The organism is Ideonella flava, assembly GCF_051857595.1.
Classification (GTDB): Bacteria; Pseudomonadota; Gammaproteobacteria; order Burkholderiales; family Burkholderiaceae_C; genus Ideonella.
In genome coordinates, this window is record NZ_JBPZHD010000009.1 from 342,677 (window position 1) to 399,376 (window position 56,700).

The window sequence follows — 56,700 nt, forward strand, 5'->3', positions numbered from 1 at the left end:
GGTGGCGATGCAGTCCAGCGCCTCCCACGGGTGGGTGTCGTCGTACTCGGCATGCAGGCGCAGCCAGCGCGTCGCAGGCCCGCGGATGTCGGCCGGCAGCGATTCGAAGTAGGTGTCCTTCGAGCACACGAAGCAGGACCATTCCCCCGTCAGTCCTTCGATCGCGTAGTTGGTGGCGGCCATCGCCACCGCCAGCGGCGCATGGTCGCTGACGTACCAGCACCAGTGGGCCAGCGCCGACATGCCCTCGACCTCCTCGCCGTGCTGCAGGTCCTGCAGCGTGACGCCGGCGGAGGCGGCCCATTCGATCCAGTGGTCGGCGTGCTTCTGCTCGACGCGGATGTTCTGCACCAGGTAGCGCCGGGCCATGTTTTCGCCGACGCTGTCGCCATGGGTGATCTTCTTGAGGTTCATGGCCATGAACCGGGGGAAGCGCTCTATCGTCGGCCAGGTGCCGATCAGGAAACGCTGCATGGCGGGCAGGGGCAGCCGGGCGTCCCGCATGAGCGAGAACAGCTCGTGGTCGAGGACGCGCTCCTTCTCGCGGCGGGTCTCGCGCACGACGCGCTGGACCCAGGCGGGATAGCTGGCAATGTCCTTCAGGTCGCCGGTACGGCGGAATTCGTTCTGCATGGGCGCTCTCTCCTTCGCTTGGTGTATTGCAGGAACGGGACGGGAAACCGGATTCAGGTCTGCAGGTGCCCGTCGAGCACGCGCAGCAGCTTGCGGAACTCGATGGGCTTGGTCAGGTAGGCCTCGAAGCCGAAGGCCAGGGCATCGTCGATCTGTTCGGGCAGCGCATCGGCGGACAGGGCCACCAGGCGGATGTCGGCCGTCGCCGGATCGCCGCGCAAGGTGCGGGCCAGCTCCAGCCCGGTCATGTCGCCCAGGTGCATGTCCACCAGCATCAGGTCGGGTGGCTGTTCGCGGGCCATCCTCAAGGCCTGCGTGCCGTTGGGCGCCACCCGCAGGGCCACCGAAGGCCTGAACGACGCGACCTGGCGCACCAGCTCCACGTTGACCTCGTTGTCCTCGGCGTACAGCACGTGCAGCGGCGCTTCGTCGAACTCTCCGTGCTGGCTCAGCGGCGGCGAGACGGTCGGCACCGTCGCCAGCTCGTCCGAGCGTTCGAGCACCAGCATGGCCACCGTGCCTTCGCCCACGCGGCTGTCCACCCGCAGTTCGCCCTGCATCAGCTCGACCAGCCGGCGCGACAGCACCAGGCCTATGCCCGTGCCCTCGACGCCGGTCTTCTCGGCGCCCAGCCGGTTGAAGGGCTCGAACAGCCGGGCCAGCTGCTCGGGCGTCATGCCCGGGCCGGTGTCGGTCACGCTCAGGCGGCAGGTGTCGCGGTGCAGCGACCAGCCCACGCTCACCGAGCCGCCCGGGCGGTTGTACTTGACCGCGTTGCTCACCAGGTTGACCAGCACCTGGCGCAGCCGGACACGGTCGGCGACGACGCGGACCTGCGCATCGGCGGGCACCTGCTCGTCCCGCTCCGGGCGCAGCAGGCGAACGTTGGCGTCCGCTGCCAGTGTGGAGACCATCGCCAGCGATTCGTCCACCACCGAGGCCAGGTCGACCGACTCCAGCGACAGCGCCATCTGCCCGGAATCGACGCGCGACAGGTCCAGCACGTCGTTGACCAGCGCCAGCAGGTGCGCCCCGGCGCGCTCGATGTGGCGGATGCGGTCCAGCTGCTGGGCCGAGGGCGGGCCCGCGGCATCCATGCGCAGCAGCTGCGAGAAGCCCAATACCGCGTTCAAGGGCGTGCGCAGCTCGTGGCTCATGCGGGAGAGGAACTCGGTCTTGGCGCGGCCGCTGGCCTCCAGCGCCTCGCGGGCCTGCCGCTCCGCGCGAGCGGCGTGGAGCTCGGTCACGTCGCGCACCACCACCGTGGTCAGTGGCCCCTGGTCGGTGTGCAGGCGAGACAGCGTGGCCTCGAGCGGGAAGGTCGCGCCCCCGGCGCGGTGACCGGTAAGCTCATGCACGCCGAGCGTGGCCTGGACCGGCTCGGACGAGCGGCCGCCTCGGGTCTGGCGGGTGATGTAGCGGCTGACCGGCGTGCCTATCGCTTCGGCCGCCGAGACGCCGAACAGGCGCTCGGCCGCCCGGTTGAACAGCAGCACCTTGTCGTCGGCGCCGGTGGCGATGACACCGTCGGCCACCGCGTCGACCAGCTTGGCCAGGCGCAGCTCGCCCTGGCGCAGCGCGGCCTGCATGCGCAGGCGCTCGCTGATGTCGAAGAAGGTGACGACGGCGCCCTGCACCTCGCCGTCGCGCAGCAGCGGATGCGACCAGTACTCCGCCGAGAACAGCTGGCCGTCGCGGCGCTGGAACTTCTCGTCGCTCACGTGCCGCTCCCGGCCCTTGCCCGAGCGCTCGGGCACGGTGAGGGGCCCGGTGCGGGTGTCGGTGCGCGAGGGGCGGATCAGCCGGTGGATGTCGCGCCCGAGCAGCTCCGCCTCGTCGGCGTAGCCCAGCATGGCCAGCGCCGCACGGTTGATGAAGGTGCAGCGACCGTCGTTGTCTATGCCGTACAGGCCCTCGGCGGTGGACTGCAGCAGCCCCTGCAGCAGTTGCTCGCGGCGGCGCACCTCGTTCTCGACCTCGGCCTGCCGGCGCAGGCTGTGCACGATGAACCACAGCCCCGTCGCCCCGAGCACCGCGGCCAGCACGACGTTCAGGATCAGCAGCACCTGCTGGGTGCGGCGCGAGGCCCGGCCGAGCTGGTCCGCGAACTCGCGCTCCAGCGTGGTCATGCGCTGGTTCAGCAGCGGCGCCTGGCGGCGCATTTCGCGCACGGCCACGGCATTGATGTCGCCCGCGGCTATGCGCTCGTGGGCCCGCTCGACCAGCACCCGCATCTGCTCTATCACCTGGTCCCCTTCGGTCCAGGCGTGGATCGCGTCGGCCATCAGGGGCGTGTCGTGGAACCAGACGAACAGGCGGATCACGCCGGGGATGTCTTCGTCGGGTGTCTGGCCCTGCAGCAGGCCCTCGCGGCCCCGCACCTTGTCAGGCGTGGGTTGCTGCAGCGCCTCGCGGGCCTTGCGGTCGCCGAGCGGGACATCCAGTGCCTGCAGGAAGCGCTGGTAGTCGGCCTCCTCGTTGTTCTCGGCGTAGGCCAGGAGGTGGATCTGCGCGTCCTTCTGGCCTTTGGAATACAGGCTCTCGCCGGTCACATAGGCCCGCACCGCCGACAGGATGTCTATGCTGACCAGCGCCACCGCGACCTGGATCGCCACGATCCCGATGAAGGCGATCGCGATCGCCCAGGAACGTCGGCGCCTGGACGAGGCTGTGCTGGAGGGCGTGCGAAGCGGCACGCTGGGGGCGGAAGGCGGCAGGGGGCTCTCCGGGTCAGCCGATAACTTCGACGCTGGGCAACAGCCGGCCGACCGGCGAATATCTGCTGGATATGCGAACGAGGGGTGCCGATGAGTGGAACCGGTTTCAGGCGGCCTGACAAGCGGTGCGTTCTTGACTCGCGCCGCCTGAAATGTATCAAGGTATGTCAGGCGCGGCACTGAGCACCGCAATGGTGCATCACTGCAGCGCCAGCACCTCGTCGCCCTCGGCCGGCAGGCAGCCGTCGGCGATCGGCGTCCAGCCGCGGTGGATGACGACGCGGCCCTTCGCATGGCAAAGCTCGACCCTCGTGGCCGCCGGCGCGCGCCGGCGCACGAAAGCCTCGATGGCATCCGGCATGGACACCCGGTAGATGCCGGCCAGGCGATCGGAGGGCGGATGGTCGTCGCCGTGCAGCCAGGGCACGAAGGCGCTGGCCCAGGCCAGCGGAGGGAAGACGCTCACCACCATGGGCGCATAGCCCTGTTCCCGCAGCCATTGCTGGGCCTGCCGGCGCGGCGAAACCGGCTCGCCGGCCGGTTCGCCCAGCGGGATGCCGGCCCAGGCGGCGCCCAGCAGCTCCATCACCCACTGGTTGCAGTTCTGGTAGCGCAGGCTCCAGGGATAGGCGTTGGCGCTGTAGTCGGCGGCCAGCAGTTGCAGCGACTGCGGCGCGCTCAGGGCCGTGTGTTCCACCGCCGCGCCTTGTTCGGGCGGCATGAAGACGAGCGACACATAGCCTTCCGCCGGGTTGTCGGTGCCGAGCAGGAAGCCCGAGATGCCCTGGTCGAAGATCCGCGGCTTCTGCTCGTCGCAGGCGTAGTAGAGCTGGCGCACCGACCACGGGCCGTTCGGGCTGTCCTTGAGGCTGAAGCCGGCATGCGAGTAGCGCAGGCCGAACCAGCTCAGGTTCAGGCCCGAGCGGGCCACCAGGGCGAGCGCCTGCTTCGAGGCCTCGAGCTCGGCCTTGACGATGGCGGCGAAGCGGAACAGCTGGTCCTGCTGCTCTATCGAAACCTGGGCCTGGCGGTCGCAGTAGCGCAGGGAGGCGGCCTGCGCGCCGCCCGTGAAGGCCGCTCCGGCCGCCAGCACCGTCCACGCGGCCAGCGCCGCGCGGCGAGGACTCAAAGCGTGACCGGGTTCGAGGCGAGCTCGCGGTACCAGTCGTCCTGCAGCACCAGGAAGAAGGGCTGGCGGGTGCCGGCGTTGGCGAATTCGACGCCGTAGGGCCGGTTCTGCGCGCGCACCACCTCGCCCACCGCCACGCCGCCGGCGTCGACCGCCTTTTGCGGTAGCACCAGCGCGAAGGCCTCGCCCTCGCCTGCCGCGGGCGCGAGCGTCAGCTTGAGCATCCCGGGCTGGACATCGTCGGCGGCAGCGACCTCGGTCACCCGGTAGTCGCCGTCGGCTGTGCGGGCCGGGCGATCCGAGCTCTCGCTGGAGCCGCGGAAGGAGTTGGAGACACTGCCGACCGAGGTGGACAGGCTGTCGGAGGCCGACGAAGCGGCCGAGCTCGCCGCGAGCGCGGGAAGCGAAAACGCCGCGAGCACGAGCATCGCGGCGGTGGAGCGGGAGACCAATCGGGCGGAACGGTTCATGGGCACAGGTCCATCAGGCTGACAACGACGGCAGCGATGATGCCTGATCGCACGGCACGCCCCGCCGGCGCGGTGCAAGCAGGTGTGAGCCACCCGCCGCACCGGCCCCGGGTCACGGTCAGGCCGCCAACGCCGCCTGCTCGAGCCGGAAAACGCCGACCGCATCGACCAGCCGGGCGGCCTGCTGTTGCAGGCTCTCCGACGCCGCGGCGCTTTGCTCCACCAGCGCGGCGTTCTGCTGCGTCACCTGGTCGAGCTGCACCACGGCCTGGTTGACCTGGCCGATGCCGCTCGTCTGCTCCTGCGTGGCGCTGCTGATCTCGCCGATCAGGTCGGTCACCCGCTGCACCTGGGCCACGATGTCGCTCATCGTCGCTCCGGCGTCGTTGACCAGGCGGGCGCCGTTCTCGACGCTCTCCACGCTGGTCCCGATCAGGGTCTTGATCTCCTTGGCGGCGTGGGCCGAGCGCTGGGCCAGGGCCCGCACCTCGGCCGCCACCACCGCGAAGCCGCGGCCCTGCTCGCCGGCCCGGGCGGCCTCGACCGCTGCATTGAGCGCCAGGATGTTGGTCTGGAAGGCGATGCTGTCGATGGTTCCGATGATGTCGGCGATCTTCTTCGAGCCATCGCTGATCGCCTGCATGGTGTCGACGACCTGGGCCACCACCTCGCCGCCCCGGGTGGCGGCCTCGCTGGCCGAGTGGGCCATCTGGGCGGCACTGCGGGCGGTGTCGGCGTTGTTCTTCACCGTGGCGTTGAGCTGCTCCATCGACGCCGCCGTCTGTTGCAGGCTGGAGGCCTGCTCCTCGGTGCGCTGGCTCAGGTCGATGTTGCCGGCCGCGATCTCGACCGAGGCGGTCTTCATGGTGTCGGCCGCGTCTCGCACCTGCTGCATGGTGCGGCTGAGGTCGCGGTTGACCGTCTTGAGTGCCTGCAGCAGAGTGCCGACCTCATCCCGGGAATCCACGCGGATCTCACGTGAGAGGTCGCCCTCGGCCACCGCCTGGGCCACCACCACCGCCTGCGTCAGCGGGCGGGTGATGCTGAGCTGGATCTGCCAGGCGATCACGGCCCCCAGCACCAGCGCCGCGCCGGACAGGCCGATGATCAAGGCCACCGCCTGCCGGTAGGAGGCGTCGGCCTGCTCGTTGCGCACCCGCGAGGCCTGCTGGATGGCGGACACCACCTCATCCAGCGCCGCGACGTGGGCGGCCTGGGCTGGGCGGACTTCCTCGCGCATGACCTGGGCGGCGCCCGGCATGTCGTCGGCCATCGATTTGTCGATCGCCTTTTCCACCGGTGACTTGACGGCCGCCAGGGCGGCAGCGGCCTTGTCCAGCGCGGCCTTGACTTCAGGCTCGACGGACATCGATGCCAGGGTCTGCGCCGTCTGGTCGTAGTCGGCTCGCGCCTTCTTCATCAGGTCGAATTCCTTCTTCTTGAAGGCCACGTCGTCCTGCATCACGGCATCGCGCAGGCCCATGCCCTGCGAGCGGGCCAGGTCGCGCATGTTGTTGGCCAGCCGCTCGGGCGCCTCGCCGGTCACCGCCTCCAGGTCGGCCTTGATGGCCGACAGGCGGCTGAGAGAGATGGCGCTGATGATCGCCATCAGCACCAGGACGGCGGCAAAGCCCACGGCCAGGCGCGCGCCCACCTTCAGGTTCTTGAACATCGTGTGTCGCTCCTGCGATGGCCGGGTCGGACCCGGCCCCCGCGTGGTGTTGCCTTACTTGGCCGTCACGCCGGCGTGCAGCACGCCGATCGCCTTGCCGCCGTCCATCACCGGCGCCGAGACGTGGACGCTGGGGATCTGGGTGGACGTGTCGGGCTTGATCTCCTCGGCATTCCACGGCTGGCCCTTGATCGCGTTGGCGAAGACCGGCCGGTTGGCGTTGTTGAAGATCAGCGGACGCACGCTGGCCGCGACCAGGTTGCCCTTCTGGTCGCGCAGGATGATCTTGTTGACCGTGTCGTCGGCCTGCTCCCACTTGGCGATCTGCTGGCTGATCTTCGTCGTCAGCGCGGCCTTCACGGCCGGATCGGTGTCGGGCAGCTCGATCCACTTGCCGTTGTTCATGCCGCCGCTGTCGTGGGCGTTGGCCTCGCGGACGGCGGCCAGGACGACGGGATCGGAGGCCATCTCGACCAGGTGCTTCCTGGCCTTGTCGACCTTGGCCTGCACGTCGGCGGGCAGGCTGCCGGCGGCAGCGGTGCCGGCGAGGCAGGCCCAGGTCAGGGTCGAAGCGGCCATCAGCGTGGCCAGGCGCGAAAAGGTTCTCATGGTGTCCCTGTGATTGAAGAGTTAGAGGGGAAGCTGCGGGGCAGTGCCACCGTCTGCGCTATCGGCATGTTGGCGGCCGGCTTGAGACGCGATCGCGCGAACAGCGGCTCGAATCCGCCGCCGATTCGGTGAACTGCGGGTCCGGTCAAGAAGTCCCCACAAATAGTTTCAGCAAGTCACTAAAGAACCCGGCGTGGCGGCCGATGCAGGGTTCGCGCGCGCGCCACCCGCGCGCGCGAAGAGCGTTCAAGCAACACCAGAGAGGCCACCCGCAATGAAAGTCTTCATGATCGGCACCCAGCGTTCAGGCTCGAACCTGCTGCGCTTGATGGTCAACCAGGCTCCGACGATCGCCGCTCCGCATCCGCCGCACATCCTCGAGCGCTTCACGCCGCTGCTGCCGGCCTACGGGAACCTGGCCGAAGAAGCGAACTTCACCCGCCTCGTCGACGACGTGGTGCGCCTCGTCGAGGTCAACCCGGTGTCCTGGGGCGTGGACTTCGACCGCGCCCGCATCCGCGCCCGTTGCCGCGACAACAGCCTGGTCGCCGTCTTCGGCTCGATCATGGACCACATGGCCGAGAGCTACGGCAAGCCGGACTGGATGTGCAAGTCGCTGGCCAACGTCCACTTTCTGCCAGAGATAGAGCGCTACTTCGGGGCCGACGCGCGCTACCTGTACCTCTACCGCGACGGCCGCGACGTGTGCCTGTCCTTCCTCAAGGCCGTCGTCGGCGAGAAGACCGCCTACCACGTCGCCCGGCAGTGGGACCTGGAGCAGCAGCTGGCGCTCGAATGCGGCCGCCGCGTGCCGGCCTCGCAATACCTGGCGCTGTCGTACGAAGAACTCACGAGCAACCCCGAGTCCACCCTGAGCCTGCTGTGCCGGTGGCTGGGCATAGAGTTCAGCCCGGCGATGCTGGACTTCCACGCTTCGGAAGAAGCCAGCAAGACCGCCGCCTCCGGCAAGATGTGGGAGAACGTCAGGAAGCCCGTCATGGCGACCAACACCAAGAAGTGGCTGAGCGGCATGACGAAAGACCAGATCGTGGACTTCGAATCCGTGGCCGGCCGCTCTCTCACGGAGCTGGGCTACGACCTCGAGTTCGTCAGCCGCTCCGAGGCGCCGCGCAGCTACGACACCAACGCCCGGGCCGCCCTGGATGCCGAGAACAAGCAGCGCAAGGCGGCGGTGAAGGAAGAGCTGCCGCCGGAAGACATCGCCGCCCGCAAGCCGCAGGACGACCTGCTCGCTTCCATCCGTTCGCGCCTGGTCAACGCCTGAGGTGATCGTGGATGAACGATACGACTGACACTGCCGCGGTGATCCCGCCGCTTTCGCCACCGCTCGTCCCGCCGACGCCGGGCCGCCTTTTCGCCGATTGCGTCCTGCTGGGGCTGACGGCCTGGGGCGGCTTCATGGCCCTGCTGGCCCAGGCGCAGGAGCGCTTCGTCAAGCAGCGCCAATGGCTCGGCGAGAAGGAGTTCCTCGACCTGATCGCACTGGTGACCATGCTGCCGGGCCCTCAGGCGGTGAACGCCATCGCCGTGATGGGCCACCGCGTGGCCGGCTGGGCCGGCTTCGCGGCCGCGCTGGCCGGCATCATGCTGCCCGGCTTCGCCATCATCGTGGCGCTCTGGGCAGGCTACGCGTACCTGTCGGGTTATCCGGACGTGCTGCGTGCGGTCACCGTCGGCGTGCTGCCGCCGCTGGCCATGATCCTCGGCCAGGCGGCCTTCAACCAGGCGAAGAAGGCCACGCCCGGTCGCAAGGAGAAGACCCTGGCCGCCGTGACCTGCGTGCTGCTGCTGGTGATGCCCTCCTGGGGATCACCGGTCTACGTGCTGGCCCTCGGCGCGGTGGCCTCGTGCGTGTTCTGGCCCGCGCCCAAGCGGGTGGACCAGGCGCCGGGCCGGCACCTGAAGCCGCTGGAGATGCTGCTGTGCTTCGCGCCCATCGGGCTGGCCGTCTTCCAGCTCGTGCCGGCCCTGCTGCCCGAGGCGCTGGTGGCGAAGGTCGGGCTGGTCTTCGCCGGCATGGGCACGACGCTCTTCGGTGGCGGGCTGGTGATGGTGCCCCTGCTCGAAGGGCTCATCGTCGGCAAGCTCGGCTGGCTGGACCATGCCGGCTTCAGCGCCGGACTCGCGGCCAGCCAGCTGACGCCCGGCCCCATCCTCAGCATTGCCACCTTCACCGGCATGCAGGCGGCGGGTCTTGCGGGCGCACTGGCCGCCACGCTGGGCATCTACCTGCCCACGGCCCTGATCGCGGTCGGGGCCAACGGCGTGGCCGACCGGCTCAAGGGCTCGCGCCTGTTCCAGCACGCCATGATCGGCGTGCGCTGCGCCGTCGTCGGCCTCATCGCCGGCGCGGCGATCTCACTGCTGCTGAAGATGCCTTTTCACGCGCACGCCTGGCAGTCGGTCGCCCTCGCCTGTGCCGCCTGGGTGCTCGTGTGGCGCTTCAAGCAGCCGCCCTACGTGTCGCTGCCTGTCGGCGCGGCGCTGGCCTGGCTGGTGATCTGAACGCCGCCCGCCGCACCTATGCCTGGTCCAGCGGGGGTTGCTGGACCAGGCCAGCCTGCACTTCGCGAATGCGCTCATCCGTGTAGTAGCCCCCGTACTCCGTGTAGCGGAGGAACGGCCTGCCACAGTCCACGCATTTCCAGACATCGCAGCGGTTGTACGGGAACCAGCCGAGCGCGATCGGCGCTTCTGCGGACCAGCTGTTCGTCCCCGTGGGGTGGTACTCGGCCAGCGTGGGGTCCTCCTCGCCAGCATCGCGCAGCGTGCCGACGCAGGTCAGGCTCGACCGGTCAAATCCGCCCGGCATCGACTCCCAGCCTTTGCAGGCCAGCGCCGAGCACCGGGCACATCCGGCATGGGCGTCGAAGGCCTTTGCCAGGGCGATGAGCTCATCGGTCGTCATGTGCCGCATTCTCGTCCCCCTCACGGCTGTGCCGCCGCTGCCATGCGCATTGCGGGTGCCCGCGCCCGCAACAGCGCCTGCCCCATGCGGATGCGCGCGCCGGCGGCGATCCCATCCGCCAGGTCGAAGCCGGGCGGCGTGAAGACGATGATGGTCGAGCCGTGCTGGAACCAGCCGAGTTCCTCACCCTTGGTGACCGGCACGTCGCAATCGATCTCGTTCGGCCCGTGGTAGCGCAGGTGAAGCAGCAGGTCGGCGAAGTGAAGCCGCAGGCTCGCCACCAGGATCGCGGCCACCGGCACCAGGGCGATCGGCGTGCCGCCCGGCAGCCGCAGGTTCAGCACCGCGCGTTCGTTGCGGCAGAACAGGCGCTCCACCCGCTGCAGGGCGATCGGGTTGACGTTCCAGGTGTCGCCGCTCAGGTAGGTCACGTGCTCGACGGTCGCATCCGCCGGCGCGTGGAAGCGGTGGTACATCGCCGAGGTCAGGCGCAGCGTGACGTACTGGCCGCCATGGAAGGGCCGCGTGTCCTGGCGGGGGCCGAACAGCTCCTCCAGGCGGTAAGGGAAGCCCTTGGCCTGCAGCACCGTGGCGCCGGCCAGCGTGCCGCAGGCACCGACGATGGCGTCGCACGGGCTCGTCATCACCGCAGAGTCGGGGTCTATCGGCCGCATGCCGGGCTTCAGCTCGCGCGTGAAGCACTCGTGCAGGCTGGCGAACCGCTGCTGGCGCGCCTCGCTCAGGTCGAGGTCGGTGAACAGCCGCCACACCGCGATGGACAGCCGTGCCAGGCCGGGGCTGCGGATCTGGCTGAACCAGCCCATGAAGCGCGTCAGCGCGATGCGCGGCACGCGGTTGGTGAGCAGGAAGTTGAGGTCCTCCTGCTGAAGCAGGCGCCGCAAGACCCCCGGCTTCGGGGAGTTGTCGGGAGAGGGCTCGGGCAAGGCTTCGGTTTTCATCGGCATGTCAAGGCAGGCAGGTCTGATGGGAGATCACGAGGACCACGGAACGACACATGAACGACACCCTCCTGGCGACTTGGGCCGTCCCGGCGCTGGCCGCAGGCAGCCTGGCCTGGCTGCTGCCCAAGGCGCGTGCGCGCTTGCAGCTTTCGCGCGCCAAGCACCGCTCGCTGGCCGGCCATGCGCGCATGGCCAGGCGCGTCGCTTCGATGATCCCGGGCTACGCCTACGACGAGGCGGCGTTCTTCGGCTCCGACGGCGCGCCGGCCGAGGTGCAGGCACGACGTCGCGCCGGCCTGCAGCAGCTGGCACAAGGCTTTCGCGATCGCTACCCGCGCAGCGTGGCGGCCACGGCAGAGCTGCGAGGCAGCCTGCCCGACCTGCGCTTCACCGGCAGCTACCGCGTACCTTTCCAGTACAGCCCCTACCTGCGCGAGCAACTCGGCGTCGGTGCCGTGCTGCAGTCGTCGGCTGGGGTGACGGTGGAGGACCTGGACGGCAACGTCTTCTTCGATCTCACTGGCTCCTACGGCGTCAACCTGCTGGGCTACGACGCCTACAAGGAATGCATCGACGAGGCCGTTGCCCGCGCCCGCGCGCTGGGCCCGGTGCTGGGCGCGTACCACCCGGCGACGCAGGAGGTGGTCGAGCGACTGAAGCGCGTGTCCGGGCTCGATGCCGTGAGCTTCCACATGTCCGGCACCGAGGCGGTGATGCAGGCGGTGCGACTGGCGCGCTATCACACGAAGCGCAGCCACCTCGTGCGCTTCTGCGGCGCCTACCACGGCTGGTGGGAGGATGTGCAGCCCGGCCCGGGCAACCCGGCCCCCGTTCGCGAGACCTACACGCTGAAGGACATGGACCCGAAGAGCCTGAAGGTGCTGGCCAGCCGGCGCGACATCGCCTGCGTGCTGGTCAACCCGCTGCAGGCGCTGCATCCGAACCAGGCCGCGCCCGGTGACTCCTCTCTGATCGACTCCAGCCGGCGCGCGGGCTACGAACGCGAGGCCTACACCGGCTGGCTGAAGGAGCTGCGGCGCGTGTGCACCGAGCGCGGCATCGTGCTGATCTTCGACGAGGTCTTCGTGGGCTTTCGTCTGGCCCCCGGCGGCGCACAGGAATACTTCGGCATCCAGGCCGATCTCGTCACCTACGGCAAGACGCTGGGCGGCGGCCTGCCGGTGGGCGTGGTCTGCGGGCGAGACGAACTGATGCAGCGCTTCCGCCCCGAGCGGCCGGCGGACATCTGCTTCGCCCGCGGTACCTTCAACGCTCACCCCTACGTGATGAACGCGATGCTGGCCTTCCTGCGCCGGCTCGACACGGCTCCGGTGCGCGAGCTCTACGAAGGGCTGGAAGAGCGGTGGATCGCCCGCTGCCAGCGCTTCAACCGGCGCATGGCCGAAGAAGGCCTGCCGGTGCGGTTCAGCCACCTCTCGTCGATCTGGACGGTGAGCTACACCGCGCCGTCGCGCTACAACTGGATGCTGCAGTACTACCTTCGCTGGCATGGGCTGGCCTTGAGCTGGGTCGGCACCGGGCGCCTGATCTTCAGCCTGAACTACGGTGACGCAGAAGTCGATGCGGTCCTGGAGCGCTTCGTTGCCGCAGCCAAGCAGATGCGCGAGGACGGCTGGTGGTGGACCGATCCCGCGCACACCGACCAGAAGATCCGGCGCGGCATCCTGAAGGAGTTGCTGCGCCGCCGCTTCACTCTGACCACCTGACCTCCAGCGATTCTCCGTATCCTCCGAGCGCGCGCAGCGCCGCTCCCATTCAGGGCGTGCGCGGATCCGGCTTTGCCGGTCCGCTGCGCGAGCCCCCTCGGGGGGCAGGCCCCGCTAGGGGCCGTGGGGGCCTCGTTCCTCGGCTTTGCCGGTCCGCTGCGCGAGCCCCCTCGGGGGGCAGGCCCCTGGCAAGGGGCCGTGGGGGCCCTATTTCACGTGGTCCATGGGATCGAGCAGTTCGCCACGGAGCAGGTAGATCGGCGCCTTGTAGTACAGCCCGATGTCGTGGAACGGGTCGGTCACGATCTTGAGGGCCCAGGTCATGCCCTTGGCCAGGCTACCCTGCCAGGTCAGCTGCGCCACGCGGAACACCAGGCCCGTCACGCCGAGGAAGAACCACGCCATGCCGACGTCGTGCGAAAACTCGCCATAGCCGTGCGCCGGCTGGATGAAGCCGAACAGGCTCGGCGACAGCCACAGCAGCGCGGGCACCACCGCCCAGGCGGCCATCAGCACGATCTTGCGACGGATGTTGTAGCCGACCTTGACGTCCTCCTTGTACTCGTCGGTGACCTGGTTCACCTGGTCGAAGCCGCGCGGCTCGAAGAAGAAGTGGCCCGCCTGCCGCGTGACCATGGAGACGCACCAGGCCACGATCGCGGCCCAGGCCGGGTCGACGAGCAGCAGGGCGTAGGCCACGAGGAAGCTGCTCGCGCTGACGAGGTGGAGGGTCTGGTTGATCCGGCTCTGGTGGTAGTACCGGTGGTCGTCCCAGCGCTGGATGGAGAGCTCTTTCAGGAAGCCGTTCACGCGGACCTCGCAAGGTGGTTCGATGGTCACCCTTGCGTGGCAAGGGCGTGACGGCATGCTGAACCCAGCGTGTGAAACGGCAGTGACGATGCTCTGTCCCGGCAAGACACACCAGTGTCACCAAACCGTTAGCGATGCTTGGCAGCATCGCGCCATGAGCATCGTCAAAGCCACGCCCCATCCGTTCACGGTCGAGAGCCTGGCGGCGCCGCGGCGCTCGCTGCGCATCGCCTGCGTCACCGAGACCTATCCGCCCGAGGTCAACGGCGTGGCCGGCACCCTGGCCCGCATGATCCAGGGCCTGCAGCAGCGCAACCACGAGATCCAGCTGATCCGCCCGCGGCAGAACGCGGGGCAGTCGGCGGAGTCGACGCCCGGCTTCCACGAGGTGCTGATGCGCGGCCTGCCGGTGCCCCGCTATTCCAGCCTGCGCATGGGCATGCCTTCCAAGCGCTCGCTGGTGCAGCTGTGGGCCACCCACCGGCCGGATGTGGTGCACATCGCCACCGAAGGGCCGCTCGGATGGTCGGCGCTGAATGCCGCGTTGCACCTGAAGCTGCCGGTGTGCTCGGACTTCCGCACCAACTTCCACGCCTACAGCCGGCACTACGGCATAGGCTGGCTGCACCGGCCCATCATGGCCTACCTGCGCAAGTTCCATAACCGCACGCTGCGCACCATGGTGCCGACGGAAGCCCTGCGGCGCGACCTCGAACAGGCCGGCTTCAGGCGCCTGGCCGTCGTGCGCCGCGGCGTCGATACCTCGCAGTTCGACCCGGCCCACCGCAGCCATGAGCTGCGCCGCGCCTGGGGCTGCGCGCCGGACGACCTGGTGGTGGGCTGCGTCGGCCGCCTGGCGCAGGAGAAGAACCTCGGCCTGCTGTCGGCCGCCTTCGCTGCCATCCGCCAGGTGGTGCCGCGTGCCCGGCTCGTCCTGGTCGGAGAAGGCCCGATGCGGGCGGAACTCCAGTCCCGCTGGCCCGATGCGCACTTCGCCGGCCAGCAGACCGAGGCCGCGCTGTCGGCCCACTATGCGTCCATGGACCTGTTCCTCTTCCCCAGCCTGACCGAGACCTTCGGCAACGTGACCCCGGAGGCCATGGCCAGCGGGCTGCCGGTGGTGGCCTTCGACTACGCGGCCGCGGCCCAGATCATCTTCAATGGCCGCAGCGGTGCGCTCGTGCCTTTCGGCCGGGAACCCGCCTTCATCGAGCAGGCCGTGGGCCTGGCCCGCACCCGCGAGGCGCGGCAGGCGATGGGCGCCGCCGCCCGCGAGGCGGCCACGCAGCTGGGATGGGACAGCGTCGTCGCCCGCCTGGAGTGGATCCTCACCGAGGCGATCAGCCAGCCCGCCGACCTGCGGGAGCCGACCCTGCGCGCTGCGCCTTCATCCCGGATCTGAAGCGGCGATCGTTGCCGGCGAGTCGCGCCGCGCACGACGCATCAGCGCCAGCATCGCGCCGGCGATCACGAAGCCGAAGACGCCCATCAGCGGCACGATGGGCAGCTCCAGCGCCACCAGTGCGGCATAGGCGGCCAGCATGCCCAGGATGCTGGCGTTCTCGCTGCAACCCTGAACGGCGATCGAGCGGCCGGCGCTGAGCAGGCTGTGGCCACGGTGTTGCAGCAGGGCATTCAGCGGCACCACCAGCAAACCGCCCACGGCGCCCACGAGCACGAGCAAGGGGATCGCCAGTGCGAGCGAATCCACCCGCGCCACCAGGGCCACCAGCAGGCCCAGCGCCACGCCGGCCGGCAGCATCTGCCGGGCTTGCGACAGCGCCACATGGCGGCCCGCCACCACGGCCCCCAGGATCACGCCGACCGCCACCGCCGCCTGCAGATAGGCCGCGCGATCCAGGGGCAGCCGCAGCACGTCCTCTGCCCAGCGCAGCACTGCAAACTGCAGCGTCGCGCCCAGGCCCCAGAAGATGGTGGTGACGGCCAGCGACAAGCCGCCGTCCCGATCGCGCCACAGCGTGAGATGGTCGCGCCGGAATTCGCGCAACAAGCGCCACGGATGGACCGCGCTGGACGGGTAGCGCGCGCCGCTTTCAGGCACGCCGATGTTGAACAGGCCGGCGATGCCGTAGACGAACAGCAGCACGCACAAGGAGCCGTCGAGCGCGCTCAGGTCCGCCACGCCGGCCCAGCTCAGCACCTCGACCGCCTGCTGCACACCCAGGCTTTCCAGCCACCACGGGCTGACCAGCGCGCCGCCCAGCACCGTGCCCAGCAGGGCCGCGCAGACCACCGAGACCTCCAGCCAGCCGTTGGCCGCGACGAGCCGCTGCGGCTCGACGATCTCCGTGATGAGGCCGTACTTGCAAGGCGCATAGGCCGCCGCGCCGAAGCCCACCACGATGAAGGCCAGCACCGGGTTCACGCTCAGCATCAGCGCCAGCGCCCCCAGGCCCTTGACCCCGTTCATCCACGTCATGAGCCGCGCCTTGGGCAAGGCATCGGCCAAGGGCCCGACGAAGGGCGCCAGCAGCACGTACGACAGGGTGAAGCCGAACTTCAGCAGCGGCGCCCACCATCCCGGCAGGTGGTGCTCGGCGAGCAACGCAATCGTCACGATCAGCAACGCGTTGTCGGCCAGTGCCGAACAGAACTGGGTGGCGATGAGAAGCCTGAACCCCTTGGGCAGCCCGCGTGCGGTAGTCGACGTCATGGGCCGCGATTTCAATGCGGTTTCGTGACAGTTCGACCCACCGGGCGACGACACCTCCCGGCCGTGCCGCGGCATACTGCCGCCCGCACCGCTCACAGCCGGTAGCTCGCATCGGAGAAACGGCCAGCAGGCCATCGAGAGGGAGCCTTCATGCCAAGGACAAGCACGGCCGCCGGACTGGCGGCCGGAATGATCGTCGTGTTGACCGCCGCGTGCAGTGGCAGCGGCGGCGGCTCGCCGCAAGAGCAGCGCAGCGTGAGCTTGCGCGCCAACACCCAGCTCACGCCATGGCGAAGTGGCGGGCTCGACCTCGAGGTGTCGCCGGCGCTGGCGGGAACCGAGTCGATGTGGTGTTCGATCGACGACGCTCAGGAGCAGGAATGCCGCGTCGACTCGCGCACCGGTCGCGTCGAGTATGTCAACCTTGTCCTGGGCGAGCACCGGCTCGCCGTCCGCACGGGCCCCCCAGGAGACACACGGACCCAGACCCTGAAGTGGCGCATCGCGTCGCCGGCCGTCGTCGTCTACGGCAGCACCCCGGCGGGCATCACCGCCGCCATCGCGGCCGCCAAGGGCGGCCGCGACGTGGTCTTGATCGAGCCGGGACGCTGGTTGGGCGGCATGGTGGCCGGCGGCCTGTCCAAGACCGACGCCAGCGGCGGCGAAAGCATCGGCGGCCTGACGAAGACCTTCTTCGAGCGGGTCCGTGCCCGCGAGGAAGCCATTGGCGCCTGCTCTAGCGACCATCCCTGCCCGGCGCGTTTCGATGTCAGCCCCGGCGTGGCGAAAGAGGTGTTCACCAGCATGCTTGCCGAGCAGCCGCGGATCTCGTTGCAACGGGAGCTGGCAGTCGGGAGCGTCCAACGGGAGGGCAACCGGATCGTGTCCGTGACCACCTCGCGCGGCAGCATCGACGGCAGTGTCTTCATCGACGCCACCTATGCAGGCGACCTGATGGCGCTGGCCGGTGTGAGCCATGTGAGCGGGAGGGAGGCCAGGCAGTCCGGCGGAGCCGATCCCGGCCTGGTCGAGGACGATGCGGGAACCGGCCCCTTCGTTCGGCCTTACGCCGTGACGGTGGATCCCTTCATCGTGCCGGGGCAGCCCGACAGCGGCCTGCTGCCATTCGTCGAGATCCAGCCCGATGTCTTCCCGCCTCTCGGCAGCGCCGACGATCGCGTCATGGCCTACAACTACCGGCTGTGCGTGACGGACGATCCAGGCAACCGCGTGCCCTTCACCCGGCCGGCAGACTATGACCCAAGCCGCTACGAGGGCTCCGGGCGGGTGGCCTTGGCCATCGCGGCCCGAGGCAATCCCCCCCTGGACGAGCTCTACTTCAACCCGGCCCAGACCGTGCGCTCCACCAATCCCGACTACTTCAAGCGGGACCTGAACGGCGGCTCGGTCTTCTCGACCGACATGTCGATGCCTGGCTGGAACCAGGCCTACACCACGGCGGACGCGGCCACGCGTTCCGCGATAGCCAGGCAGTACCGCAGCTACATCCAGGGCCTGCTGTATTTCTGGCAGACCGACCCCCGCTTCGGTGCCCTGAACGCCAAGGTCGCCAGCTTCGGCCTGTGCAAGGACGAGTTCACCGACAACGACCATTGGCCCTACCAGCTCTACGCTCGCGAGACGCGCCGAATGCTGGGCGAGTACGTGATGAACGAGAACGATGTCCTGCGCAACGGGCGTCGGCCGGCAATCGCCGACAGCGTGGGGATGGCCAACTACAGCATGGATTCGCACGTTCGCCGCATCACCTGGCGCCAGCTTTCCGTGAACCAAGGCCCGCTCGAGTACACGGTGGTATCCGAGGGCTTCCGCATCGTTCGCGGGCCCGAAGAAAAGCCGTATCCGGTGTCTTACCGCAGCCTGCTGCCACGGCGTACGGAAGCGATGAACCTGCTGAATCCGGTCACCCTGTCGTCGACGGCCATGGCCTATTCGTCGTTGCGCATGGAGCCGACCTTCATGATCCTCGGCGAATCGGCTGGCACCGCCGCCGCGCTTTCGCTGGAGACCGGCGCGGACTTGCACGATCTCGACATCCCCACCTTGAAGTCAAGGTTGCACCAGAGCGGCCAGATCCTCGACTGAACCCCGCAGATCAGCCCGGACCCGCGCTACCCCACCTGCCGCTGGTGCACATAGCACCAGCGCCAATCCTCGCCCGGCTCGGCGGAGCGGATGACGGGATGCCCGGTCTCTTGGAAATGGGCCGTCGCATGCCGGTGGGGCGAATCGTCGCAGCAGCCCACGTGGCCGCAGTGCAGGCACATCCGCAGGTGCACCCAGCGCCCGCCGATCTTCAGGCAGTCCTCGCACACCGGCCGCGCCGGCAGTGCGGGCACATCCCCCGGCACGTGCTCGCAAGCCTGGATTCCCATCGTTCAGGCCTGCGCCGGTTCGGTGAGGGATTCGAGGTACTTGTGGATCTGCGCCACCACCGCCGCGCCCTCGCCTATCGCCGCGCCCACGCGCTTGACCGAGCCGGCGCGCACGTCGCCCACCGCGAAGACCCCTCGCATGCAGGACTCCAGCTCCGTGCGGCCCTCGCCGCCGGTGGCGACGAAGCCGGAACGGTCGAACGAGACCTGGCACCCGGACAGGCACCCCGTCTCCGGCACCGCGCCGACGAAGAGGAAGAGGTTGCGCACCTCGAGCGTGGTTTCTTCGCCGCTTTCGCGATCGACGTAGGTCAGCGCGCTCAGGCTGCTGTGGGCATCGCCGTGCAGCCGCGTGACCTCCTTGCGCGTCAGCAGCTCGATGTTGGGCGAAGCCTGGATGCGATCGATGAGGTACTGCGACATCGTCGCCGACAGCCCGGGGCCACGCACGAGCATGGTGACCTTGGCGGCATGGTTGCTGAGGTAGACGGCGGCCTGGCCGGCCGAGTTGCCGCCGCCGACCAGCACCACGTGCTCCTGCCGGCACAGCTTGGCCTCGATCGGCGAGGCCCAGTACCAGACGCCGCGCCCGTCCAGCGCGGCGATGTTCTCCGCCTCCGGCCGGCGGTAGCGGGCGCCGCTGGCCACGACGACCGTCTTCGCCTGGATGGTGCGGCCATCGGCCAGGCGCAGCACCTTGAGTGCTCCGGGCGTGCCGTCGCAGTCGAGCGAGACCACCTGGGCCGGGATGAGGATGTGGGCGCCGAACTTCTGCGCCTGCACGTAGGCACGGCCGGCGAGCGCCTGGCCCGAGATGCCGGTGGGGAAGCCGAGGTAGTTCTCGATGCGCGCGCTGGCGCCGGCCTGCCCGCCGAAATAGCGGCAATCCATCACCACCACCTCCAGGCCCTCGCTGGCCGCGTAGACGGCGGTGGCCAGGCCGGCCGGACCGGCGCCGATGATGGCCACGTCGTACTCGCGGTTCAGCGGCCCCTGCGCAAGCAGCCCCAGGCAGGTGGCGAGTTGCGTCTCGTCCGGGTCGATCAGCACCGAGCCGTTGGGGCAGATGGCCAGCAGCTGGGGATCGCGCGCCTTGTACTGCTCCCAGATCTCTGCGCCCTCGCGGCTCTGGGCCGGATCCAGCAGCTGATACGGCTGGCCATTGCGGCTGAGGAAGGTCTGCAGGCGCACCACCTCCGCGTCGCCCTCGGTGCCCACCAGCACCGCGCCGGAGGCAGCGCTCTCGATGAGCGCGACGCGGCGCAGGATCAGCGCGCGGGTGATGCGTTCACCCAGCTCGGCCTCGGCCACCAGCAGCTCGCGCAGTTTGTCGGGCGTGACCAGCAGCGCCTCGACATCCTCCTCCGCATGGCCATCGACCAGGGCCGGCGCGCCGGACAGCTGCCCGACCTCGGCCAGGAACTCGCCCGGCCCCTCGCGCACGATGGGCGTCACCCGCCCCAGCCCGTCGCGCTGGCTGATGGCCACCGAACCCGACAGCAGCAGGAACATGCCGGGCCCCGGCGAGCCGGCGCAGAACAGGCAATCGCCCTTCTTGAAGCGCACCGGCGTGCCGAAGCGCGCGATGCGGGCCATGTCGGTTTCCCCGAGGATGGGAAACATCTGATCGGCCCGGCTGGCCATGGCGGGCGGCACGTTGGCGTATTCCATGCCGCCGAGCTTCGAGCCAACACCGGTGCGCGTCAAGCGCCGGGAGCCAGCAGCGCCGTGGGAAGGTCCGACAAGCGAAACACGGGGTAACGCCGGTGCTCCGGCTCGGCGTGGCGCGCGGAGGCCAGGAAGATGAAGTCGAGCACCGCCTGCGGGTCTGAAAGCAGCTCGGGATGCGCCGCCTTCCAGGCTTCGAAGCGCTGGCTCAAGCCGGGTTCCGTGGCGAGCAGCCGCTCGGCCTCGTCCTCGAACACGTAGTCGCTGTAATGCTCCTTCTTGTCCAGCACGCTGTCGAAGAAGGCCCAGCGGAACAAGCTGTCGATGCCCAGGGGCTCGAGCACTTCGACGATGAAGCGGTCATGCGGGCCGCCGAGAGGGATGACCCAGTCGCCGGCGGCCACGTCGGCCTCCATCGCCCCGAGCTGCACCTCCAGCGCGTCATGCAGATGCCGACCCTCGAAGGGCACCGGACGCTTCTGGAAGCGCAGGATGCGATAGGCCTCGGCCTTCACGCGCCCCGCGCGCACGGCGGGCTGCATCGGCACACCATGCGCGTGCAGGCGCAGCGCCACGTCGTGCCAGGCCTGGGGCAGCAAGTAGGCCTTTGGCGGTACGGCGCTGGCCGTCGGTTGGTAGCGGTCGAACCAGGCGATGTCCTTCTCCCAGGGCGCGCTTCGGTCGTAGCGCAGCCGCTGGTAGTGGCCGAGGCGGCTGGGCTCGTACACCGCCGTGAAGCCGCTGAAACGCCAGGGCCGGCTGCGACCCAGGTCCAGCTGCCAATCCAGCGCCACGGGCGCGCCGGCAGAGATGGCGGCCCGGTCTGCAGCGCGCGCCGCACGTATCGCCTCGCCCTGCGCCACGGTCCAGGCCAGCGCGCTGTCGATCAGCGCCCGCGTGCCGTGGTAGCGCGCGGCGAAAGGCTTGAGCATGTGCGTCTCGGGCATGAAGCCTATGGTGTGGTGCAGCGCCGCGTAGCCGGTGGAAAAGCGCGGCGAGTCGAGGAAATCGGCGATGCCGTCGTCGGGGATCTCCTTCAGCGGATTCACGTAGGGGCACATCGAAAAGCCGCGCGCCGCCATGCCCGCATGCAGCGCCGGGAGCATCGCCTCGCGCAGGTGCGCGCCGGTGCGGCCACCGAGCTTGTCGGGCTGGGTGGCGATGAGGGTGACGACGTGCTGGTAGTCGGCGCCGTTGGAGGTGTGGGTGTCGACCATCACGTCCGGGTCCCAACGCGTGAAGACCTGCGCGAAGGTCCGTGCGTTCAGGCTGTCGGCCTTGATGAAATCGCGGTTCAGGTCCAGGTGGCGCGCATTGCCGCGAAAGCCGAAGGCCTGCGGGCCGTCCTGGTTGACGCGGCTGGTGTCGCCGCGGTTCAGGCAGCCGTCGACGTTGTAGACCGGGATGTAGGCCAGCACCGCCTGGCCCAGTGCCGCACGGCGCTCGGCATCGAGGCAGAGGTCCCGCACCAGGGCCATGCAGACATCGACGCCTTCCGGCTCGCCGGGATGGATGCCGTTGTTGTTGAAGAACACCGGCCGGCCTTGCGCCTTGGCCACCTGCGGATCGAAGACGCCATCGGGCGAGAACACTCCGAGGTGGATTGGAACGCCCCCATCCGATCGGCCCGCCTCCTCGAAGCGCAGCCACTGCGGGAAGGCCCGGGCCAGGCGCAGGTGGAAGGCGATGCAGTCCTGCCAGGTGGTCGTCTGGTTGCCGTTGCCGCGCTCGAACGGAGTGAGCCAGTCGGCGGAGTCAGTGGGGGTGTGGTCCATGCGCCATTGTCACCATGGCGCTGGACGACAGATCAGGCCCGCTCGATGCGGGCGGCGTAGCAGCCGCGCCGGGCATGGTGGGCATGGAGGTAGGCCACCTCGGGAGGGGCCAGCAGGCGCTCGGCCAGAGCCTCCAGCCCCGTGCCCTCCACCACGTCCGCATCGACCATCATCCCGGCCTCGTCGAAGGCCCGCACCGAAAGCAGCCGGCGCCGCAGCGCATCGGGCACCACGTCCACCTCATCGAAGCGCTCACGGGCGCCTTCGCGCACGTAGATGGCGTGGCGGCCCCGGTAGGGCGTATCGGCAGCCAGGTACTCGTGGTTGAGCAGCAGCACCGTCTCGCCCGGCTCGGCATCGCGCAGCTCGATGCGGTCGGGCGCAGCGTGCGGCTCGTCCACGCGCCGGCGGATCACGCCGCGCGTGGCCAGCTCCGCGTCGGGCAGGCCGTAGAGGTGGAGGAAAGGGGCCGGATCCAGCCCGAGGATGCGCAGTGCCATGGTGGGGTCCTTCGCCGGTCGATCGGCATGGGGTGAGCCCATTGTTCGAGCCGGGCCCGCCCGTGTCGCGCCGTTTTCGGACACCTTCCTGCACCCACCTGCGAGCGCAGCTAGCTCGGCAGGAGCGGCGCGCCTATCAACACATCCGTGGTCGCCTCCAGCCATTCGGCCACCGGCTCGCAGACCTCGTCGGCCACGCCCTGGTTCCAGAACTGCGAAGCGCACAGGACCTCCAGGTCGATGCCTTCGAGCGACTGGCGGGCCAGCACTGCGCCTATGAACATGACCCGCGCGCGTTCGACGATGCCCCAGCCCTTGATCGCGCGGGCGGTGCATTGCAGCTCGAGCAGGAAGGCTTCGCGCTCGACGCCGTCGGCCGACTTGTCCTGCAGCCAGGGCAGTTGGTCGGCCAGGCGGGCATCGCCCAGCAGCACCTTCATCAGCTGGCGCAGCGCGGGGGGCGCTAGCGGCACGACGACGAAGCGCTCGGTGTCGAAACTCGGCGCGTCCTGCTCGCCCGGCTGGATCTCGTGGACTGGATCGCGAGGCATGGTCCTCCTGCAAATGCGAAGGACGATAGGCGAGGGGTCGCCACCGCCACGCGCGAAGGCGAAAGAGGGTGCGGCGAGCCGAAGGCTTGGCGCCTTTGCCTTTCTGAAGGCACACGCCTTGCCAACCTCCCTGGTGCTCCCTCCGGAGCGCCCGCTGTGCCCTCTATCGGCACCGCGAACCAGTCATCGGCAAGGCGCGGCCCCCGAAAGGCCCGCCATCGGTCGGGTTTGCCGATGCAGTTCTCACCTCACCCGACCCGACCCAGGACATCCATGCAAGACACCGTGATCTCGAACTCGATGCAGCCCTTTGCCAAGCTCGCCCAGGAAAACATGGCGGCACTGACCACCTTCGCCACTTCTCCCGAGGTGGTGGCCCAGGGCACCAATGCGATGGCGCAGATGCTGCAGCGCTCCACGCAGGCGGCGTCTTCGCTGTCGGACTCGAATGCCTATGCCCGCCTGATGCAGGCCTTGATGAAGAACTACACCGAGTTCTTCACCGAGGTGGGCCAGAGTGCCCTGCAGATGATGAGCGAAGGCCAGTCGGCGCTCGTTCGCCGCACCCAGGAGGCCACCGAATCCGTGGCCGAAGCCGCCACCACCCGGGGTCGGCGTTCCCGTTAATCAACCTAGGAAACCTCATGAATACCCAAACCACCTCCGATGGACGCCTGGTCACCGGCCTGTTCCCTGACCGCGAGAGTGCAGAAGCCGCCTACGGCGCCCTAGGCGAGCGCGGCTATGAAACCAAGGACGTCGACCTCGTGATGTCCGAGGACACCCGCAAGCGGCATTTCGCTGCCGCGGGGACCGAGACCGAGCTGGGCACCAAGGCCGCCAAGGGCGCGGGCATCGGTGGCGCCATCGGCGGCACCGTCGGTGCGATTGCGGCAGCGATTGCCGCCGTCGGCACCAGCATCGCCATTCCGGGCCTGGGACTGGTCATTGCAGGTCCGCTGGCCGCAGCGGCCGCCGGCGCCGGCGCAGGCGCCGCGAGCGGCGGACTGGTCGGCGCGCTGATCGGCTGGAGCATGCCGGAAGAGCGCGTCAAGCAGTACGAGGAAGGCATCAAGAGCGGCGGCATCCTGATGGGCGTGCGGGCGAAGAACGACGAGGACGCGCGCCACTTCGAGGAACGCTGGAAGGCCAGCAATGGCCAGCACATCTACCGATGAGCGCAGTGGACCTGCCACAGAGCCCGAACCAGCTGGGGGGCCTGTCCCCCCAGGCCCCAGCGCTTCGCTTCCTCGGGCTGGAGCCCCTGCGCGCGGCGCTGGAGTTCGCCGGCCTGCAACTGATGCCGGAGCGGGACTTCCCGCCCGGCGACGGGCACCCGGTCGTCGTCTTCCCGGGTCTGGCGAGCGATTCGCATGCGACGGTGCCGCTGCGCCGCTTCTGCGAAAAGCTCGGCTACGAGGTGCACGACTGGGGCCGCGGCTTCAACGTCGGCCCGCCGGGGGACTTCAAGCCCTGGGTGCGCGACCTGGCCGATGAGGTCGCCGAGCTGATCTCGGCCAACGGCCGGCCCGCCACCTTCATCGGCTGGAGCCTCGGCGGCCTGTATGCGCGGGAGGTGGCCAAGCTGTTGCGACCGCAGGTGCGGCGCGTGATCACGATCGGCACGCCGCTGGGGGGCGATCCTTCGCACTCCCATGCCGGGCTGGTCTACCGGCTGCTGAACGGCCGGGCACCCCCGGTGGATGCCGCCCTCAACGCCCGCCTCAGGAAGGCGCCACCCGTGCCCACCACCTCGATCTACAGCCGAAGCGACGGGATCGTGGCGTGGCAGTCCTGCGTGCAGGAAGGCGGCAGCCGGGCCGACAACGTGGAAGTCGAGGGCAGCCATTGCGGCATGGGCTGGAACCCGCAGGTGCTGGAGGTCGTCGCCGAGCGCCTGGCACGGTGAGCGACCCGGCCTCGCCGGGAGCTCGCCCGGCGGGCCGCTAGGATGGCGCCGGCCCACATCGGGCCGGATCAACAAGGGCCTCCATGCCAGACCACCATGGCGACGACGAAAGTCGTTCCGTCGCGCTTTACTGGGATTTCGAGAACCTGCACGCCAGCCTGCACGACGAGCGCTTCGGCGAGGGCAGCTACGCCAAGCAGGACAACCGGTTCAAGGCCCAGGAGCCCTTGATCGACGTGCAGGCCATCGTCGAGCTGGCCGCTTCGTTCGGCTCCATCGCGATCAACCGCGCCTACTGCAACTGGCAGTTCTACGGCCGCTACCGCGATGCGCTGCTGCAAGCCGCCGTCGAGCTGATCCAGCTCTTCCCTCCCGGCGGCTCGGCCAAGAACGGCGCCGACATCAAGCTGTGCCTGGACGCGGTCGAGGACATCGGCCGCTTCGCGCACATCGGCACCGTGATCATCATCGGCGGCGACAGCGATTACATGCCCGTCGCCCAGAAGATCAAGGCCGCCGGTCGGACGCTGGTGGGCCTGGCCACGCGCAAGTCCACCAACCGGCACTGGGCGAAGAGCTGCCACGAGTACCGCTACTACGAGAACCTCGTCGAGGCATCCGAGCCGCCGCCCCCGCCGCCAGCCGCGTCGGCAGCAGCCACCACGTCCGCCTCCCCCGCCCCGCCCGAGCCCGCGCCTGAGCACCACCCGGCCATCGATCTGCTGCGCCGGGCGATCAAGCTCCTGGCCGAGACCCAGGGCGACCCCTGGGTCAACAAGGGCTCGATCTGGCACATGATCAAGCGCCTGGACCCGACCTTCGACCCCAAGGAACACGGCTACGCGAACTTCCCCGCGATGGTGAAGTCGCTGGATTCGCTGCTGGAGGTGAAGAAGGGGGAGTCGGACCAGAGGGTCAGGTTGAGGTAGCAGGGCTTTGCCACTTTGCTTGAAGGCCCCGGGGGCGGGCTGTGCATGACGGCGCGCATCGACGAAGAGATCACCTTTCGCAAGCTCGAGATCCTGCTGGCCTTCATGGAGACCGGCAACCTCGCGCGCGCGGCTGAGCAGCTCGGCGTGAGCACCGCCAGTGTCCACCGCGCCCTGCATTCGCTGGAGACCGGCACCCGCTGCACGCTGTTCCGCATGGAGGGCCGCAACCTGTTGCCCAACGAGGCGGCCCGCGCGCTCGCCGAAACCGCCCGCGAAGTGCTGCGCACCATGGCCGAGGGCATACGCTCCACGCGCGAGCTGGCCGGCTATGCGGCTGACAGCATCCGCATCGGCTCGCTGTACTCCTTGACCCACCAGGTGGTGCCGGCGCTGGTCATGGGCCTGAAGCTGCGCAAGTCCGACATCCAGACCGAGCTCGTGCTGGGCTCGAACGCCGACCTGCTGCGCAAGCTGCACGACGGGGCGATCGATGCCTCGCTGATGGGCCAGCCGGAAGACGCGCCGGAGCTCGAGTGCCAGCTGCTGTTCGAGGACGACGTCTTCTTCGCCGCGCCCGAGGGCTCGCGCTACGCCGGCCAATCCGAGATCGATCTCAGCGCCTGCGCCGACGAGCGCTTCGTCAGCCTCAGCGACGGCTTCGTCACCTCCAGCGGCTTCATGGAGGCCTTCCGCATCGCCCGCTTCACGCCCAACGTGGTGATGAAGACCGGCGACATCTACTCGCTGATGAACCTCGTGGGCGGCGGCGTGGGCTGCACGCTGCTGCCCGGGCGCGTCAGGAGCACGCTGCCCAAGAAGGTGCAGTTGATCCCGCTTCAGGCCAGGTACTTCATGCGGCAGCGCATCAGCATGTGCTTCCTGCGCACGCGCGAGCGTGACCCGAACCTGCTCGCGCTGCTGGCCACCTGCCGGGGCTACCGGGCCCGAGCCGACTGACGCCACCGACCCGGTCGCCTCCGTGCGACCAAGGGTTAACCCTCGATCGTTTCGGTGCGCGAAAAGATCGGCGCCTGCGCTTCATTGATCCTGCCTGGCGGGGTGCGTACCTTTCGCACCCAGACGAACGGCACCGTGCCGGCCGTACCAGAAAACCCCGCCGGAGACAGATCGATGAGTGCTCACTGGATTTCCATCTACACGCTGATCGGCATGTTCGTGCTGGCCACCGTGCTGCCGATCAACATGGGCGTGATCGCCTTCGTCGGGGCCTTCCTCGTCGGCACGCTGGTGGCGGGCATGAATGCCAAGGCCATCATGGGCGGCTTCCCGGCCGACCTGTTCCTGACCCTGGTCGGCATCACCTACCTGTTCGCGCTGGCGCAGAACAACGGCACGATCGACTGGCTCGTCAGGCTGGCGGTACGCGCGGTACGCGGGCGCATCGCCGCCATCCCGTGGATCATGTTCCTCATCGCGGCGCTGCTCACCGCCGTCGGCGCGGTCAGCCCGGCGGCCGTGGCCATCATCGCGCCCATAGCGCTGGGCTTTGCGGCCAAGTACGGCATCAATCCGCTGCTGATGGGCCTGATGGTGGTGCACGGCGCGCAGGGCGGCGGCTTCTCGCCCATCAGCATCTACGGCGGCATCACCAACAAGATCGTCGCCAAGTCGGGCCTGCCCCTGAGCGAGATGACGACCATGCTGGCCAGCCTGGGGGTCAACCTGTCGGTGTCGCTGCTGCTGTTCTTCCTGCTGGGCGGCATGAAGCTGGTGCGCCAGAAGGCGGATGCGAGCGGCGCGATGCCTGCGGTGCAGCGCGTGGCCCATGGCCAGGGCGGCGCCCAGGTCTACGGCGACGCGGAAGGCGAAGCCCTCTCCGAGGAGCGCCGCACCGCCACCCCGGACAAGGACTCGCTGATGGACGCAGCGCCCGCGGCGTCCGCCGACCAGGGCTCGCGCACCTACCAGGTCGCCACCGTCACCGGCCTGTTCGCCCTGGCGGTGCTGACACTGTTCTTCAAGCAGGACATCGGCTTCGTCTCCATCTCCATCGGTCTGCTGCTGACGCTGATGGCGCCCAACCTGCAAAAGCGCGCCCTCGGGCAGGTGTCGTGGCCGGAGATCATGCTGATCGTCGGCGTCAGCACCTATGTGGGCGTGATGGACAAGATGGGCACGATCGATTTCGTCGGGCACAGCGTGGCCGGGCTCACCTCGCCGATGATGGCCGCGCTGCTGCTGTGCTTCGTCGGCGCCGTGGTGTCCGCCTTCGCTTCGTCGACCGCGGTGCTGGGCTCGCTGATCCCGCTGGGCGTGCCCTTCCTGCTGGGCGACACCGGCGTCAGCGCGATCGGCTTCATCGCGGCCATGGCGGTGTCCTCGACCATCGTGGACGTCAGCCCCTTCTCCACCAACGGGGCGCTGGTCCTGGCGAATGCCAAGGGGATCGACCGCGACGTCTTCTTCCGCAAGCTGATGGTGTACGGTGCCATCGTGACGCTGGTGGCGCCGGTGGTGGTGTGGCTGCTCTTCGTGGTGCTGTGAACCAGCACATCCACTTCGACCGAACTCCTTCACCCCTCAGGAACCCATGAACGCCAGACACTGGAACTCCAAGGCCGATGAGCGCGCTGCCCGGCTGGCGCGCGCGACCGGCGCCCTGGGTACGCGGCTGAGCGGCAGGCGCGTCGACACGGACGCCGTCGGCACCTTGCTCGAAGCCGTGATCGCCCCCGGCGACCGTGTCTGCCTCGAAGGCAACAACCAGAAGCAGGCCGACTTCCTGGCCCAGGCGCTGGTGCAGATGGACCCGCAGCGGGTGCACGGCCTGCACATGGTGCAGTCGGTGCTGGCGCTGCCGGAGCACCTGGACGTCTTCGAGAACGGCATCGCCAGCCGGCTCGACTTCAGCTTCTCGGGCCCGCAGGGCGCGCGCCTGGCCAAGCTGGTCTCGGCGGGCAGCATCGAGATCGGCGCCATCCACACCTACCTGGAGCTCTTCGCCCGCTACTTCGTCGACCTGACGCCCAAGGTGGCGTTGATCGCCGCCCAGGCGGCCGACGCCGAGGGCAACCTCTACACCGGCCCCAACACCGAGGACACGCCGGCGATCGTCGAGGCCACGGCGTTCTCCGGCGGCATCGTGATCGCCCAGGTCAACGAATGGGTGGACGGCCAGGCCACCACGCTGCCGCGCGTCGACATCCCGGCCGACTGGGTCGATTTCGTGGTCGTGGCGCCCAAGCCGAACTTCATCGAGCCGCTGTTCACCCGCGACCCGGCGCAGATCAGCGAGATCCAGGTGCTGATGGCGATGATGGCCATCAAGGGCATCTATGCCGAGTACGGCGTGCAGCGCCTGAACCACGGCATCGGCTTCGACACCGCGGCCATCGAGCTGCTGCTGCCGACGTATGCCGAGTCGCTCGGCCTGAAGGGCAAGATCTGCCGCCACTGGGCCTTGAACCCTCACCCTGCCCTGATCCCGGCGATCGAGGCGGGCTGGGTCGAGTCGGTGCATTCCTTCGGCTCCGAGCTCGGCATGGAGGATTACATCCGCGCCCGCTCCGACGTGTTCTTCACCGGTCGCGACGGGAGCCTGCGCAGCAACCGCGCCTTCTGCCAGGCCGCCGGCCACTACGCCTGCGACCTGTTCATCGGCTCGACGCTGCAGGTCGACCTCGACGGCAACAGCTCCACCGCGACGCTGGGCCGCATCTCCGGCTTCGGCGGCGCGCCCAACATGGGCGCCGACGCGCGCGGGCGCCGCCACGCGAGCCCCGCCTGGCTGAAGGCCGGCCGCGAGGCCCGCTCGGGGCGTAGCGGCGCGGCCGGCACGCCCCGCGGGCAGAAGCTCGTCGTGCAGATGGTCGAGACCTTCCGCGAGCACATGCAGCCGGCCTTCGTCGACAGGCTCGATGCCTGGACGCTGCAGCAGCAGGCCGGCATGGCCGTGCCGCCGATCATGATCTACGGCGAGGACGTGACCCACATCCTCACCGAAGAGGGCATCGCCAACCTGCTCCTGTGCCGCACTGACGAGGAGCGTGAACAGGCCATCCGCGGTGTCGCCGGCTACACCGCCGTGGGCCTGGGCCGCGACCGGCGCATGGTCGAGAACCTGCGCGACCGCGGCATCATCCGGCGCCCGCAGGACATGGGCATAGACCCGCGCGAGGCCACGCGCAACCTGCTCGCCGCGCGCAGCATGAGAGACCTCGTGCGCGCCTCGGGCGGCCTGTACAACCCGCCGCGGCGCTTTCGCCACTGGTGAACAGAAGGACCCCCATGAGTGCCATCCCTGCAGGGCTCGAAGCCCTGGACTACAGCTTCGCGGGCCAGCGCCCGGCGGGCACCTTCGCGCCCGTGCTGGTCGGCGTCGTCGGCTCGGGCAACCTCGAGGTGATGCTCGAGCCCGCCCCCGGCGCCGACTGCCACATCCACATCGAGACCTCGGCGCGCGGCTTCGGCGCGATCTGGGAGGCAGTGGTGCGCGACTTCCACCAGCGCCATCCGCTGGCCGGCGTGCGTGTGTCGATCAACGACATGGGCGCCACCCCGGCGGTCGTCAGCCTGCGGCTGGACCAGGCCGTCTCGGAGATGACGCCATGATCGAGAACCTGCGCGTCAGCTACGCCGAATGCTCCGGGCGCGAACGCCTCGCGCGCCTGGTCGATGCGGGCAGCTTCCACGAATGGCTGCCTCCGACCGAGCGCGTGACCAGCCCGCACCTGGCCCAGCTCGGCGTCCCCTCAGCCTTCGACGATGGCGTGGCCATAGGCCGCGCGAAGCTGGCCGGCCGGGAGGTCTTCATCGCCGCCCAGGAGGGCGAGTTCATGGGCGGTGGCGTGGGCGAAGTGCACGGCGCCAAGCTGGTCGGCCTGCTCCAGCGCGCCTTGCGCGACCGGCCCGACGCGGTGCTGCTGCTGGCCGAGTCGGGTGGCGTGCGACTGCACGAAGCCAATGCCGGGCTCATCGCCGTGAGCGAGGTCATGCGGGCCCTGCTCGACGTCCGCGCCGCCGGCATCCCGGTCGTGGTGCTGATCGGCGGTGCCAACGGCTGCTTCGGCGGCATGGGCATCGTGGCGCGCTGCGCCGACCGCGTGGTGATGAGCGACATGGGCCGCCTGGCGATGTCCGGCCCCGAAGTGATCGAGGCCTCGCACGGCGTCGACGAGTTCGACTCGCGCGACCGCGCGCTGGTCTGGCGCACGACGGGCGGCAAGCACCGCTGGCTCATCGGCGATTGCGACCTGCTGGTCGAAGACGACGTGGCGGCTTTTCGCGACGCGGCCATCGCGGCGCTGGACGCCTCCATCCCGGTGACGCTGGAGCGCCTGGAGCAGGAGCACGCGCTGCTGGCCACCCGGCTGCGGCTGCTGCCCGAGCAGGTCGAAGGCGACGAGGCGGTGGCCTTGTGGGCGCGGCTCGGCGTGGCGGATGCGTCGCGCGTGTCCGACCTGGACGTGGATGCCGTGCGCGCGCTGCGCACGGTGTGAGGAGCAGGCAGATGGAATGGAACCAACTGGCCACGGCCCTGTTCGGGGCCGACCACGGCATCGTGCAGGAGGGCGACGTGCTGCGCGGCAGCGTGCGCTTCGACGGGCAAACGCTGGCGGTGATAGGCACCACCAACCACGCGCCCATCGGCGTGCGGCTCGCGCTGGCGCAGGCTCGCGCCGTGCTCGACACGGTCACGCAGCATCCCGGCCGCCCCATCCTGCTGCTGATCGACACGCAGGGCCAGCAACTGCGCCGGCGTGACGAGCTGCTGGGCATCAACCGCGCGATGGCGCACCTGGGCATGACCATCGACCACGCGCGCCGGAGCGGGCACCGCGTGTTGGGCTTGGTGTACGACCAGGCCTTGTCGGGCGGCTTCATCACCTCGGGCCTGATCGCCGATGCCTGCGACGCCTTGCCCGAAGCCGAGATCCGCGTGATGCGCATCCCCGCGATGGCGCGCGTGACCAAGCTGCCCGAGGCGATGCTGAACGAGCTGTCGCAGTCCAACCCGGTGTTCGCCCCCGGCGTCGGCAACTACGTGGCGATGGGCGGCGTGCGCAAGCTGTGGCAGGGCGACCTGCCGGCGGCCTTGCGCGAGGCGCTGGCAAATGCCCCCGTCGAAGACCGGCGCGCGCGGGACGGCCAGGAGCGCGGCGGGCGCCGGCTGGCGGCGAGCGTGGCGCAGCGTGTGCTGGACGCGGCATGAGCTGTGCACGGCCGCCCTTAGGGGCACATTCCCTGTTGGAGGGACCGGGCTGCAGGCCCGAGGGTGCCCCAGTGAACACCCTTCCCCTGCGGCGCCACCAGATCGCCTGGCTCAGCGACGCCGGCTGGCGCGGCCTGCAACCCGGCCAAGGCGATGCCGAAGCGCGCGACTGCCTGGCGCACTGGGCTGCCAGGCGCCTGCCGCTGGTCGTGACTCGCCAGGTCGATGGCGGCGAGGCCGTCTGCCTCGGGCTGCCCGCGCCTTCGCGCTGGAGCCGGCAGCGCCTGGCCCTTAGCGTCGCCCGGCGCGACGTGCTGTACTTCGACGAGTTCCCCCTGGCCGAGAAGGCGCTCGGCCTGGTGCCCGCGGCCACGCGCCCCTCGTGGCGCAGCCTGTGCGCCCATCTCAAGGCCGCCGGCATCGCCGCTCGCGTGTATGGCAGCTACGGCTGGCAACTGATGAGCGGGTTCGATCATGTGCGTGCCGGGTCGGACATCGACCTGTGGCTGTCGGTCGCCGACGCCGACCAGGCCGATGCGGCGGCCGCGCATCTGCAATCCTTCTCGAGCGACTTGCTGCGGCTGGACGGCGAGCTGCTGTTCGGCGATGGCTCGGGCGTGGCGTGGCGCGAGTGGCTGGCGTGGCGCTCCGGGAGCGTGAAGGGCCTGCTGGTCAAGTCGCTCCACGGCAGCTCGCTGGTGCACTCGCCGGACTGGCAGGCGGCACCGCTGCTGGCGAAGGCCGCGTGATGCGCGAAGCCGCCGTTCGAGTTGCCGCGCAGCGCCCTGCCTTCGCGCCGCTCGCGCCGCAGGCCATAGGCCGCGCGGCGACGCTGGCGTTGCATGACGAACTGGCGCTTTCGCCCAAGCCCGGGCTGGTCACGCTCGTCGACAACGGCAGCCACGAAGACATGGATGCGCACACCTTCATGCGCAGCCTGTTCGCGCTGCGGGGCTACTTCGTGCGCATCGCCGGCCTCGGTGCGGCGCGCGCACCGTTCGAAGAGCTGGAGCGCTGCGGCATCGAGGCCGAAGCCCGCATGCTCGCGGCCACCGACGGCATCAATACCCACCGCGGCGCCATCTTCACCCTCGGCCTGCTGTGTGCTTCGGCCGGTGCGGTCTGCAGCAGCGGCGACAGCCCGACCCCTGCGCGACTGCGGGTCGCGATGCTGGAGCACTGGGGGGAGGCCCTCGCGGCGCGGGCCCACCGCCAGTCGACATTGCCCGGCGGCATCGCCGCCCGCCGGTTCGGCCTGCGCAGCGCCTCGGCGGAGGCGGCCCTGGGTTTCCCGGTGCTGTTCGAGACCGCCTTGCCCGCGCTTCAGTCAGCAGTCGAGCGCGGCCTGCCCCGACAACTGATGCTGCTGGAAACGCTGTTCCACGTCATGGCCGTCATGGACGACAGCAACCTCGCTCATCGAGGTGGGCTGCAAGGGCTGCGGCATGCGCAGAGCGTTGCGAACGGGTATCTCCGCGCGGGCGGCGCCGCGCGGCCGGACGGTGTCGCCGCCGCGCTCGAGATCTGCTGCGATTTCGTCAGCCGCCGGCTCTCGCCAGGCGGTGCTGCCGACACGCTCGCCGCCGCCTGCCTGGTCCAGCGCATCGGAACGCCCGGCCTCTGGTGAGCGAAGGCATGGGATTCGCGATCGTCTTCTCCGGCCAGGGCATGCAGCACGCGGCCATGCTGCCGTGGCTGGCCGAGGACGAACTCGTCGAAAGGATGCGCGCACAGCTCGGCATCGCCGACTGGCGAGAGTGTCTGCAGGATGCGGCCTGGGCCTCGCGCAATGCCAACGCCCAGGTCCTGCTGACGGGGCTGAACCTCGGGGCCTGGGCACAACTTTCGCCGTCGTTGCCGGCCCCCGCGGCCTTGGCCGGCTACAGCGTGGGCGAGCTGGCGAGCTTCGCCACCGCCGGCGTGTTCGATGCCGACACGGCCTTGACCCTGGCCGGTACCCGGGCGCGGGCGATGGACCGCTGCGCGGAGAAGGTGCCCGGCGGGCTGCTCGCCGTCAGCGGCCTGCCGCGCGCGCACGTCGGGCACCTGTGCGAACAGACGCGACTGGCCGTCGCCATCGAGAACGGTCCCCAGGCCTTCGTGCTGGGCGGCGCGCTCGCTGGCCTCGACGAGGCGGAGCAGATGGCCCGGGCCGCCGGCGGGCACGTCACGCGGCTCAAGGTCGACGTGGCGTCGCACACGCCCTCCATGGACGAGGCAGCCGAAGAATTCGCGCAGGCCCTTTCCGCGCTGCCCCTGCGCTCGCCGCGCGTGCCCTTGTTCAGCAGTGCGGCCGACAGGCTCACCAACGCTTCCCAGGCCGCCCGGGCCCTGGCGCGACAGATCTCGACCACCGTGCAATGGAGCGCATGCATGGACCAGATCCGGGCACGCCAGGTCGGCTGCGTGCTCGAGATCGGACCGGGCGCGGCCCTGTCGCGCCTGTGGAACGAGCGCTTCCCGGACGTCCCCGCCCGCTCGGCGGACGAGTTCCGCAGCGCCTCGGCCATCGTCGATTGGGTCTCGCGCCAGGCCGAACGCGGGGTCTGAGCGGGACGGGGCGAGTAAGCTCCCGCCCAGGAGGCCCTCATGATGCGGCTGGCTGATTTCATCGACGCCCACATGCCGGAAATCCTGGCCGACTGGGAGACGTTCGCCTCGTCCCTGCTTCCCGCGGCGGCCCAGATGGATGCCGTCGCGCTGCGCGACCACGCCGAGCAGATGCTGCAGGCCATGGTGCGGGACCTGCGCACCCCGCAGAGCCGCGTGGAGCAGTGGGCCAAGTCCAAGGGCCGGGAGCCCGTGCTGCCGGGAGCCACCGAGACGGCGGCGCAGACCCATGCGCTGCTGCGCGCCAGCGGAGGCTTCACCATCCGGCAACTGGTGGCCGAGTACCGCGCCCTGCGGGCCAGCGTGCTGCGCCTGTGGGCCGACGCAGCGCCCTACGGGCCGGAGGCGATGGAGGACGCCGGCCGTTTCAACGAGGCCATGGACCAGGCGATCGCCGAGTCGGTCGACTACTTCACGAGCGAGGTGGACCGCTGGCGTGCCATCTTCCTGGGCGTGCTCGGCCATGATTTGCGTGGCCCGCTGAACGCCGTCCTGCTGACTTCGCAGATCATCTCTGCATCGAGTGCCGGCACGCCGATGTGCCAGCAAACGGAGAAGCTCATGCGCAGCGGCGAGCGCATGAAGGAGTTGCTCGACGACCTGCTCGACTACAACCGCAGCTCGCTCCACATCGGCCTTCGGGTGACCCCGCAGCCCGTCGACCTGGCCACGGTGTGCCAGGAGGAGATCGAGTTGCTGCGCACGGCGCTGCCCGCATCGACGATCGAGTTCGTGGCCGAAGGACGCACGAAGGGGAACTGGGATCCTTCACGCATCAAGCAGGTGCTCAGCAACCTGGTCACCAACGCGGCGAAGTACGGTGAACCGGGCGGCGCCATCAGCGTGGCCCTGCGCGGCGTCGATGACCAGGTTCAGCTGTCGGTGGAGAACGCCGGCCCGACCATTCCGAAAGAGCTCCTGGGCTCGCTGTTCGAGCCACTGCGCCGCCACGCGGGCGCGGATTCTCAAAGCGAAGGCGAGAGCCTGGGCCTCGGTCTTTTCATCGTGCACCAGCTCGCACTTGCCCACGGCGGGAGCGTCAGCGTGGAGTCCGCAGATGGCAGGACGCGCTTCACGGTGAGCCTGCCGAAGAGATAGCCCTGCGCCGGTCCGTGTCACGCCAGCCAGGCGCGCAAGGCATCGGCCGCTTCGGGCCGGCTCAGCAGGTCCCAGTGGTTGGCCTGGGCGATCAGGCGCTTGTGGCTGGGGGGCACGGCCAGCGTGCGTTTCGGATCACGATGCTCGCCCCACGCGCTGGCCACCGTGACCAGGCCATCGCCGACGACAGCGTGACGAAGGCCGCGCGGCTTCTCGACCGTGGTGGCGGCGAGCAGGTAGACCGGCACGCCTTCGGGCAGCGGCGTCGCGACGCGTTCGTCCTTCGACGGTCCGTCGAGATCGCGCCCCTGCCAGTCCTCGTCCCGCAGGTTGCCCCAGCGCAAGTCGGTGATCCCGGCGCTGCGCGACTTGCCCAGCCGCGCAAACGGAGAAAGGTACGGGCTCATCTCCAGCACGCTGTCGACGAGGTGCCCACCTCGCTCCAGCAACGCCCCGTGGTGCGGCGTGCCGAGACACACGAGGCCACCGAGGTGATCACGCCACCCGAGGCTCTGCTGCTCGGCCTGCCAGATGGCGGTGCGCGCGACGAGACCGCCCATGCTGTGGCCGACCAGCAGCAGCTCTCGAACCGGCACTGGCCAATCCTGCACCAGGCCCTGGAGCAGCGACGCCAGGCTCGCGCCGTTCTGCGACACGTGCAGGCCCGTGTTGTAGTGCGCAGCCACCACCGAGCAGCCGAGCTCCTGCAGGACGCGGCCGTGGTGATGGCCCTGGCGCTCCCACTGCAGGTCGTTCATGCACAGGCCATGGACGAGCACCGCGACCCGTTCGCGCGCCGCAGGAAAGGCTACGGCCAGTCCGGCCGCACCGGGCGCGAGCGACCGGCCATCCACCTTCAGGCTCATCCGGATGCACAGCGGATTGGACGAGGCCGCCAGGTGGTCGCCCCACAGGCCGTTGGCCACGGCCAGCGCCGCCTCGCGTGGCGGGCCCACGGCCGCCGGCCCACTCGGCTCGACCCACTGCAGGGCGCGCCCCACGCCGCGCCCGACCAGCCGCATGCCGCGTCGCACGCTGCCGTAGACGAAGCCCGTGATGCCCCGCGTTCCGCCCCGGTGCGGCCCGCCCAGCGGGGCGCGATGCGCGGCGATGGTGGCGTGCATCTGCTCGACCAGGTCGGTGATGTTGAGGCCGGCGTCGATGCCGAGCTGCCAGAGGCCGCGTACGTCTGCCGCGGTCAGGGGCCGCCGCCGCTCAGGCGTCACTTTGGCGGGAGGTCTTTCGGACACCATGGCTGACCTCGAATCCGGTGGTTCGGCCCATTGTGCGCGCAGGGTGGCGGCCGTCAGGCCGGTGGAGCGAACGGGCTCGCGTCGATGGGCGGGGCCTCGCCTGCCATCGCGGCAGCCAGCAACGCGGCGCTGCCTGCTGCCAGCGTCAGGCCCAGCGGGCCATGGCCGCTGTTCAGCCAGAGGTTCGGCCAGCGCGTGCGGCCTACGAAGGGCCGGCCGCTCGGCGTGGCGGGGCGCAGGCCTGTCCACGGACTCTCTTCACGGGTGTCGCAAGCGCCCGGGAAAGCGGCCTCCGTGGCGGCGACGAGCGCCTCGATACGCGCCTGCGCGATGCGGGTGTCGAACCCCACCAGCTCGGCAAAACCGGCGACACGCAGCCGATGTCCCAGTCGGGCGTAGACGGTCTTGCGGCCGACGTCGGTGATGCTCGCCCGCGGCGCGGCCGCTTCGTCCACGATGGGCAGCGTGATGCTGTAGCCCTTGATCGGCTCGATGGGCAGCGGCTGACCCAGCCCGCGCATCAGCACCGCGCTGGCTGTCCCGGCAGCCATGACGAACTGATCGGCCTCGATGAGGTTCCCATCGGCCAGACGCAGCGCACGCGGTGCCGCGCCGAGCGGTTCGAAGCCGAGCACGGTTCGCCCCAGGTGCAGCGTGGCGCGGCTCGCCTCGGCCCATCCGGCGGCCAGCACCGGGCCATCGATCACTTCTTCGTCCGGCGTCCAGACGCCGAAGGCGATGGCCCGGCTGCCCAGGGGCGCGAGGGCGGGCTCGATCGCCAGGCACTCTTCGCCGCTCAACAGCTGCTGCCCGCAGCCATGGGACCTCTTCCAGTCCAGCTGCCGCTGGGCCGCCGCGCGACTGCCGGCATCGCGGTGCAGCACGAGCTTGCCCGGCCTGGCGAAGCGAGCGGCTTCGGCCACCCCTGGCAACTCGGCCAGCCAGGTGTGCAGCGTGCGCCGGCTCAGGAAGGACAAGGCCAGCAGCGCGGCCGTGGTCTGCCTCGCCTGCGCCTGGCTGCACGCCCTCACGAACGCCGCCAGCCAGGTCCAGTGCTCGGCATCGCCGCGCGGCCGCCAGCGCGCCGGCCCGCCGGGCTGCAGCAGCCACGCGGGCAAGGCGCGCAGCGCCGCGGGCGAGGCCAGGGGCTCGACGTAGCTGTAGCTGAGCTGCGCGCCATTCGCCAGGCTCGCGCCCTGACCCGGCGCGGCAAGCGCATCGACCAGCGTCACGCGCCAGCCATCGCGCGCCAGCGCATAGGCCGTGGCGCAGCCGACGATGCCGGCGCCGATGATGCAGGCGTGGCGGTGCATGGTTCCAGAAGGCGGATTGCTCTACAGGCAGGCGAGGCGGACAGCTGGACTCCTGTTGTACAGCGCTTCGAAGGCGTGCCGGACTGGCGGGAGCATCTGCGCGGCCGCGTCGCGTAGGCCGCGCAGGTGAATCCCGTCAAGGCGCGGCGGTTGCAGGCGCTGTACGAACGGATGGAGTGGGCGCCGGACCCGCCTGCCGCAGCGCCAGGGTGTGGATGAGCAGCGCCGCCACCACCATCGCCACGCCGGCCAGCTCATGTGTCTCGGGGGGCTTGCCCAGTGCCACGCCCATCAGCACGGCCGACACGGGCACGAAGTTCAGGAAGGCCGTGCCCGCCACCAGGCCGAGCGCACGCACACCGAAGTTGTAGGCCAGCACCGCCACCACGGTCGGCACGATGCCGACGTAGAGCAGCGATGGCCCGACCGCGAGCAGGTCCTGCGAGGACGGCGGCGCGGACCAGCCGAGAGCCGCACCCACGAGCGCCGCCAGCATCATCACCGGCCATGCGGCGAGGGCCGTCAGACCGCTGTACTCGAGCACGTCGAGCTGGGGCAGCGACGCCGCGCCGCGCGTGTAGGCGATCCACCCCAGGGTGCCCACCCAGGCCGTCAGGTCGCCGGCCAGCGTCGACGCTTCGCCGCCCTGCTGCAGCACCCCCGAGACGGTGACGACACCGGCCAGCGCCAGCACACTGCCCAGCACCGCCGCGCGGCCGGGCCGCTGGCCATCGAAGAGCCAGCGCACGAACTGCGTGGTGATCGGCATCGTGGCCATCACCACCGCCCCGTGCGAAGGCACCGAATGCATCAGGCCCAGCAGCACCAGGGTGCTGAACACGCCGTAGCCCAACGTGCCCAGCAACGCCAGGCGAAGCGCATGCGCTTTCAGCCGCGCCCAAGGCGCGCCGCGCCTCAGCGCCCACAGCAGAAGGCCGAACCCCACGGCCGCGATGGTGTAGCGCGAGAGCGTGAACCACAGCGGATCGACGTGCTGCAGCGCCGGCTTGCCGACGAGGAACAGGCTGCCCCAGGCGCTGGTCGCCAGCAGCAGGCCGGCGACGCCCAGGGGGCGGGAGGTGGGGGACATGCTTGCTCTCCGGAACGATCAGGCTGCTTGCCTGCCCTGCCCAGTGTGGGCAGGCGCTGCTTCGGGATCCATTCGCATGTTCGAAGCGGCCCTTCCGAAAAAGAAAACACGCCCGCGGTGACCGCTGGCGACAATCCGCAGCCATGGAGCTGTACCAGCTGAAGACCTTCGTCGCCGTGGCCGAGGAGCGCCACCTGACCCGCGCCGCCGAGCGCGTGTTCACCAGTCCGCCGGCCGTGAGCGCCCAGATCAAGGCGCTGGAGGATGAACTGGGCGTGCGCCTGTTCGACCGTTCCCCGCGCGGCATGCTGCTCACCGAGGCCGGCTCGCGGCTGATGGAAGAGGCCGAGCGGACCCTCGCCTCGGCCCACCGACTGCGCACCGCCGCAGCGCAGCTTCGGGGGTCGGCGCAGGGCGTGGTGCGCTTCGGCACGGTCAGTGACCCCGTCTCGCTGCGCCTGGGCCAGGCCCTGGTGACCCTGGCCGAGCGCCACCCGCAGGTCACGCTGCAGCTGCACCAGGGCCTGTCGGCGCAGACGCTGGCCAGCGTGCAGCGGGGCGAGCTCGACTGCGCCTACGTCATGGCCGACAGGGAGTCCATCGAAGGCCTGGAGCTGCAGCGCCTGAGCGCCGTGGACCTGGTAGTGGCACTGCCCACCGCGCTGGCCGAGGCGCATCCCGACGCCACGCTGGAAGAGCTCGTCGGCCTGCCCTGGGTGGGCACCGGCCCCGGTTGCGTGATGCGCAGCCACCTGGAGGCGCTTTTCGCATCGGCCCGGCGCGAGTACCGCGAAGCCGCCCTGGCCAACACCGAAGGCGCCGTGCGCAGCATGGTGGCCAGCGGCTTCGGCGCCGGCATCGTCCGCCTCGACCAGGCGGAGCAGGCCGAGCGCCAGGGCGAGCTGAAGATCTGGCGAGGCTGGCGCGCCCACACCTGGCTGTGCTGGGCCGCGCTGCCGGCGGCGCAGCAGAGCAGCGCGGTGGCGGCGGTGAAGCAGGCGCTGCTGGAGGCGTGGGGCTAGGAGCCTTGGCGGCAGAAGCCGCGCCGGCTCGCCGCCCCGTGGGGCGAATGTCCAGCTCCCCCTAGCCCCCTCCAAGAGCGGGGCTCCAGAAAGTTCGACAGCACCTCCCAGCCCTCCTCCGGGAGGAGGGCTCTAGGGAGGCTGGAGGGAGCCCACTGGCATGCTGGAACCCCCTCCCGGAGGGGGCCTGGGGAGCCCATGCAGGCCAATGGCCAGGAGCGGAGCGGAACCGCTCCGCCCCTAGACCTCCAGCCACTCCTTGCGGATGTAGGCGTCGGCCTTGAGCTGCGCGGGCGTGCCTTCGAAGACGATCTGGCCGTGGCCCATCACCAGGCAGCGTTCGCTGACCTCCAGCGCGATGGTGAGCTTCTGCTCGACCAGCAGCACCGAGATGCCGCGGCGCTGCAGTTGGCGCAGGTAGTCCGCCACCAGCTCGACGATCTTGGGCGCCAGGCCTTCGGTGGGCTCGTCGATCATGATCAGGTCGGGATCGCCCATCAGCGTGCGGCACAGGGTGAGCATCTGCTGCTCGCCGCCCGAGAGCACGCCGGCCTCGGTGTGCTGTCGCTCCTTCAGCCGCGGGAACATGGCGTACATGTCGTCGAAGCCCCAGCGGCCTTCCTTGCCGCTGCGCTTCTGGCCCAGCATCAGGTTCTGGTGCACCGTGAGCCTGGGGAAGATGTCGCGGTTCTCCGGCACGTAGCCAATGCCCAGGTGAGCGATCTCGAAGGCCTTGCGGCCGACCAGCTCCTGCCCGCGCCAGCGCACCGAGCCGGTGGCCTCCACCAGGCCCATGATGGCCTTGACGGTGGTCGAGCGGCCCGAGCCGTTGCGGCCGAGCAGGCTCACGATCTCGCCCTGGCCGACGTGCAGGCTCACGCCATGGAGCACGTGGCTCTTGCCGTAGTAGGCGTGCAGGTCCTTCAGCTCCAGCAAGGGTGTCATGCTGCAGCTCCAGCCGCCAGGCTGGCGGAGGCCGCCTGTGAGTCGGCAAGGACCGAGCCCAGGTAAGCCTCCTGCACGCGCGGGTTGGCGCGCACCGCCTCCGGCGTGTCGAAGGCCAGCAGCTCGCCGTAGACCAGCACCGCGATGCGGTCGGCCAGCCCGAAGACCACGCCCATGTCGTGCTCCACCGTCAGCAGCGTCTTGCCGACCGTCACCTCGCGGATGAGCTGCACAAAGCGGCTCGTCTCGCTCTTGCTCATGCCGGCCGTGGGCTCGTCCAGCAGGATGACACTGGAGCCGCCGGCGATGGTGATGCCGACCTCCAGAGCGCGCTGCTCGGCGTAGGTCAGGTTCATCGCCAGGTGGTCGCGCTTTTTTTGCAGGTGGATCTGCTCCAGCACCTGCTCGGTCCGATCGTTCACCGCACGCAGGTTGGACAGGAACTTCCAGAACTCGTAGCGGTGGCCCATGGCCCACAGCAAGGCGCAGCGGATGTTCTCGAACACCGACAGGCGCACGAACAGATTGCTGACCTGGAAGCTGCGCGAAAGGCCGGCGCGGTTGATCTGGTACGGCGTGAGGCCGCCGATGGATTTGCCGTGCAGCAGGATCTCGCCGCTGGTGGGGCCGAAGCGCCCGCTGATCAGGTTGAACAGGGTCGACTTGCCGGCGCCATTGGGCCCGATGATGGCCACGCGCTCGCCGGCCTGCACGGCCAGGTCCACACCCCGGATGATCTCGGTCTTGCCGAAGAACTTCTTGACCGAGCGCAGCTCGACGGCAGCGGTCATTGAGGCCCCCTACGATGCTTCGCATCGGTCCCCCCAAGGGGGAACGAGCGCCTACGGAACGGCCGGGCGGCGCTCATAGGGGCCCCCTACGATGCTTCGCATCGGTCCCCCCAAGGGGGAACGAGCGCCTACGGAACGGCCGGGCGGCGCTCATAGACTCGCCTCCCGCCGCTTGATCTCTTTCTCGATCTCGGCCTGCGCCTCGCCCCACTCGTGCATGAAGTGGCGCCGTGCCAGCTCGAACAGGCCGGCCGACACCATGGTCGCCAGCGCCAGGCCCACCCAGGTGTCGGCGCGGGCCACGTCCAGCGTGGTGCCGAAGAACTTCACTCCGCCTTCGCCCGACGAATCCAGCTGCAGGTGGTAGATGATCTCGACCACCGCCGCCACGGCCACCAGCAGCATGGCCCCCAGGCCGCCCAGCGCGAGGTAGGCCGTCCACAGCCGCCCCAGCTTGCCGAAGGCCGCCACCCGCAGGTTCATCATGATCAGGCTGGCCACGCCGCCCGGGGCGTACATCACCATGAAGAGGAACACGAAGCCGAGGTAGATCTGCCAGGCCGGCGTGATCTCGGACAGCACGACCGAGGACAGCACCAGCAGCACCGCGCCGATGATCGGCCCGAAGAAGAAGGTGGCCCCGCCGAGGAAGGTGAACAGCAGGTAGCCGCCCGAGCGGACCGCGCTCACCGTCTCGGCCGTCACGATCTCGTAGTTGATGGCGATGAACGATCCGCCTATGCCCGCGAAGAAGCCCGAGATCATGAAGGCGAGGTAGCGCACGCGCTGCGTGTCGTAGCCGACGAACTCGACGCGCTCGGGGTTGTCTCGCACCGCGTTGAGCATGCGGCCCAGCGGCGTGCGGGTGAAGGCATACATCGCCGCCGTGCAGACGAAGCAGTACACCGCGATGAGGTAGTACACCTGCTGCGCCGGCCCGAAGCCCCAGCCGAAGATCTTCGGCTCGTAGACCCGGTTGGTGCTGATGCCACCCTCGCCGCCGAAAAACTCCGGGAACATCAGCGACATCGCGTACACCAGCTCGCCGACGCCGAGGGTGATCATGGCGAAGGGGGTGCCGGCCTTCTTGGTGGACGGGTAGCCGAGGATGGCCGCCACCACCAGGCCTGCCAGGCCGCCCATCAGGGGGATGAACGGCAGCGGCACCGGCAGCTCGCCGTGGCCGGCCAGGTTCATCGCGTGCACGGCGAAGAAGGCGCCTAGCCCGGTGTAGACCGCATGGCCGAAGCTGAGCATCCCGCCCTGCCCGAGCAGCAGGTTGTAGCTCAGGCAGATGATCATGAGGTAGCCCATCTGCGAAAGCATCGTCAGCGAGGCGCCGCTGCTGAAGATCCTCGGCGCCACGAGCAGCAGCAGCGCGAAGCCGCCCCAGACGATCCAGCGACCGACGTCGTGGGGCTTCCAGTGAAAGCTGCGGGCAGCGGTGGCCATGCGTCAGCCCTCCCTCGTGCCGAGCAGGCCGCGCGGCCGGAACACCAGCATCAGCACCAGCAGCAGGAAAGGCAGGATGGGTGCGATCTGCGAGATCTTGAGCTTGAGCACCGCATAGCCGAAGGTCTGCGGCCCGGCGTGGCTGCCGAAGAGCTTGAGCAGGTCCAGCGCCGATTGATCCAGTGCGACGGCGAAATTCACCATCACCCCGATCAGCAGCGAGGCCAGGAACGCGCCGGCCAGCGACCCCATGCCGCCCACGACCACGACGACGAAGACGATGGCGCCGACCGCCGCGGCCATCCCCGGCTCGGTGACGTAGGTGTTGCCGCCGATCACGCCCGCCAGCCCGGCCAGGGCAGCGCCCCCGCCGAAGACCAGCATGAACACCCGTGGCACGTTGTGGCCCAGCGCTTCGGCCATGTCCGGATGGGTGAGCGCCGCCTGGATGACCAGGCCGACTCGGGTGCGGGTCAGCAGCAGCCACAAGCCCAGCAGCATCAGCAGCGCCACCAGCATGATGAAGCCGCGCGAGCGCGGGAACTGAGTCTGGAACAGCGTGAACAGCGGGCCGTCGAGCACGGGCGGCAAGGCATAGGGCACCGCCGCGCGGCCCCAGGTGAGCTGCACCAGCTCCAGCACCACGAAGCTCAGGCCGAAGGTGATGAGCAGCTCCGGCACGTGGCCGAACTTGTGCACCCGCCTCAGCGCGAAGCGCTCGAACAGCGCCCCCAGCGCGCCTACCACCAGCGGCGCGATCACCAACGCCGGCCAGAAGCCCAGCCAGCCCGCGATCGAGTAGCCCAGGTAGCCGCCGAGCATGTAGAAGCTGGCGTGGGCGAAGTTCAGCACGCCCATCATGCTGAAGATCAGCGTGAGGCCGGAGCTGAGCATGAACAGCAGCAAGCCGTAGCTGATGCCGTTCAGCAGGGAGATGACGAAGGCCTCGAGCGTCATGGCACGGGCGCCCGAGGCGCGAAAGTCAGAAAGTCAGGGGCGCTTCATCTGGCACGACGTCGGCGTGCTCGACACGTAGGCCGGGTACATCTTCGTCAGTGCGAAGGTGTTGCCCGTGTCTTCCACGTTGTAGCTCTGCTTGGCATCGGCCTTCTGCCACGTCGCGAAGAACAACGGCTGCTGCAGCTGGTGGTCCGACGCCCTCATCGTGATGTCACCGGCATACGAGCGCACCGTCAGGCCCTCCATCGCCTGGGCCACCTTCACCGGGTCGGTGGACTTGGCCTTGGCGACCGCGCCTTGCAGCGTGGCGAACAGGTGCAGCACGGTGGACGTGGAGAAGTCCTGCTTGTACTTCTCATGGAAGGCGTCGCGGAAGGAGGCGAACTCGCCGGGCAGGTTGCTGTAGGAGCCGTACATCGTGGTGATCTTGCCCGTCAGCGCGTTGCCGATGGCGGTGGGCGTGCCCTGGGCGCCCGCATAGTAGGTGTACCACTTGGCATCCAGGCCGGCGTCCTTGGCGGCCTTGATCAGCAGCGCGAGATCCTGCCCCCAGTTGCCGGTGACGACGGTGTCGGCACCGCTTTGCTTGATCTTGGCGACGTAGGGCGCGAAGTCCTTCACCGCCCCCAGCGGGTGCAGCTCGTCGCCCACCACCTGCACCGCCGGCGTCTTGCGGGCGATCACATCCTTGGCGAAGCGCGAGACCTGCTGCCCGTGGGCGTAGTTCTGGCCGATGATGTAGACCTTCTTGACCGTCGGGTCCTCCGACATCGCGGTCACCATCGCCTCCATCTTCATCGAGGTGTCGGCGTCGAAGCGGAAGTGCCAGAAGCTGCACTTGGCGTTGGTCAGGTCGGGGTCGACGGCGGCGTAGTTGAAGAACACCACCTCCTTGCCGGGGTTGCGCTCGTTGTGCTTGTTCACGGCATCGAGGATGGCCGCCGCGGCCCCCGAGCCATTGCCCTGGGCCACGTAGCGGAAGCCCTGGTCGATGGCCGACTTCAGGACGTTCAGGCTCTCCTGCGGGGAGGCCTTGTTGTCGAAGGCCACCACCTCGTACTTCACGCCGCCCTTGGCGCTCGCGCGCTCCGCGGCGAGCTGGAAGGTGCGCAGGATGTTCTGGCCGATGTTCGCGAACGGCCCCGACTGCGGGTCGATGAAGGCGATGCGGACCGTCTCGCCCGCCTGAGCGAAAGCCAGCCCCGCGGGCAGCAGCAAAGCCGCACCCATCGCCAGTGACCATGAACGACGCGTTGCCATGACGGGTGTCTCCTTTTGTGGTCCGCAGCACTGCCGACGGTAGCGGCGATTGCCGCACCCCGGCTTCAGGAGTTCCCCGCACGGCCTGTCGCCAGCGAGACAGCACGGTCAGATCCGGCCCTGCCGATCCGCCGCGCCCCCTTCATCACTCTGCCCGCCTCTTCGAGCGCGCGCAGCGCCGCTCCCTTCCAGGGCGTGCGCGGATCCGGCTCTGCCGGTCCGCTGCGCGAGCCCCCCTGGGGGGCAGCCCCCTGGCAAGGGGCCGTGGGGGCACCATTCCTCCCTACGCACCTCTGTCCAGGTCAGCGACGCCTTACGAGCGCGCGCAGCGCCGCTCCCTTCCAGGGCGTGCGCGGATCCGGCTTTGCCGGTCCGCTGCGCGAGCCCCCTCGGGGGGCAGCCCCCGGGAGGGGGCGTGGGGGCTCAAAGTCTGTAGTCTTTGAACTGCTCCCGCAGCTTCAGCTTCTGGATCTTGCCGGTGGCGGTGTGAGGGATCTCGGCCACGAAGGCCACGTCGTCCGGGATCTGCCACTTGGCGATCTTGCCCTCGAAGAAGCCGAGCAGCTCTTCCCTGCTCACGGCCGCGCCCGGCTTGGCCACGACCACCAGCAGCGGGCGTTCGTCCCATTTCGGATGCTTCGCCGAGATGACCGCCGCCTCGTGCACGGCGGGGTGGGCCATGGCGATGTTCTCCAGGTCGATCGAGCTGATCCACTCGCCGCCGGACTTGATCACGTCCTTGCTGCGGTCGGTGATCTGCATGAAGCCGTCGGCATCGATGGTCGCCACGTCGCCGGTCGGGAACCAGCCGGGCTCGCCGTCCACGCTGACCAGCGGCGACTCGGGCCGGTTGAAGTAGCTGCCTATCACCCAGGCCCCGCGCACCACCAGGTTGCCGGCGCTCTTCCCGTCCCACGGCAGCGACCGGCCTTCGTCGTCGATGATGGCCATGTCGACGCCGTAGATCACCCGGCCCTGCTTTTCCAGCAGGTGCTGCTGCTCATCCTTCGGCAGCGCATCCTGGCGCGAGGTGAGCCTGGACAGCGTCCCCAGCGGGCTCATCTCGGTCATGCCCCAGGCGTGGATCACCTCGACGCCGTAGTCGTCCTGCAGCGTCTTCATCATCGCCGGCGGGCAGGCCGAGCCTCCGATCACCGTGCGCTTGAAGCTCGAGAACTTCAGGTCGTTGGCCTTCATGTAGGTCAGCAGGCCCAGCCACACGGTGGGCACGCCGGCCGAGAAGGTGACCCGCTCCTGCTCGAACAGTTCGAACAGCGACTTGCCATCCAGGTGCGGCCCGGGCAGCACGAGCTTGGCGCCGACCAGCGCGCCGGAGTAAGGCAGCCCCCAGGCGTTGACGTGGAACATCGGCACGACCGGCAGGATCACGTCGCGGCCCGAGCAAGCCATGGCGTCCGGGATCGCCGAACCGAAGGCATGCAGCACGGTCGAGCGGTGGCTGTAGATGGCGCCCTTGGGATGGCCGGTGGTGCCCGAGGTGTAGCAGATGCTCGACGCCGCGTTCTCGTCCAGCACAGGCCAGGCGTAGTCACCGTTCTCGGCCTCGACCAGCTCGTCGTAGCACAGCAGGTTCTCAAGCGGGCTGGCGGCCGGCATGTGGGCGCGGTCCGTCATCAGCACCAGGTGCCTGACGGTCTGGAGTGCCGGCGCGAGCTTTTCCACCAGCGGCAGGAAGCTCAGGTCGAAGCACAGCACCGAATCCGCCGCGTCGTTGGCTATCCAGGCGATCTGCTCGGGGAACAGGCGCGGGTTGATGGTGTGCAGCACCAGCCCCGAGCCGGAGCTGCCGTAGTAGATCTCGAGGTGGCGGTAGCCGTTCCAGGCCAGCGTGGCGACCCGGTCGCCCTCGGCGCAGCCCAGCCTCGCCAGCGCCTGGGCCACTTGCCGCGAGCGCCGCTCGATCCCCGACCAGGTGGTTCGGTGGATGTCGCCCTCGACCCGCTTGGACACGATCTCGGTCTGCCCGGCGTGCCGCGCGGCATGGCGGACGAGCGACGAAATCAGCAGCGGCATGTGCATCATCTGGCCGTTCAGCGCGGTCATGCTTGTCTCCTGGTGAAACGGATGACGGGATATTAGTTCGCGCCCGGGGATCGCCGGCCCCGCGTCTTCCCCGTGGATCCTTGCCCGGCGGGTGCGGCGGGCCTTCGTGCGGACGACCGCACGCCGGTTCCGGTGTCCGCGGGCTACCGTGGCACATACGCGGCACGGCGGGTGCTAGATTCCGGACCTTCACGCCCCGCCCGCCTCGTGCCGCCACCCCCCTCCACCGCTCGCCCGCCCCGGCGGCAGGCCCTGCGCATGTTCGCGGGGCTGGTGGGCGCCGGCGCGCTGCCGGCCCGGGCGATCCTGCCGGGCGAGGCCGGCGCCGGCCTGGCGGTGCTGTATCCCGACATCGGCGAGCCGTTCCGCGCCGTCTTCGCCTCCATCGTCGAGGGCATCCGCGAGCAGGCCCGGCAGCCGGTGCCGACCTTCGCGGTGGCCGGCGAGTCGCCGCCGTCCAACCTGGCTGAGGAACTGCGCCGGCGCGAAGTGCGGGTCGTCATCGCCCTGGGCCGCAGCGGCCTGAAAGCCGCCGCCAACCTGGACCGCGCGATAGGCGTGATCGCCGGCTGCGTCATAGGCGCGCCGGAGGCACAGGCCCAGGCCTACACGGTGCACAGCCTCGCGCCCGACCCGGCGCTGGTGTTCTCCCAGTTGCGCAAGATGGTGCCGCCCGTGCGGCGCGTCTTCCTCGTCCACGACCCGCAGCAGAACGCCTGGCTGGCCCGGCTGTCCTTCGAAGCGGCCAAGGCCGCCGGCATGGAGCTGGTGGCGATAGAGGCCGAGGATTCCCGGCGGGCGTTGCGCGCTTACCAGGAGGTCTTCCCGGCCATCGATGCGCGGCGCGATGCGCTGTGGCTGCCGCAGGATCCAACGACTGTCGAGGAAGGCACCCTGTTGCCGCTGGTGCTGCAGGAAGCCTGGCAACGCAACTTCGCCGTCTGCTCCAGCAACGTCGCCCACGTCCGCCGCGGCGCGTTGTTCGCCCTCTATCCCGACAACCCGGCCCTGGGCCGCAGCCTGGCGCAGTCGGCGCTGGATGCGCTCGCCGGGCGCCGCCCCCCCCGCGGCCTGGTGCCGCTGCGCGACGTGCTCGTCGCCGCCAATCACCGCACCGCCGCGCACCTGGGCATCGAGCTCGACCTGCGCGCCCAACGCATCGAGAAGCTCTACCCCGAATCATGATGCGCCTGCTCCAGGCCATTTGGCCCCGCTCCGCGCCTGCCGACGGGCTGCCGCCCACCAGCTTCCGGCGCCAGCTGGGCACCGCCGCCACCGTCGGCGTGCTGCTGATGGCCCTGCTGTCCTCGCTGGTCAGCTCCTGGCAGGCCAGCCGGCAGATCCGCGCCACCCTGGTCGAACAGGGCCAGCAGGTGGCGCAGAGCCTGGCGTCGCAGGGCACCCTGGCCTTGATGTCCGGCACGCCCGACAACGCGGCCGAGGCGGTGGCCGCGACCCTCGCCTTCCCGGACGTGATCGGCGTCGAGCTGCGCAGCGCCGATGGCCACGTGCTGCTATCGAAGGGCAACGCCGAAGCGCCCCCTGACTGGCCCCGGCTGCCGGCCGCCGGGGCCGTCCGCCTGGCGGCGGACACGGCCGAAGCCTGGCATTTCGTGGCGCCGGTCGTCGCCCGCCGTCCGGACTCGCCATTCGACGTCAGCGCGGCCGGCGGCGACAACCTGCTCGGCGACGTGCGCGTGGCGCAGGGCAAGGGCACCTTGCGGCGCATGATGGCCCAGGTCTTCTTCACCAACCTGGCCACGTCGCTGGCGGTGGCGGTGGTGTTCGTGCTGGCCATGCGCTGGCTCGCCGGCCGGTTGACCCGCCCGTTGACGGAGCTGTCGGACGTGATGGCGCGCGCCGAGCGTGGCGACGACCAGGCGCGGGCCGACCCGCACGTCGGCCCGCGCGACATCGCGCTGATGGCGCGCGCCTTCAACCGCATGCTCGATGCCCAGCGCCTGCGCGAGCTGGAGTTGCGCCACCACCGCGAGCGGCTGGAGCAGGCGGTGACCGAGCGCACGAGCGAGCTGCGGCAGGCCAAGGAGGTCGCCGAATCGGCCAGCGCGGCCAAGAGCGAGTTCCTCGCCCGCATGAGCCATGAGCTGCGCACGCCGCTGAACGCAGTCCTGGGCTACACCCAGATCCTGAAGATGGACGGCCACCTGACGGCGCGCCAGCACGCGGGGCTGGACCACATCCAGACCAGTGGCGAGCATCTGCTGACCCTGATCGTCGACATCCTGGACCTGTCGCGCATCGAGGCCGGCAAGACCGAGCTGCACTACGGGCCGGTCCCGCTTCAGGGCCTGCTGCAGAGCGTCAGCGACATCGTGCGGCTGAAGGCCGAGGAGAAGGGCCTGGCGTTCAACGTGCTGGCCCATCCCGCCCTGCCCGGCAGGGTGCTGGGCGACGAGAAGCGGCTGCGGCAGGTGCTGATCAACCTGCTCGGCAACGCGGTGAAGTTCACCGACCGCGGGCACGTGACCCTGTCCGTCAGCCCGGAAGCGCCGGCCGCCGGGCGCGGCGTCCGGCTGCGGTTCGAGGTGGCCGACAGCGGCGTGGGCATAGAGCCTCGGGCCCTGCGGCGGCTGTTCCAGCCCTTCGAGCAGGCCGGCGCGGCCGAGCAGCGGGCGGCCGGGACGGGCCTGGGCCTGGCGATCAGCCGCCACCTCGTGCAGCTCATGGGCAGCGACATCCTGGTCGACAGCCGACCGGACCAGGGCAGCCGCTTCTGGTTCGTGCTCGACTGCGACGGCCTGGACATGGACAACGAACCGGTGGCCGGCACGTCCACCGCGCTGCTGCCGCGCCAGTACGACGGCCGCCGCCGGCGCGTGTTGGTCGTCGACGACGTGCCCGCCAATCGCCAGTTGCTGTGTGACCTGCTGGAGCGCCAGGGCTTCGAGGTCGACCAGGCCGAGCATGGTGCCCACGCGCTGGAGCGCGTCCATGCCCTGGCGCCGGACCTGGTGCTGATGGACATCCGCATGCCGGTGATGGACGGGCTCGAAGCCACGTCGCGCCTGCGGGCGAACGACGCCACGCGGGCGCTTCCCATCGTCGCGGTGTCGGCCAATGCGTCGCCGGAGGACAGGCGGCGCAGCCTCGAACGCGGCGCCAACGCCTTCTTGTCCAAGCCGGTCAGGCACGAGCTGCTGACCGCCGTGCTGACCGAGCAGCTCGGCCTGCGCTGGCTCGACATGACGAACTGATGAGATGCGGCTGCAGGGCTGACGTGGTCGCGCCACAGCCGCTGTCAAGAGCAGGTGTTCTCGGGTTGTGCCGCCCACGGGGGCAGCCTATCCTTCGCGCGCTCCAAACCAAGCCGCCGATGCCGCGGCCGTCGATGCCCATGCTGTTTGCCCGACTTGCCGCCCTGAGCCTCGCCACGACCCTGGCCCTGCATGCGCACGGCGCCGGCGTGTCGGAGGAAGAAGAGCTGGCCATGTCCTTCGGCGACAAGTCGCATGTCAGCATCGCCACCGGCTCGCGCGTGCCGGTGGCCCGTGCGCCTTCGGTGGCCACGGTCATCACCGCCGAGGACATCCGCGCGATGGGCGCCATCGACCTGGACGAGGTGCTCGAGACCGTTCCCGGTCTGCACGTCTCGCGATCGCCGGTGCTCAACGCGCCCATCTACACGATCCGCGGCATCCGGGGCACCCTGACCAATCCGCAGGTCCTGATGCTGGTCAACGGGGTGCCGCTGACCAGCGTCTACGCCGGCGACCGAGGCCTGAACTGGGGCGGCCAGCCGCTGGAGAACGTCGCCCGCATAGAGGTCATCCGCGGCCCGGGTTCGGCGGTCTACGGTGCCGATGCCTTTGCCGGCGTCATCAACATCATCACCCGCGGCGCGGCGGACATCGCCGGGACCGAGGTCGGCGCGCGTGCGGGCTCGTTCGATACCGCTTCGGCCTGGGTCCTTCATGGCGGCCACTGGGGTGGCATCGATGTCGCCGCCTACCTGGAGGCGGGCCGCACCGAAGGTGGCGGCCGCACCATCGAAGCCGATGGCCAGACCGGCCTCGACGCGATCTTCGCCGCCTTCGGCGTGCCGCCGGCGTCGCATGCGCCGGGGCCGATGAACAACGACTACAAGCTGATCGACGCGGCGCTCGAGCTCGCCGGCGGTCCGTGGAAGCTGCGCGGCAGCTACAAGCGCGTGTTCGAGCTCGGCTCCGGCGCAGGCGTGGCGCAGGCGCTGGATCCGACCGGCAACAACGCCAGCCAGCGCCTGGACGTGGACCTGAGCTGGCATGACACCGACGCCGGCAACGACTGGGACTGGCTGGTCCGTGGCAATGCCGTGCGCTACACCGAGGATTCGCAGCTGGTGCTGTTCCCCGCCGGCACCAACCTCGGCGGCGGATTCTTCCAGGACGGCATGATCGGCAACCCGGCCAAGTGGGAGCACCGCTTGCGGCTCGACGCCACGGCGCTGTACTCCGGCATCGCCGGCCACCGCCTTCGCTTCGGCCTGGGCTATGTCGACGAAGACTTGTACCGCCTGCGCGAGTCGAAGAACTTCAATCCCGACTTCAGCCCCATCGGCAACGGCTCCTTCGGCGACGTGGTGGATGTGACGGACACGGTGCCGTTCATGGTGCCCCACCAGCGCGAAGTGATGCATGCCTATGCGCAGGACGAATGGAGCCTGGCGCGCGACTGGTCGCTCACCGCCGGCGTGCGCCATGACCACTACTCCGATTTCGGCGGCACCACGCATCCCCGCGTGGCGCTGGTCTGGGACGCGGCCTACGACCTGACCGCCAAGCTGCTGTACGGCAGTGCCTTCCGCGCGCCGTCCTTCTCCGAGCTCTACCTCATCAACAACCCCACGGCCATCGGCAATGCCCGTCTCAAGCCGGAGAGGGTGCGCACGCTCGAGATGGCCGTGTCCTGGCAGCCGGCCGCGAACGCGACCTTGGGAGCCAACGCGTACCGCTACTGGATGACGGACATCATCGGCCTGGACAGCACCAACGTCTATCAGAACCAGGGCCGGCAGACCGGCAAGGGCCTGGAGCTCGAGGCCCAGTGGGAGCCGGCGCGGCACTGGCGTCTGGCCGCCCAGTACGCCTTGCAGCACTCCGAGAACCAGCTCACCGGCGCCGACCCCGGGCTGGCGCCGCGTCAGCAGGCCCAATTGCGGGCGGATTGGCGCATCACGTCCGGCTGGCAGGCCCACGCGCAGGCCAACTGGGTGGGCGAGCGGCGCCGGCAATTCGGCGACGTCCGGCCGCCCGTGGCCGACTACACGACGGTCGACATGGCGCTGCGAACCCGGTCGGCCAATGGGCGATGGGAGCTGGCGCTGGTCGCCCGCAACCTGTTCGACAGCGACGCCCGCGAACCGAGCCCGAACGGCGTGCCCTTCGTCTCCCTCCCGCAGGACCTGCCCCTGCCAGGGCGCGCGGTCTTCGTCACGGCCGAGGTCCGGCTTTAGCACCTCCTTGGATATCCGCGTTTGAAAGCGCGGATTCGGTCACGTCCACACCCCGTGGTAACCCTTGCCGCGCCGGACCGAAGACGTGACAATTTGTTCGTTGAGGTAACTAATTAAATAGTGCGCGCGGCTACAGCCGCCGATGGCCGATGAGCCCGATGTCTGCGCCATGCAGACACCGCCCTCGTCTGCACCCCGGGCTCCCCGCCCGGACCGCCATCGGTGAATGACGCGCCGGGGTCCAAGCGCAAGGACACGGCCCGCCAGTTCGCACCCCAGGGAGATCCCCCCCACGACTCAGGCGTCATTTCGGCGCCGGCGTGGTCACGCCTTCGCGCCGCGATTCACTTTCATCGCCGGCTGCGGCCTTCAGCCTTTGTCTGGAGGCCGCGGCCCGGCCGTGGCCGAAGCACATCAGTTGATCGTCAGAGGTACGAAATGGACAGTCTGAAGCGAGCGGCCGTGGCATTGCCCGAAACGGCCGTCGCCCCCGAGGTGGCCCCCATGATGGAGGCCGCGGAACTCATAGTCACCTACCTGGAACGCCTGGGCGTCGAGGCGGTGTTCGGCGTGCCGGGAGGTGCGATAGAGCCGCTGTACAACGCGCTGGCCCGCAGCGAAAGGCGCGGCGGCCCGCGGCCCGTCGTGACCCGTCACGAGGCCGGCGCCGCCTTCATGGCCGACGGCTATGCCCGCGAGACCGGCAAGATCGGCGTGGCCATAGCCACCTCCGGACCCGGCGCGACCAACCTCATCACCGGCGTGGCCACGGCCTACGCCAACAAGGTGCCGATGCTGGTCATCACCGGCCAGCCGCCGCTGCGCAACTTCGGCCGTGGCGCGCTGCAGGAATCCAGCTGCACCGGCATCAACGCGGTGGGCATGCTGCGCCACTGCACGCGCTACAACTCGCTCGTCTCCCACGCCGACCAGCTCGAGACCAAGCTGCTCAACGCCTTGATGCGCGCCTTCCAGACGCCGCAAGGGCCGGTGCACCTGTCGATCCCGGTCGACATCCTTCGCAGCGCGGTCACGGCCCCGCGCGAAGACGGCGACCACAGCGCGTTCGTCTATGCCAGGCCCGCCCTCGTCGACCTGGATGCCGTGCACTTGCTGCAGGGCGAACTCGAGCGCGCCGAATCGCCGGTGTTCCTCATCGGCGACGGCTGCGGCGAGGCGGTGGACGCGATCATGCGGCTGGTCGATCTGACCGGCGCCAGCTTCATCACCACGCCGGATGGCAAAGGCCTGGTCAACCCGCGCCACCCTGCCTTCCACGGCGTGTTCGGCTTCGGCGGCCATGCCAGCGCCGAAGCGCTGCTGCGCAGCCACACCGGCCTCGTGGTCGCCTTCGGCACGGCCTTCAGCGAGCTGGCCAGCGCCGGCTGGAACAGCGCGCTGCTCAACGGTCGCCTGGTTCACGTGGACCCGTGCGACGAGCACCTGATGCGATCTCCGATGGCCAGGCTGCACGTGCGCGGCCGGATCCTCGCCGTGTGCCGCCTGCTGATCGACGGCTTCGCGGCCAACGATGCCCGCAACGTGGAGAGCCTGCCCAGTCACAACGTCGATTCGCACAACCCCAACGTCGCACTGCATGCGCCAGAGGCCGTCGACAGCGACGCGGCGCCCATCAAGCCGCAGCGCCTGATGCGCGAGCTCTCGCGGCGCTGCCCGCCGCACACCCGCTTCCTGGCCGACACGGGCAACAGCATGATCTGGGCGGTGCACTACCTGCAGCCGCTCAGCCGCCGAGGCACCGGCGCTGCCGGCACGCTGCGCGCGGGCCAGGCAGACCGCCGCAGCGGCACGGCCAACTGGCTGCGCGTGATGATGGATTTCGCGCCCATGGGCTGGGCCATCGGCGCCGCCGTGGGCATCGCCCGCGGAAACCCGCGCTGCCCGGTGGTCTGCATCACCGGCGACGGCAGCTACCTGATGAGCGGGCAGGAGATCGGCGTCGCCGCGGCGGAGGGCCTCACGGTCGTCTACGTGGTGCTCAACGACAGTGCCTACGGCATGGTCATGCATGGCCAGCGCCTGGCCAAGGCCGAGCCGGTCGGCTACGAGCTGCCGCAGGTGGACTTCGCGGCCCTGGCCCGCGCCATGGGCGTGCCGGGCCACGTGGTCGAGTCGCCCCAGGAGCTGGAAGCGATCGACTTCGAGGCCCTCCTCGCCCGCCGCGGCCCGACGCTCATCGATGTGCGCATCGACCGCGACGAGGTGCCGCCGATGATCCAGCGCCTGAAGGCGCTCGGAGCCGTCAAGTGAACGCGATCCACACCTCCCTGTGGCACGAGGAGGCCGAGTCCGGTGACGCGTTCGCGGCCCGGCGCGCGCACTGCCGCGGCTACGACGTCTACGGCGAACTCGTGGGCCGTGCCAGCTGGGCCGAGATGATGTTGCTGCTGTGGCGTGGCGAAAGGCCTTCGCCCGGCGATGCGCGCCTGCTGGAGGCTCTCGCGGTCGCGCTGGCCAATCCGGGGCCGCGCGACCCGTCGGTGCACGCGGCCATGTGCGGCGGCGTGGGCGGCTCGCCCGCGGCGGCGAGCCTGATGGCGGCGCTGGGCGTCGGCGCAGGCCGGCTCGGCGGCGGGCAGGAGGTCGCGCTCGCCATGCGGGCCTGGCAGGCCTGTGGCCTGGATGTGGCAGCGAGGCGGCATGCGATGGAGGAGCCGGAGCCCGACCACGCCAGCATCTGGCCGAAGGCCGAGCACGCGCCAGGCTTCGACCCGCATGGCAGGCAGTGCGCCGGGACCGTCCGCCAGGCCCTCGCGGCGCTGGCCGTCCTGAGCACCGGCCCGCACCTGCCGTGGCTGCTGGCCGAGCGCGAGGCGCTCGAAGACGCCGTCGGCCTGCCGCTGGCGATGACGGGGGTCGCAGCGGCCGCGTTGACCGACCTGCATCTCAGCCCCGAGCAGGGCGAGATGCTCTGGCTGCTGCTGCGCCTGCCCGGGGCCGCTGCCCATGCCCTGGAGCAGCACCTGGCGTTCAAGCGCTTCCCGTTCTTCGAGCACGAGATCGAAGAGCCAACCGCGATGGATACGGAGCCTGACCATGTCCCGGCCTGACCCCCGCAACGAGCACATCGGCCGCGTGCGCTCGCGCGTCGGCGGCCTGCGCGCGGATCGCCGCGTGCGCTACCGCGGCCGCGA

At 69.8% G+C, this 56,700-nt stretch carries 50 protein-coding genes (2 of these 50 only partly in view); 26 read left to right on the top strand and 24 right to left on the bottom strand.

The genetic code is table 11. The features are described 5' to 3' along the window. From ACS5PM_RS21145 to ACS5PM_RS21170, 6 genes are all read right to left on the bottom strand, one after another. On the bottom strand, positions 1–633 hold the 5' portion of the coding sequence (locus ACS5PM_RS21145) for an iron-containing redox enzyme family protein (protein WP_439389661.1). Its footprint begins 183 nt before the window's first position; only the first 633 of its 816 coding nucleotides appear in the window; it begins with the start codon at positions 631–633; its stop codon lies beyond the left edge, outside the window. A 53-nt stretch (positions 634–686) separates the two neighbouring features. After that, the gene (locus tag ACS5PM_RS21150; protein ID WP_439389662.1) at positions 687–3,248 is read right to left on the bottom strand and encodes a PAS domain-containing hybrid sensor histidine kinase/response regulator; all 2,562 of its coding nucleotides are present in this window, start codon (positions 3,246–3,248) and stop codon (positions 687–689) included. A 301-nt stretch (positions 3,249–3,549) separates the two neighbouring features. Continuing rightward, positions 3,550–4,479 (bottom strand): DUF2145 domain-containing protein, encoded by a 930-nt coding sequence (locus ACS5PM_RS21155; protein ID WP_439389663.1) that lies wholly within the window; start codon positions 4,477–4,479, stop codon positions 3,550–3,552. Then, on the bottom strand, positions 4,476–4,949 hold the full coding sequence (locus tag ACS5PM_RS21160; protein WP_439389664.1) for a hypothetical protein: 474 nt from the start codon (positions 4,947–4,949) through the stop codon (positions 4,476–4,478). The genes ACS5PM_RS21155 and ACS5PM_RS21160 overlap by 4 nt, the downstream gene beginning before the upstream one ends. A gap of 118 nt (positions 4,950–5,067) precedes the next feature. After that, positions 5,068–6,621, bottom strand: coding sequence for a methyl-accepting chemotaxis protein (locus tag ACS5PM_RS21165; protein ID WP_439389665.1), 1,554 nt, complete (start codon positions 6,619–6,621; stop codon positions 5,068–5,070). 54 nt (positions 6,622–6,675) lie between these two features. Further along, positions 6,676–7,230 (bottom strand): hypothetical protein, encoded by a 555-nt coding sequence (locus tag ACS5PM_RS21170; RefSeq protein ID WP_439389666.1) that lies wholly within the window; start codon positions 7,228–7,230, stop codon positions 6,676–6,678. A gap of 286 nt (positions 7,231–7,516) precedes the next feature. On the opposite strand from ACS5PM_RS21170, the gene ACS5PM_RS21175 reads away from it, so the two are divergent. Together ACS5PM_RS21175 and chrA are read left to right on the top strand one after the other, a co-directional pair. Then, entirely contained in the window at positions 7,517–8,515 is a 999-nt protein-coding gene (locus ACS5PM_RS21175; protein WP_439389667.1) for a sulfotransferase family protein, read from the top strand. Between the two features lie 11 nt (positions 8,516–8,526). After that, positions 8,527–9,756 (top strand): chromate efflux transporter, encoded by a 1,230-nt coding sequence (gene chrA / locus ACS5PM_RS21180; RefSeq protein ID WP_439389668.1) that lies wholly within the window; start codon positions 8,527–8,529, stop codon positions 9,754–9,756. Between the two features lie 16 nt (positions 9,757–9,772). Here the strand turns inward: chrA and ACS5PM_RS21185 are convergent, their stop codons facing one another. Together ACS5PM_RS21185 and asd are read right to left on the bottom strand one after the other, a co-directional pair. Continuing rightward, the gene (locus tag ACS5PM_RS21185) at positions 9,773–10,159 is read right to left on the bottom strand and encodes a hypothetical protein (RefSeq protein ID WP_439389669.1); all 387 of its coding nucleotides are present in this window, start codon (positions 10,157–10,159) and stop codon (positions 9,773–9,775) included. Positions 10,160–10,179: 20 nt separating this feature from the next. Beyond that, on the bottom strand, positions 10,180–11,118 hold the full coding sequence (gene asd / locus ACS5PM_RS21190) for an archaetidylserine decarboxylase (RefSeq protein WP_439389670.1): 939 nt from the start codon (positions 11,116–11,118) through the stop codon (positions 10,180–10,182). 56 nt (positions 11,119–11,174) lie between these two features. On the opposite strand from asd, the gene ACS5PM_RS21195 reads away from it, so the two are divergent. After that, positions 11,175–12,848, top strand: coding sequence for an aminotransferase class III-fold pyridoxal phosphate-dependent enzyme (locus ACS5PM_RS21195; RefSeq protein ID WP_439389671.1), 1,674 nt, complete (start codon positions 11,175–11,177; stop codon positions 12,846–12,848). A gap of 207 nt (positions 12,849–13,055) precedes the next feature. On the opposite strand, the gene ACS5PM_RS21200 is transcribed toward ACS5PM_RS21195, so the two are convergent. Next, complete coding sequence (locus ACS5PM_RS21200) at positions 13,056–13,658, bottom strand: Mpo1-like protein (RefSeq protein ID WP_439389672.1); 603 nt, start codon at positions 13,656–13,658, stop codon at positions 13,056–13,058. 154 nt (positions 13,659–13,812) lie between these two features. Between ACS5PM_RS21200 and ACS5PM_RS21205 the strand changes: the two genes are divergently transcribed. Beyond that, positions 13,813–15,060, top strand: a complete 1,248-nt coding sequence (locus ACS5PM_RS21205) for a glycosyltransferase family 4 protein (protein WP_439389673.1) — start codon at positions 13,813–13,815, stop codon at positions 15,058–15,060. Here ACS5PM_RS21205 and lplT read toward each other — a convergent pair. Continuing rightward, complete coding sequence (gene lplT, locus ACS5PM_RS21210; protein ID WP_439389674.1) at positions 15,046–16,332, bottom strand: lysophospholipid transporter LplT; 1,287 nt, start codon at positions 16,330–16,332, stop codon at positions 15,046–15,048. The genes ACS5PM_RS21205 and lplT overlap by 15 nt on opposite strands. Before the next feature lie 150 nt (positions 16,333–16,482). Between lplT and ACS5PM_RS21215 the strand changes: the two genes are divergently transcribed. Continuing rightward, complete coding sequence (locus tag ACS5PM_RS21215) at positions 16,483–18,438, top strand: FAD-dependent oxidoreductase (protein WP_439389675.1); 1,956 nt, start codon at positions 16,483–16,485, stop codon at positions 18,436–18,438. 26 nt (positions 18,439–18,464) lie between these two features. Here the strand turns inward: ACS5PM_RS21215 and ACS5PM_RS21220 are convergent, their stop codons facing one another. From ACS5PM_RS21220 to ACS5PM_RS21240, 5 genes are all read right to left on the bottom strand, one after another. Continuing rightward, the gene (locus ACS5PM_RS21220) at positions 18,465–18,728 is read right to left on the bottom strand and encodes a UBP-type zinc finger domain-containing protein (protein WP_439389676.1); all 264 of its coding nucleotides are present in this window, start codon (positions 18,726–18,728) and stop codon (positions 18,465–18,467) included. A 3-nt stretch (positions 18,729–18,731) separates the two neighbouring features. Further along, positions 18,732–20,399, bottom strand: coding sequence for an FAD-dependent oxidoreductase (locus ACS5PM_RS21225; RefSeq protein WP_439389677.1), 1,668 nt, complete (start codon positions 20,397–20,399; stop codon positions 18,732–18,734). 32 nt (positions 20,400–20,431) lie between these two features. After that, positions 20,432–22,171, bottom strand: a complete 1,740-nt coding sequence (locus ACS5PM_RS21230) for a M14 family zinc carboxypeptidase (RefSeq protein WP_439389678.1) — start codon at positions 22,169–22,171, stop codon at positions 20,432–20,434. 32 nt (positions 22,172–22,203) lie between these two features. Then, positions 22,204–22,671, bottom strand: a complete 468-nt coding sequence (locus ACS5PM_RS21235) for a DUF1203 domain-containing protein (RefSeq protein WP_439389679.1) — start codon at positions 22,669–22,671, stop codon at positions 22,204–22,206. 110 nt (positions 22,672–22,781) lie between these two features. Beyond that, a complete protein-coding gene (locus tag ACS5PM_RS21240) occupies positions 22,782–23,222 on the bottom strand; it encodes a GNAT family N-acetyltransferase (RefSeq protein ID WP_439389680.1) in 441 nt (146 codons plus the stop codon). Positions 23,223–23,495: 273 nt separating this feature from the next. On the opposite strand from ACS5PM_RS21240, the gene ACS5PM_RS21245 reads away from it, so the two are divergent. The 14 genes from ACS5PM_RS21245 (at position 23,496) to ACS5PM_RS21310 (ending at position 35,943) form a co-directional block, all read left to right on the top strand. Continuing rightward, a complete protein-coding gene (locus ACS5PM_RS21245) occupies positions 23,496–23,849 on the top strand; it encodes a hypothetical protein (protein ID WP_439389681.1) in 354 nt (117 codons plus the stop codon). A 17-nt stretch (positions 23,850–23,866) separates the two neighbouring features. Further along, positions 23,867–24,400 (top strand): hypothetical protein, encoded by a 534-nt coding sequence (locus ACS5PM_RS21250; RefSeq protein ID WP_439389682.1) that lies wholly within the window; start codon positions 23,867–23,869, stop codon positions 24,398–24,400. Next, positions 24,397–25,131, top strand: a complete 735-nt coding sequence (locus ACS5PM_RS21255) for an alpha/beta fold hydrolase (RefSeq protein WP_439389683.1) — start codon at positions 24,397–24,399, stop codon at positions 25,129–25,131. Before ACS5PM_RS21250 ends, ACS5PM_RS21255 begins: the two co-directional genes overlap by 4 nt. Positions 25,132–25,214: 83 nt before the next feature. Then, entirely contained in the window at positions 25,215–26,060 is an 846-nt protein-coding gene (locus tag ACS5PM_RS21260) for an NYN domain-containing protein (protein ID WP_439389684.1), read from the top strand. 45 nt (positions 26,061–26,105) lie between these two features. After that, the gene (locus tag ACS5PM_RS21265; RefSeq protein WP_439389685.1) at positions 26,106–27,020 is read left to right on the top strand and encodes a LysR substrate-binding domain-containing protein; all 915 of its coding nucleotides are present in this window, start codon (positions 26,106–26,108) and stop codon (positions 27,018–27,020) included. Between the two features lie 174 nt (positions 27,021–27,194). Next, a complete protein-coding gene (locus ACS5PM_RS21270; protein ID WP_439389686.1) occupies positions 27,195–28,568 on the top strand; it encodes an SLC13 family permease in 1,374 nt (457 codons plus the stop codon). 46 nt (positions 28,569–28,614) lie between these two features. Beyond that, entirely contained in the window at positions 28,615–30,297 is a 1,683-nt protein-coding gene (mdcA, locus tag ACS5PM_RS21275; RefSeq protein WP_439389687.1) for a malonate decarboxylase subunit alpha, read from the top strand. Between the two features lie 14 nt (positions 30,298–30,311). Beyond that, the gene (mdcC, locus tag ACS5PM_RS21280; RefSeq protein ID WP_439389688.1) at positions 30,312–30,635 is read left to right on the top strand and encodes a malonate decarboxylase acyl carrier protein; all 324 of its coding nucleotides are present in this window, start codon (positions 30,312–30,314) and stop codon (positions 30,633–30,635) included. After that, positions 30,632–31,522, top strand: a complete 891-nt coding sequence (locus ACS5PM_RS21285) for a biotin-independent malonate decarboxylase subunit beta (RefSeq protein WP_439389689.1) — start codon at positions 30,632–30,634, stop codon at positions 31,520–31,522. The genes mdcC and ACS5PM_RS21285 overlap by 4 nt, the downstream gene beginning before the upstream one ends. A gap of 11 nt (positions 31,523–31,533) precedes the next feature. Beyond that, positions 31,534–32,235 carry a biotin-independent malonate decarboxylase subunit gamma gene (locus ACS5PM_RS21290; protein ID WP_439389690.1) on the top strand — a complete coding sequence of 234 codons (702 nt, stop codon included), beginning with the start codon at positions 31,534–31,536 and terminating at the stop codon, positions 32,233–32,235. 71 nt (positions 32,236–32,306) lie between these two features. Continuing rightward, the gene (mdcG, locus tag ACS5PM_RS21295; protein WP_439389691.1) at positions 32,307–32,984 is read left to right on the top strand and encodes a malonate decarboxylase holo-[acyl-carrier-protein] synthase; all 678 of its coding nucleotides are present in this window, start codon (positions 32,307–32,309) and stop codon (positions 32,982–32,984) included. Beyond that, positions 32,984–33,862 (top strand): triphosphoribosyl-dephospho-CoA synthase, encoded by an 879-nt coding sequence (locus tag ACS5PM_RS21300; protein WP_439389692.1) that lies wholly within the window; start codon positions 32,984–32,986, stop codon positions 33,860–33,862. The genes mdcG and ACS5PM_RS21300 overlap by 1 nt, the downstream gene beginning before the upstream one ends. 8 nt (positions 33,863–33,870) lie before the next feature. Next, complete coding sequence (locus ACS5PM_RS21305; protein ID WP_439389693.1) at positions 33,871–34,785, top strand: malonate decarboxylase subunit epsilon; 915 nt, start codon at positions 33,871–33,873, stop codon at positions 34,783–34,785. Between the two features lie 39 nt (positions 34,786–34,824). Continuing rightward, the gene (locus ACS5PM_RS21310; RefSeq protein ID WP_439389694.1) at positions 34,825–35,943 is read left to right on the top strand and encodes an ATP-binding protein; all 1,119 of its coding nucleotides are present in this window, start codon (positions 34,825–34,827) and stop codon (positions 35,941–35,943) included. A gap of 17 nt (positions 35,944–35,960) precedes the next feature. Here ACS5PM_RS21310 and ACS5PM_RS21315 read toward each other — a convergent pair whose 3' ends face one another. The 3 genes from ACS5PM_RS21315 to ACS5PM_RS21325 form a co-directional block, all read right to left on the bottom strand. Beyond that, entirely contained in the window at positions 35,961–37,196 is a 1,236-nt protein-coding gene (locus tag ACS5PM_RS21315; RefSeq protein WP_439389695.1) for a lipase family alpha/beta hydrolase, read from the bottom strand. Positions 37,197–37,249: 53 nt separating this feature from the next. Continuing rightward, positions 37,250–38,509, bottom strand: a complete 1,260-nt coding sequence (locus ACS5PM_RS21320; protein ID WP_439389696.1) for an FAD-dependent oxidoreductase — start codon at positions 38,507–38,509, stop codon at positions 37,250–37,252. Between the two features lie 136 nt (positions 38,510–38,645). Further along, entirely contained in the window at positions 38,646–39,599 is a 954-nt protein-coding gene (locus ACS5PM_RS21325; protein ID WP_439389697.1) for a DMT family transporter, read from the bottom strand. Positions 39,600–39,742: 143 nt separating this feature from the next. Between ACS5PM_RS21325 and ACS5PM_RS21330 the strand changes: the two genes are divergently transcribed. Beyond that, on the top strand, positions 39,743–40,621 hold the full coding sequence (locus ACS5PM_RS21330) for a LysR family transcriptional regulator (protein ID WP_439389698.1): 879 nt from the start codon (positions 39,743–39,745) through the stop codon (positions 40,619–40,621). A gap of 240 nt (positions 40,622–40,861) precedes the next feature. Here the strand turns inward: ACS5PM_RS21330 and ACS5PM_RS21335 are convergent, their stop codons facing one another. The 6 genes from ACS5PM_RS21335 to ACS5PM_RS21360 all read right to left on the bottom strand — a co-directional run bounded on the left by ACS5PM_RS21335 (position 40,862) and on the right by ACS5PM_RS21360 (position 48,093). Beyond that, entirely contained in the window at positions 40,862–41,566 is a 705-nt protein-coding gene (locus tag ACS5PM_RS21335) for an ABC transporter ATP-binding protein (RefSeq protein WP_439389699.1), read from the bottom strand. Continuing rightward, a complete protein-coding gene (locus ACS5PM_RS21340; protein WP_439389700.1) occupies positions 41,563–42,357 on the bottom strand; it encodes an ABC transporter ATP-binding protein in 795 nt (264 codons plus the stop codon). Before ACS5PM_RS21340 ends, ACS5PM_RS21335 begins: the two co-directional genes overlap by 4 nt. Before the next feature lie 150 nt (positions 42,358–42,507). Further along, on the bottom strand, positions 42,508–43,809 hold the full coding sequence (locus ACS5PM_RS21345) for a branched-chain amino acid ABC transporter permease (RefSeq protein WP_439389701.1): 1,302 nt from the start codon (positions 43,807–43,809) through the stop codon (positions 42,508–42,510). Between the two features lie 3 nt (positions 43,810–43,812). Continuing rightward, on the bottom strand, positions 43,813–44,766 hold the full coding sequence (locus ACS5PM_RS21350; RefSeq protein ID WP_439389702.1) for a branched-chain amino acid ABC transporter permease: 954 nt from the start codon (positions 44,764–44,766) through the stop codon (positions 43,813–43,815). A gap of 33 nt (positions 44,767–44,799) precedes the next feature. Then, on the bottom strand, positions 44,800–46,029 hold the full coding sequence (locus ACS5PM_RS21355; RefSeq protein WP_439389703.1) for a branched-chain amino acid ABC transporter substrate-binding protein: 1,230 nt from the start codon (positions 46,027–46,029) through the stop codon (positions 44,800–44,802). Between the two features lie 423 nt (positions 46,030–46,452). Next, the gene (locus ACS5PM_RS21360; protein WP_439389704.1) at positions 46,453–48,093 is read right to left on the bottom strand and encodes a 3-(methylthio)propionyl-CoA ligase; all 1,641 of its coding nucleotides are present in this window, start codon (positions 48,091–48,093) and stop codon (positions 46,453–46,455) included. Positions 48,094–48,351: 258 nt separating this feature from the next. Here ACS5PM_RS21360 and ACS5PM_RS21365 point away from each other — a divergent pair, with 258 nt between their 5' ends. The 6 genes from ACS5PM_RS21365 to ACS5PM_RS21390 form a co-directional block, all read left to right on the top strand. After that, a complete protein-coding gene (locus ACS5PM_RS21365) occupies positions 48,352–49,278 on the top strand; it encodes an ABC transporter substrate binding protein (RefSeq protein WP_439389705.1) in 927 nt (308 codons plus the stop codon). Next, positions 49,275–51,308 carry a response regulator gene (locus tag ACS5PM_RS21370; protein ID WP_439389706.1) on the top strand — a complete coding sequence of 678 codons (2,034 nt, stop codon included), beginning with the start codon at positions 49,275–49,277 and terminating at the stop codon, positions 51,306–51,308. The genes ACS5PM_RS21365 and ACS5PM_RS21370 overlap by 4 nt, the downstream gene beginning before the upstream one ends. Before the next feature lie 140 nt (positions 51,309–51,448). Next, the gene (locus ACS5PM_RS21375) at positions 51,449–53,545 is read left to right on the top strand and encodes a TonB-dependent receptor plug domain-containing protein (protein WP_439389707.1); all 2,097 of its coding nucleotides are present in this window, start codon (positions 51,449–51,451) and stop codon (positions 53,543–53,545) included. A gap of 438 nt (positions 53,546–53,983) precedes the next feature. Continuing rightward, positions 53,984–55,816 carry a thiamine pyrophosphate-binding protein gene (locus ACS5PM_RS21380; RefSeq protein WP_439389708.1) on the top strand — a complete coding sequence of 611 codons (1,833 nt, stop codon included), beginning with the start codon at positions 53,984–53,986 and terminating at the stop codon, positions 55,814–55,816. Beyond that, positions 55,813–56,616: a citrate synthase family protein gene (locus tag ACS5PM_RS21385; RefSeq protein WP_439389709.1), complete on the top strand. Its 804-nt coding sequence runs from the start codon at positions 55,813–55,815 to the stop codon at positions 56,614–56,616. Before ACS5PM_RS21380 ends, ACS5PM_RS21385 begins: the two co-directional genes overlap by 4 nt. Beyond that, positions 56,603–56,700: the start of a citrate synthase family protein gene (locus ACS5PM_RS21390; RefSeq protein ID WP_439389710.1), read on the top strand. The gene runs 700 nt beyond the window's last position; the window shows 98 of its 798 coding nt (coding positions 1–98); its start codon is at positions 56,603–56,605; its stop codon lies beyond the right edge, outside the window. Before ACS5PM_RS21385 ends, ACS5PM_RS21390 begins: the two co-directional genes overlap by 14 nt.

Bases quoted from the DNA above. Each gene is read 5' to 3' on its own strand.
- ACS5PM_RS21160 (WP_439389664.1), bottom strand. From the start codon at position 4,949: ATGAACCGTTCCGCCCGATTGGTCTCCCGCTCCACCGCCGCGATGCTC.
- ACS5PM_RS21165 (WP_439389665.1), bottom strand. From the start codon at position 6,621: ATGTTCAAGAACCTGAAGGTGGGCGCGCGCCTGGCCGTGGGCTTTGCC.
- ACS5PM_RS21170 (WP_439389666.1), bottom strand. From the start codon at position 7,230: ATGAGAACCTTTTCGCGCCTGGCCACGCTGATGGCCGCTTCGACCCTG.
- ACS5PM_RS21175 (WP_439389667.1), top strand. From the start codon at position 7,517: ATGATCGGCACCCAGCGTTCAGGCTCGAACCTGCTGCGCTTGATGGTC.
- chrA (WP_439389668.1), top strand. From the start codon at position 8,527: ATGAACGATACGACTGACACTGCCGCGGTGATCCCGCCGCTTTCGCCA.
- ACS5PM_RS21185 (WP_439389669.1), bottom strand. From the start codon at position 10,159: ATGACGACCGATGAGCTCATCGCCCTGGCAAAGGCCTTCGACGCCCAT.
- asd (WP_439389670.1), bottom strand. From the start codon at position 11,118: ATGAAAACCGAAGCCTTGCCCGAGCCCTCTCCCGACAACTCCCCGAAG.
- ACS5PM_RS21195 (WP_439389671.1), top strand. From the start codon at position 11,175: ATGAACGACACCCTCCTGGCGACTTGGGCCGTCCCGGCGCTGGCCGCA.
- ACS5PM_RS21205 (WP_439389673.1), top strand. From the start codon at position 13,813: ATGAGCATCGTCAAAGCCACGCCCCATCCGTTCACGGTCGAGAGCCTG.
- lplT (WP_439389674.1), bottom strand. From the start codon at position 16,332: ATGACGTCGACTACCGCACGCGGGCTGCCCAAGGGGTTCAGGCTTCTC.
- ACS5PM_RS21215 (WP_439389675.1), top strand. From the start codon at position 16,483: ATGCCAAGGACAAGCACGGCCGCCGGACTGGCGGCCGGAATGATCGTC.
- ACS5PM_RS21220 (WP_439389676.1), bottom strand. From the start codon at position 18,728: ATGGGAATCCAGGCTTGCGAGCACGTGCCGGGGGATGTGCCCGCACTG.
- ACS5PM_RS21225 (WP_439389677.1), bottom strand. From the start codon at position 20,399: ATGGAATACGCCAACGTGCCGCCCGCCATGGCCAGCCGGGCCGATCAG.
- ACS5PM_RS21230 (WP_439389678.1), bottom strand. From the start codon at position 22,171: ATGGACCACACCCCCACTGACTCCGCCGACTGGCTCACTCCGTTCGAG.
- ACS5PM_RS21235 (WP_439389679.1), bottom strand. From the start codon at position 22,671: ATGGCACTGCGCATCCTCGGGCTGGATCCGGCCCCTTTCCTCCACCTC.
- ACS5PM_RS21240 (WP_439389680.1), bottom strand. From the start codon at position 23,222: ATGCCTCGCGATCCAGTCCACGAGATCCAGCCGGGCGAGCAGGACGCG.
- ACS5PM_RS21245 (WP_439389681.1), top strand. From the start codon at position 23,496: ATGCAAGACACCGTGATCTCGAACTCGATGCAGCCCTTTGCCAAGCTC.
- ACS5PM_RS21250 (WP_439389682.1), top strand. From the start codon at position 23,867: ATGAATACCCAAACCACCTCCGATGGACGCCTGGTCACCGGCCTGTTC.
- ACS5PM_RS21255 (WP_439389683.1), top strand. From the start codon at position 24,397: ATGAGCGCAGTGGACCTGCCACAGAGCCCGAACCAGCTGGGGGGCCTG.
- ACS5PM_RS21260 (WP_439389684.1), top strand. From the start codon at position 25,215: ATGCCAGACCACCATGGCGACGACGAAAGTCGTTCCGTCGCGCTTTAC.
- ACS5PM_RS21265 (WP_439389685.1), top strand. From the start codon at position 26,106: ATGACGGCGCGCATCGACGAAGAGATCACCTTTCGCAAGCTCGAGATC.
- ACS5PM_RS21270 (WP_439389686.1), top strand. From the start codon at position 27,195: ATGAGTGCTCACTGGATTTCCATCTACACGCTGATCGGCATGTTCGTG.
- mdcA (WP_439389687.1), top strand. From the start codon at position 28,615: ATGAACGCCAGACACTGGAACTCCAAGGCCGATGAGCGCGCTGCCCGG.
- mdcC (WP_439389688.1), top strand. From the start codon at position 30,312: ATGAGTGCCATCCCTGCAGGGCTCGAAGCCCTGGACTACAGCTTCGCG.
- ACS5PM_RS21285 (WP_439389689.1), top strand. From the start codon at position 30,632: ATGATCGAGAACCTGCGCGTCAGCTACGCCGAATGCTCCGGGCGCGAA.
- ACS5PM_RS21290 (WP_439389690.1), top strand. From the start codon at position 31,534: ATGGAATGGAACCAACTGGCCACGGCCCTGTTCGGGGCCGACCACGGC.
- ACS5PM_RS21300 (WP_439389692.1), top strand. From the start codon at position 32,984: ATGCGCGAAGCCGCCGTTCGAGTTGCCGCGCAGCGCCCTGCCTTCGCG.
- ACS5PM_RS21305 (WP_439389693.1), top strand. From the start codon at position 33,871: ATGGGATTCGCGATCGTCTTCTCCGGCCAGGGCATGCAGCACGCGGCC.
- ACS5PM_RS21310 (WP_439389694.1), top strand. From the start codon at position 34,825: ATGATGCGGCTGGCTGATTTCATCGACGCCCACATGCCGGAAATCCTG.
- ACS5PM_RS21315 (WP_439389695.1), bottom strand. From the start codon at position 37,196: ATGGTGTCCGAAAGACCTCCCGCCAAAGTGACGCCTGAGCGGCGGCGG.
- ACS5PM_RS21320 (WP_439389696.1), bottom strand. From the start codon at position 38,509: ATGCACCGCCACGCCTGCATCATCGGCGCCGGCATCGTCGGCTGCGCC.
- ACS5PM_RS21325 (WP_439389697.1), bottom strand. From the start codon at position 39,599: ATGTCCCCCACCTCCCGCCCCCTGGGCGTCGCCGGCCTGCTGCTGGCG.
- ACS5PM_RS21330 (WP_439389698.1), top strand. From the start codon at position 39,743: ATGGAGCTGTACCAGCTGAAGACCTTCGTCGCCGTGGCCGAGGAGCGC.
- ACS5PM_RS21335 (WP_439389699.1), bottom strand. From the start codon at position 41,566: ATGACACCCTTGCTGGAGCTGAAGGACCTGCACGCCTACTACGGCAAG.
- ACS5PM_RS21340 (WP_439389700.1), bottom strand. From the start codon at position 42,357: ATGACCGCTGCCGTCGAGCTGCGCTCGGTCAAGAAGTTCTTCGGCAAG.
- ACS5PM_RS21345 (WP_439389701.1), bottom strand. From the start codon at position 43,809: ATGGCCACCGCTGCCCGCAGCTTTCACTGGAAGCCCCACGACGTCGGT.
- ACS5PM_RS21350 (WP_439389702.1), bottom strand. From the start codon at position 44,766: ATGACGCTCGAGGCCTTCGTCATCTCCCTGCTGAACGGCATCAGCTAC.
- ACS5PM_RS21355 (WP_439389703.1), bottom strand. From the start codon at position 46,029: ATGGCAACGCGTCGTTCATGGTCACTGGCGATGGGTGCGGCTTTGCTG.
- ACS5PM_RS21360 (WP_439389704.1), bottom strand. From the start codon at position 48,093: ATGACCGCGCTGAACGGCCAGATGATGCACATGCCGCTGCTGATTTCG.
- ACS5PM_RS21365 (WP_439389705.1), top strand. From the start codon at position 48,352: ATGTTCGCGGGGCTGGTGGGCGCCGGCGCGCTGCCGGCCCGGGCGATC.
- ACS5PM_RS21370 (WP_439389706.1), top strand. From the start codon at position 49,275: ATGATGCGCCTGCTCCAGGCCATTTGGCCCCGCTCCGCGCCTGCCGAC.
- ACS5PM_RS21375 (WP_439389707.1), top strand. From the start codon at position 51,449: ATGCTGTTTGCCCGACTTGCCGCCCTGAGCCTCGCCACGACCCTGGCC.
- ACS5PM_RS21380 (WP_439389708.1), top strand. From the start codon at position 53,984: ATGGACAGTCTGAAGCGAGCGGCCGTGGCATTGCCCGAAACGGCCGTC.